Here is a 57,671-nt window from a genome sequence, read left to right on the forward strand (position 1 = left end):
TTGAATAGAGTAAAAAGTAGTGTACAAAAGTATACTACTTTTTTTGAGCAAATAAATAGATAATAAGTAAAATTGGTAGTAGAATTAAGTATTATAATTTACAGGAGTGTATCAAGCATGGAAAAAACATTTGAAGAATATTTAGAGAATTTTACACAAATTGACTCAAAAACAGCTTTTGAAAAAGTTGAATTAGAGGATAAGTTTATACTTTTTATTGGTAGAGCTACTTGTCCATTTTGCAGAAGATTTATGCCGAAATTATCTCAAGTTGTTGAAGTTAATAAATTAAGTGCATATTTTATTAACAGTGAAGATTTTAAAGATGCAGAAGGAATTGAAAAATTTAGAGAAAAATATAATGTAAAAACAGTTCCAGGACTAGTAGTCTCTGAGAAAAATAATGTCAAAGTTGTTTGTGATTCAAGTTTATCAGTTGAAGAAATTGAAGAATTTGTAAAATAGTATTAAGAACTTATTACTTATTGTTTTAAAAGTAATAAGTTTTTTCTATTAATTACTGAAAAATATTATATAAAGTGATATAATAATAATTATGAAATTTTACTATTAAAATTATTATCAAGAGTAATTTGAATGGGGTGATAAGGTGAATAATAAGGGATTAGAGATTAAAGATCTAACATTTAAATATGGAGATAAGACTATTTTAGACAATATTTCATTTAAGGTGGAAAATAATGATTTTATAGCTATTGTAGGGAAAAGTGGTGCTGGTAAGTCCACATTATTAAGATGTTTAAATATGCTTAATGTCCCTCAAAAAGGTGAAATAATATTTGATAATAAAAATATTTTATCAAGTAGTAAGAAACAACTTAAAGAAATTCGTCGAGACATATCTTTTATATTTCAAGATTATAATGTATTGGATAATTTGTATACCATAGAAAATGTATTAACCCCATATTTAGCTAAGAAAAATTTTCTGAATTTATTTTTTGGATATACTAAAAAAGATTATAACGAAGGTTTAGAATATTTAAAAAGGGTTGGTTTAGAAGAAGAGGCTTTTAGAAAATCAAAATACTTATCCGGTGGTCAGAAACAGAGGGTTGCTATAGCGAAGGCTTTAGCACAGCAACCTAAGCTATTATTAGCTGACGAACCTGTAAGTAGCTTAGATGAAAAAAATACATCATTAATAATGGATACTTTTAAAAAATTAAATACTGAAAATAATATAACGGTTCTAATAAACTTACATGATAAGGAATTAGCTAAAAAATATAGTACAAAAATATTAGGATTGAAAGACGGAAAAATTTTATTTTATAAAGATTCTGATAAGGTGAATGATTATGAATTTAAAGAACTTTATAATTAAAAAAACATTAAATAAACTTTTATTAGTACTATCTATTATATTTTTAATTAGTATATCTTTTGAATTTTATAGTTCTAATGATTTTTCAGTAGGATTTAGCAGGATTCAAAACTTATTAAAAAGGATGTTTCCTATTGACTTTAGTATATTAGATGAATTAAAACAACCAATATTGGAAACAATAAATATTGCATTATTTTCAACAATTCTAGCATTATTTACAGCTTTACTGGTTTTACCTTTAACAACTAATGTTCTTTTCAAATTGAAGTTTATTCCAAGAATAATAAGTGCTATCTTTTCAATTTTTAGAACAATTCCATTTTTAATTATTGCTGCTATTTTAGTTAGTTTATTTAGTACAGGAGTCTTTAGTGGTTTTATATGTATGTATATAATAAACCTCCTTACAGCCTCTAAATTATTAAAAGAATATGCAGAAGAAGTTGATGTTAAACATTTAGAAGCAATAGAATGTTTAGGTGTTTCAAAATTTGCAATATATAAAACAGCGATAATTTCAAATTTAAAACCAGTTATTATATCAGTTTATTTTCTAATGTTAGAATCAAGTATAAGAGGAGCAAGTGTTCTTGGTTTAGTTGGAGCAGGTGGAATTGGTCAAAGATTATGGCAAGAACTTAATCATCTTAGATATGATAGGGTATCATTAATTATACTAATATTAATTCTATTAATTTTTATTATGGATATGATTAGCTATTATTTTAGAAGTAGAGAATATAATATAAATGTTACATATAACGATTTTATTTTGAAAAAATATAGTGTTAAGGTGATTGTACCTGCAGTATTGTTGGGGAGTGTAATATATGTAAGTAAATTTGTTAATATAACAAATGAGAGATTTTTACTAGGCTTAAAACAATTAAAAGTTTTAATAATAGGATTATTTCATCCAGATACCAACTATTTTGGGAAAATGTTAAGTGAATTATTAGTGAGTCTTGAAATTGCATTATTTGCAACAATTTTCGCAGCACTTACGGCAATCTTCACATCATATTTTTCTTCAGTAAACTTATTCGGAAAGTATAATGCAGTGGTATTTAAGGTAGTTATAAATATTTTAAGAACATTTCCACCAATCATTGTCGCTCTTATATTTTTTAGAGGATTTGGTCCAGGAATGATAAGTAGCTTTTTTGCTCTATATATTTATACAGTTGGTGTAATAACAAAAATGTATTCAGAAGTACTCGAAAGTATACAGGAGAATATATTATTAACAACGAAAAGTTTGGGATTAGGAAGTTTTGTGAGTTATATAAAAATAATATTTAATGGATATTTTCCAGAATTTATTTCAATAGTATTGTATAGATTTGAATCCAATATTAAAAATTCAACAATCTTAGGTATGGTTGGAGCAGGAGGAATTGGTCATCTTCTTGTAAATAATATAGAATATAGAAACTGGAATAGAATCTCAACATTATTAATTGGATTATGTATAACAATAATAATAATAGAAAATATATCATATTTAATTAGAATAAAAGTAAAAAAATAAAAGGAGATTAGCATGCGATTAAAAGTGGGTAAAATTGTAAATACTCATTCATTAAGAGGAGAAGTAAAAGTTATTTCTTCTACAGATTTTGAAGAAGAAAGATTTAAAAAAGGTAGTAAATTATTAATAACAAGAGGGAATCAGGTTATAGAAGAAGTTGTAGTTGAGAGCTATCGTTCTCATAAAAACAGTTTATTAGTTAAGTTTGAAGGAATTGATTCAATTAATGAAGCTGAAAAATTTAAAAATTTACAATTAAAAGTTGATTCCGAGAATATTTCTGAATTAGAAGAGAATGAATTTTATTTTCATGAAATAATTGGTTGTAGAGTCTTTGATGAAAATAATATACTACTAGGTGAGGTTGTGGAAATATTAACTCCTGGAGCCAACGATGTTTGGGTAATAAAAGGGGAAAATGGTAAGGAAATCTTAATACCTTATATTGCAGATGTAGTGAAAAATGTTGATGTACAAAATAAAAAGATTGATATTGAGATTATGGAAGGATTAATAGATTAATGAAAATAGATATTTTAACATTATTTCCAGATATGTTTACATCACTTAATCATTCGATATTAGGAAAAGCTAGAGATAAGAATATACTTGATATAAATATTGTTGACTATAGAAAATTTTCAGGTAATAAGCATAATCAAGTTGATGATTATCCATTTGGTGGCGGACAAGGGATGGTTTTAAAACCTGAACCAATATTTAATGCTGTAGAAAGTTTAAATAAAACAGATAAAACTCGTATAATTTTACTCTGTCCTCAAGGTGAAAGATTTAATCAGAAGAAAGCTGAAGAACTATCAAAAGAAGATCATTTAATTTTTATTTGTGGGCATTACGAAGGGTATGATGAGAGAATTAGAGAGTACTTGGTTACTGATGAATTATCTATTGGTGACTTTATACTAACTGGTGGCGAGTTTGCTGCAATGACGATGGTCGATAGTATAGCTCGATTAATACCAGATGTTTTAGGGAAAGAAGAATCACATAAAGATGATTCTTTCTCAACAGGATTATTGGAATATCCACAATATACAAGGCCAAAAGATTATAAGGGAATGCTAGTACCAGATGTTTTAACATCGGGTCATCATAAAAATATAGAAAAATATCGTATGAAAGAAAGTTTAAGAAGAACCTATATTAGAAGACCAGATATGTTAGAAAACTATGATTTAAGCAAAGAAGAAGCAAAAATTTTAGATGAAATAAAAAAAGAGTTAAGAAATTAACGTAAAATTAATGACATAATATATATTTTATTGTATAATATTAGTATAGTATGTATTGTAAGCACAGGAGGATTAGAAGTAATGACAACTTCATTTGAGGAATTATTAAACAGCTCAGAAATGCTAAAAAAAGGAGATAAAGTAACAGGTACTGTATCAAAGATTGAAAATGATAAAGTCTACGTTGATGTTGCGGGTGCACAGTATGATTGTGTTATTTTACGTAATCAAATCACTAGAAAACCATTTGAAAATATTGAAGAAGTATTATCAGTTGGTGATGAGGTAGAAGCACAAGTAACAGGTATACGTACAGACCGTGAAAAAAGATCTGAAGACGTACCAGGAGTTATTTATTTATCACACAAAATTTTAGAAAACGCAGAATATAGAAAATTAATGGAGTTATCATGGGCTCAATTAATCGAAAAATTCGAAAATGGTGAGTATATCACAGCTACAGTTTCTTCACAAACTAAAGGTGGCTTATTAGCTGATGTAGATGGTCTACGTGCATTTATACCAGGATCATATATTGATACTAAGTTCAGAAAAGATTTATCTAAGTTTGTAGGAAATGAATATACATTCAAAATCGAAGAAGTAGATAAAGCTAAAAATAAAATTATTTTAAATAGACGTGTGATCTTGGAAGAAGAAAAAGCTAAAAAATTAGCAGAAGTATATGGAAATATTAATGAGGGCGATGTAATTGAAGGTAAAGTTAGTCGCATTACAAACTTCGGTGCTTTTGTGAATATTGGAGAAGTTGATGGTTTACTACATATCTCAGAAATTTCTCATAGTCGTCTTGAAAAAGTAGAAGATGCACTTTCAGTAGGAGATACTGTAAAAGTTGCTGTTATTGCAGTAGATAAAGAAAACGAAAAAATTTCATTATCAGCAAAAACTTTATTACCAACTCAATGGGAAGTAGCAAGAGCTACTATTAAAGCTGGAGATGTATTAGAAGGAGTAGTAAGAAATACTACTGCATTTGGTGCATTTGTTGAAGTTATGGATGATGTAGAAGGTCTAGTACACATTTCTCAAATCTCTCATGATAGAGTAAATAATGTAACAGATGTTCTTAACATTGGAGATAAAGTTAGTGTCAAAGTATTAGACGTTGATTTCGAAAATGAAAGACTTTCTTTATCAATTAAAGAGTTACAGGAAAAACCTGTTAAAGAAGAAGTTAAAGAAGAACCAGAATATGATACTTCATTTTTAAAAGAAGAAGATACTTCTTTTAGTGTAGGGGATAAATTCAAAGATTTAGAACTTTAATTTATAAAATAAAGAAATAATGGCAGTAGATTAACTTGTCTATTGCTTTTATTTTTTACAAGAATATAAAATTATGGAGGTAGAAAAATGGCGAAACCAACAGTTGCTATTATTGGAAGACCAAATGTAGGTAAATCAACAATTTTTAATAAAATTATTGGAGATAGACTTTCTATAGTAGAAGATGTAGCTGGGGTAACACGTGATAGAATTTACTCTAAAGCTGAATGGCTTAACTATTCATTCTTTATGATTGATACTGGAGGAATTGAATTAGAAGATACTCCGTTCCAAAAACAAATTAGAGCTCAAGCAGAGTTAGCTATAGATGAAGCGGATGTTATTATTTTTCTAACTAATGGACGTGATGGAGTAACTAGTGATGATGAAGAAGTTGCAAAATTACTATATAAAACGGATAAACCAGTAGTTCTTGCAGTCAATAAAATTGATAATTTTGATATGAATCACATGATTTATGATTTCTATTCATTAGGCTTTGGTGATCCATTCCCAATTTCGGGATCTCATGGACTAGGTATTGGAGACTTATTAGATGAAGTTTGTAAAAATTTTAAAGTTCTTGAGGAAGATGAAGAAGATGAGAAAATTAGATTTTCTCTTATTGGGCGTCCAAATGTAGGGAAATCGAGTTTAATTAATACAATATTAGGGAAAGAGCGTGTTATTGCATCAGAAATCGCAGGAACAACTCGGGATGCTATAGATACAGACTTTAAGTATAATGGTGATGAATATGTAGTAATTGACACAGCAGGTATTAGAAAACGTGGAAAAGTATACGAAAACTGTGAAAAATATTCAGTACTTAGATCGCTAAAGGCAATTGAACGTTCTGATGTTGTTTTAGTTGTTCTTAATGCTGAAGAGGGTATTATTGAACAAGATAAAAAAGTTGCAGGTTATGCTCATGAATCAGGTAAGGGTGTAATTATTGTTGTTAATAAATGGGATGCAATAGCTAAAGATGATAAAACAATGAAAGAGTTTGATGAAAAAATTCGAGATAGTTTTGCGTATTTAGACTATGCTAAAATAGTTTATGTTTCGGCTAAAACAAAGCAACGAGTTTTCAGTATTTTTCCGTTAATTAAAGAATCTTATGAAAATAGACAACGTCGCATTCAAAGTTCAACTCTTAATGAGATTGTTGTAGATGCGGTTTCAATGAACCCAACACCAATGGATAAAGGTAAAAGACTTAATATTTTTTATGCTTCACAAGTTGCGATTAATCCTCCAACATTTGTGTTCTTCGTAAATTATCCGGAACTAATGCACTTCTCATATGAGAGATTTTTAGAAAATAGAATTAGAGATTCATTTAATTTTGAAGGAACTCCTATAAAATTACTCACTAGACAAAGAAATTAATTTTATTATTAAAAAATTGTTGGATTTTAAAAATCAAACGGACATTCTTTATATATGTCCGTTTTTTCTTTTTATGATATTATAGCTATTATACGATATTTTTAATATATAATAATAGTTAATATAAAATAATGAGGATTTTAGTAGGTGATTTTATAGAAATATACTTTAAGAAATTTATAAAAATTTCAATAGTAAAAGATAGTCAAAACACTAGCAATTAATTTTAGAACATGGTATAATTCTATTAATACTTTACTTTAGGAGGTAATATATATGCCTATAGGATATTATGGAATGTCAGGTAGTTATATAATTTACTTTTTACTAGTTATGTTGATCCCGTTATGGGCACAATTTAAAGTAAAAAGAACATATGAAAGATATAAAAAAGTAAGAACAAAATCAGGTTTAACTGGAAAAGAAGTTGCAGAGATTATTATGCAAGCAAATGGTATTACAGGTGTTCAAGTAGTAAGAGGTGAGGTAGAGTTATCAGATCATTACGATCCAACTCAAAATATAGTGGTATTATCACCAATAGTTTACTCACAACCTACTGTAGCATCAGTAGCCATAGCAGCTCATGAAGTTGGACACGTTATTCAAGATAAAGTAGCAGACTACAAACCGATGAGATGGAGACACTCGCTAGTTCCACTAGCAAATCTTGGTGGAAACCTATCAATGATTTTAATAATGGTTGGTTTCTTATTAACAGGATTAATTGGTACGTTTGGTTATACTATTGCTTGGGTAGGAGTTGGATTTATGCTATTTGCAGTATTATTCCAAGTAGTAACACTGCCAGTAGAATTTGATGCTTCTAAGCGTGCTTTAGAACAAGTAGTCGATTTAAATATTGTAGATGAACAGGAAAATAGACATTGCCGTAAAGTTTTAACAGCTGCAGCATTAACTTATGTAGCAGCAGCAGTAGTTGCTTTAATGGAATTACTAAGATTTGTATTTATCTTGTTAGGAAGCAATAGAGATTAATAAAAAAGGATGATTATCGAAAGGTAATCATTCTTTTTTTTAGAAATTTATATAAATTATATAATTACATTCTATAAATATAAGTTAGTTTAATAATCTTAACTTACTAAATACTATAAATTTAATACTTGTATCAAATATTATAGTATTAAATTACTTAAAATGAAATAATATTAGTTATATAGTGAGTTTTAAACGTGTAATTAGCTTGAAAAACGTGAATAATAATGAGATAATTAAGACAACAAATTCTAAAGGAGGAGAACATTATGAAAGGATTTGCAATGAAAAAAATAGGGGAAATCGGTTGGGTTGAAAAAGAAAAACCATATTGTGGCCCAAATGATGCCTTAGTAAAACCTTTAGCACTGTCACCTTGTACATCTGATGTGCATACAGTTTGGGAAGGAGCTATCGGAGAAAGGGAAGACATGATATTAGGTCATGAAGGATGTGGTATTGTTGCTGAAGTCGGAGAATTAGTAAAAGACTTTAAAGTGGGAGATAGAGTCATGGTTGCAGCAATTACACCAGACTGGAATTCTCTTGAAGCTCAAGCTGGATTTGCTATGCACTCAGGGGGAATGCTAGCAGGTTGGAAATTCTCTAACTTTAAAGATGGAATGTTTGGAGAATATTTCCATGTAAATGATGCAGATGGTAACTTAGCTTTAATACCAGAAGGTGTAAGTATAGAAGAAGCATGTATGTTATCTGATATGGTTCCAACAGGATTCCACGGTGTAGAATTAGCTGATGTTCAATTTGGAGATACAGTTTTAGTAGTGGGAATTGGTCCAGTTGGTCTAATGGCTGTTGCAGGAGCTAATTTAAGAGGTGCTTCAAGAATTATCGCAGTAGGTACTCGTGAAATTTGTCGTGAAGTTGCAAGAAAATATGGAGCAACTGATTTTATCGGCTATAAAGATGGTTCAATTGATGAACAAGTCTTAAAATTAACTAATGGCCAAGGTGTTGATAAAGCAGTTATTGCTGGTGGTGGAGTTCAAACTATGGAACCAGTTATTAAATGTCTAAAACCTGGTGGTAAAGTAGGTAATGTTAACTACCTAGGAAAAGGTACTTACATCAACATCCCTCGTGTAGAATGGGGAGTAGGTATGGGACACAAACAAATTCTAGGTGGATTAATGCCAGGTGGTAGATTAAGAATAGAAAAACTTGCTAGATTAATTCAATGTGGAAAATTAGATGTTACTCATTTATTAACACATAGATTCCATGGATTTGATAAAGTTGAAGATGCATTATTATTAATGAAAGATAAACCAGCTGATTTAATTAAACCAATTGTAATTTTGGAAGAAGAATAAAAATAGTAGCGGAAAAGTTGGTTAACTTTTCCGCTATTTTTAGGTGGTGTTTTTATGAAAATTATACTAGTATCAGGGTTTTTAGGCTCTGGGAAAACAAGATTTATTAAGTCACTTGTTGAAAAGACTGATAAAAGTATAGTAATTTTGGAAAATGAGTTTGGTGATTTAAATTTAGATAGCGATTATTTAAAAAGTGATATAGATGATAATGAAGATGATGTAAAAGTATGGGAATTAACAAATGGCTGTATTTGTTGTTCTACAAATCTTGATTTTACACATTCAATTTTGACAATTGCGAATACTTTAAATCCCGACTATCTTATAGTAGAACCAAGTGGAGTTGCTAAAATTAATAATATTATAGAAAAAATAAAAAAAATAAGTTATGAAAGAATAGAGTTGGGACTACCAATATTAATAATAGATGCTAAAAATTATGAAAATATCCTTGAAAACTACAGTGAATATGTAAAAGAAGAATTATTTTATAATGGAATAGTAGTAGTTAGTAAATCAGAAAATCTTGATGAAAGTCAGTTTATTGAAATAAAAAATGCACTCAATATAAATAGAGATATAAAATTCCCCTTCAAACACTATTCTAAATGGGATAATGAGACATGGGAGTATATTTTTTCTACAACGGGTATTTTCTTAGAAACTGATAATAAATTAACTTTGAAATTTAAAATTGACAAAAAGCAACCAGAAAAAAAATTAGAACAATATACTTTAAAAAATATAGGTGTAACTTCCTTAGATAAACTAAGTTATACTTTGCTTTACTTGATGTCTAATAAAGTAGGTAAAGTAGAAAGGGTAAAAGGAAACTTAACAATCCAAGATAATAATTATAAATTCGATCTTGTAGGAAATAATTATGAAATAACAGGTAATAATAACTCTTTAGGTAATAATGCTGTAGTGATAGGGACAAATCTTAATAGAGATATTATTGAAAAACTATTTGAAAATTAAATTGAAAAAAATAATAAATTTCAGTGGAATACTGGGATTTATTATTTTTTTATGTAGGTGGCTTTCATAAAATCTGCATTAATGATATAATAGAAAAAAGGTTAAATAAAGAGGTAACAAATGATTTATGGTATTGGTTGTGATATTGTTGATATTATTCGTTTTGAAAAGTATATTAATAATAAAACACGACTTAAAAAATTATACACAAATAATGAATTAAATGAATTCAATAAAATAACAAATCACCGCCGAAAACTAGAATATCTAGCTAGTAGATTTGCAGTTAAAGAAGCGATGTCTAAGGCTCTTGGAGTAGGTATATCAAAAGAGTTTTCTTTTCATGATATTGAGGTTTTAAAAGACGAAAAAGGGAGGCCGTATATTGTTTATGGTAACTATATTACACATGTAACAATTAGTCATACGGATACAACTGCAGTAGCATTTGTTGTTTTAGAAAGAGAGGACTAATATGATAAATGATAGACCAACACGCTTAATTGTTAATTTAGATGCACTTTTACGTAATTATGAAAAGTTAAATAACCTAAGTGATAAAAAAGTAGGATTAGCTATAGTAAAAGCTAATTCTTATGGGTTAGGCTCTAAAGTAATTTCAAAGTTACTTTATGAAAATGGTGTAAGGCATTTTGCTGTTGCAACTTTTGAAGAGGCGCTTGAATTAAAAGAAGTTATAAAAGAAAGTTTAATTTTAGTGCTTGGTGTTACTAATCCGAAAAATGTAAAATATGCTGTGGAGAATAATATTTCCTTAACATGTCCTTCAAAAGAGTGGTTAGAAGAGGCAATTAAAGAACTTGATTCAATTACTGGAAAATTAAAAGTTCATGTAAAAATTGAAACAGGTATGAATAGAATAGGTACTTTTGAAGAAAAAGAAATTTTAGAAATTGATGAATTACTTGATTATCCAAAAGTAGAGTTTGAAGGTGTGTTCTCGCATTACTCAAATGCTGATGGTGAGAATAATGACTATGATGATTACCAAACTGCTAATTTCAATAGACTAGTTGCTCTATTTAAACATAAACCAAGATATGTTCATATTGAAAATTCTGCAGGTACAGTAAAATACAATGATAGAGATGATAATTATAATTTATCTAGAATAGGAATATCGTTATATGGATGTTATCCAAGTAAAAATATTGAAAAATTAAATAAATTAGAATTAGAGCCAGTAGCATCTTTAGTTAGTAAGGTTACACATGTAAAAAGAATACCTAAAGGAACAAAAGTTGGTTATGGTATATCTTATGAAACTTCAGAAGATGAGTACATTGCAACTGTTCCGATTGGATATGCAGATGGATTATTAAGAAGAGCACAAGGTTTTAAATTGAATGTAGCGGGAGAAGAATGTGAAATTGTAGGAAGAGTATGTATGGACCAACTTATGGTAAGATGCTCAGAAAAAATCAAAGTGGGGGATGATGTTCTTGTCTTTGGTGAATACAATAACCAAAAAATTTCAGTAGATGAGTTTGCTGACTATCAAAAAACTATAAGTTATGAAATATTTTGTTGTATAAATCAAAGGGTACCAAGAAAATATTACTTAAACAATACGGAGTTATAGAATGTACGAAATTATTACAAAGAATCTAGCTGCCAAGCTAAAGATAAAAGAAAAGTATGTTACTAATGTACTTAATTTACTTGAAGAGGGCAATACAATAGCTTTTATCGCAAGATATAGAAAAGAACTAACGAATTCTTTAGATGAAGTTGCTATAAAATTAATACAAGATGAATTTAATTATTTGAAATCACTTGAAGAAAGAAAAGAAGAGGTTATTAGATTAATATCAGAAAAAGGATTATTAACTGATGACTTAAAAGCGGATATTTTAAAACAAGATAAATTACAAAGAGTAGAAGATTTATACCGTCCGTTCAAAGAGAAAAAAAGAACTAAAGCAACAATAGCTAAAGAAAAAGGATTAGAAAACTTAGCTAAATATATATTGAAATTACCTAAATCACTAAGCGAGTTAAACAAAGAAGCTCGTAAGTATATTAATAATGAAAAAGAAGTTAATAATGAAGAAGAAGCCATTAGATTTGCCTTAGACATAATAGCTGAAAATATTTCAGACAATGCTAAATATAGAGAGTATGTGTTAGAAAATACTAAGAAGTTTGGTCAAATAACATCTTCATTAAAAAAAGGTGGAGAAGAAAAAGATGAAAATTCTACTTATAAAAATTACTATGAGTATGGAGAAAGAGTATCTAAGATTGCTTCACATAGAATATTAGCATTAAATAGAGCAGAAAAAGAAGGTATTATAAGAGTTAGTATAGATAATGACAAAGATCGTTTATGTCAATATATATTACGAGGAATAACTCGTAATAGAGATACTGAAATTGCCAAAATTCTATTTGAGTGTATAGAAGATAGTATGAAGAGATTAATCTATCCATCTATTGAAAGAGAAATACGTAGTGATTTAACAAAAAAAGCTGAAGAAGATTCTGTTGTAATTTTTTCGGAGAATTTGAAACAACTATTAATGCAAAGCCCATTAAAAAATAAAAAAGTACTGGGGATAGACCCTGCTTTTAGAACGGGTTGTAAGATGGCTGTTGTTGATGAGTATGGTAACTTTATAGATAAAATGGTAATTTATCCACATAAGCCAGCTTCTATAGAAAAACAAGAAAAATCGAAAAAAGATTTAATAAAATTTATTACTAAACATAATATTAACTTAATAGCGATAGGAAATGGTACAGCTTCTAGAGAAACCGAAAAGTTTGTAGTTGAGAATTTAAGAGAAGCAGGACTTAAAATAGATTATATTATTGTTAATGAAGCGGGAGCTAGTGTGTATTCTGCTAGTGAAGTTGCTCGTGAAGAGTTTCCAGATTTCAATGTTGAGGAAAGAAGCGCTGTTTCAATAGCGCGTCGTATTCAGGATCCGTTAAGTGAGTTAGTAAAAATTGATCCTAAATCAATTGGCGTAGGACAATACCAACATGATATAACACCAAAATATTTAGAAAAAGAGTTAACTTTTGTCGTGGAAACTGCGGTTAATAAGGTAGGTGTAAATATAAATACTGCCTCTATTTCTCTATTATCTTATGTATCGGGTGTTAATAAGCAAATAGCTAAGAATATTGTGGCTTACCGCCAAGAAAATGGGAAAATTGAGACAATTAAAGAAATATCAAAGGTCCCTAGACTTGGGAAAAAAACATATGAACAATGCGTAGGTTTTTTAAGAATACCAGATAGTAAAAATATTTTTGATGCAACAGGAATTCACCCCGAAAGTTATAAGGCTGCTGAAAATTTACTAAAAGAACTCAACCTAACTACAAAAGAAGTCGGAACAGAAGAATTCTCTACTAAAATTGAAGAAATTGATAAAAAGAATATTGCAGAAAAAATTGGTGTTGGAATGGAGACTCTTGAAGATATTATTAAAGATTTGAAGCAACCGTTAAGAGATGAAAGAGAAAACTTTTCTAAACCATTGTTAAAATCTGATATTCTTACACTTGACGATTTGTCAATAGGTATGAAGTTATCAGGAACTGTAAGAAATATTACTCAATTTGGGGCATTTGTAGATATAGGTCTAAAACAAGATGCAATGATTCATATTTCTAAAATCAGTAAGAATTATATTAAAAATCCATTAGACGTACTTAGTGTAGGTCAGATTGTTGATGTTTATGTTATTGATGTAGATAAAGACCGATCAAGAGTCGGGTTAGCTATGTTTAAGGATTAGGGGGAATGATAGATGAGTAAAAAAACAAAATATTTACCGAGTATAGATAGTTTAAGGGCTATAGCCGTTATAGCTGTAATAATCTATCATATCGATGCGAATTATCTCCCTGGAGGATTCTTAGGTGTAGATTTATTCTTCGTATTATCGGGATACTTAATTAGTTCATTAATAATAAAAGAATATAAGAGTACTGGAACGGTTAATTTATACAATTTCTATGTAAGAAGAGCAAGGAGATTATTACCAGCAGTTTATTTTATGATAACTGTAGTCTTAATAATAATTACACTTTTTAATGGTGTTCTACTTAAAAAAAGTTATTTGGACGCTTTATTTGGTTACATTTATAGTAGTAACTGGTGGTATATATTCCATAAGTTAGACTATTTTGATAGTTTTGGATCACAAAGTCCTTTTAAACATTTATGGTCTTTAGCAATTGAAGAACAATTTTATATGTTTTTCCCATTAATCTTTCTAATATTTAATAGAAAAAGTAAATCTAATAATGGTAACAGTAAATTAAATAAAAATTTTATTTATGTAGTTTTATCATTAATTTTAGTATCATTAATTGCTCATATTCTATTATTTGATATTAATAATATTAATAGAATATATTTTGGTACTGATACAAGAGCATTTTCTTTACTTGTTGGAGTAGTTGGAGCTATATTGTATCCAATGGATAGATTATCAGAAAGAACTACAAAGAAAGATAATATGATATACAGTATTGTTTCACTTGTATCTATTCTAGTTTTAATAGGTATAATGATAAACACTTCTGAGTATAATACATGGTTGTATAGAGGTGGTTTCTTATTAGTAGCAATAATAGGACTTATTATTATAATAAGTAGTGGAAGACAGTATACTTTCATGTCAAAACTATTGTCATTTAAACCATTTGTTTTTATTGGGAAAATATCGTATAGTTTATACCTATGGCATTTCCCAATATTGGTTGTAACTACACCAGTTTCAGAAATAGGTAATCCAAACTTATTTTATGTTACATTAAGAATAGTTTTAATTTTCCTAGTAGCAACTGGAAGTTATATGTTTGTAGAAACTCCAATAAGAAAGTTAGGATTTGTAAATTATATTAATTTACTATTTAAGAGAATAATGAAATTTAAAAATAATACAAAAAAAATAATTTTTGCTTCAATAGCTTTAGTTGCTGTTGTGTTTACAATGGGAGTATTTGGTAAATCTGTACCATATCTTTCTACAGCATTTGTAACTGAGATGAGCAATAATAAAGAGAGTCAATTCATTTCAAATAATAATGAAAATAACACTAATAATAGTAGTGAGCATAAAAGTGACAATAATAATCAAGAAGGTAATAAATCTGAAGACAAAAAGTATAGTTCTCTTTTAGTTATCGGTGATTCACTTACTGTAGATATTGGTGAAAAAATAAAAGAAAAATACCCTGGTGCAATAATTGATGGAAAAATTAGTAGACAACTAACTGCTGCTACTGCGTTAGCAGATCAATATGCTAATTACAATAACGAGAATACAGCAGTAATATTCCAGCTGGGTACTAATGGATTTTTCACTGAGTCTCAAGTAGAAGAACTAGTGAAAAAATTTGATAAAGCAGATATTTACTTTGTTAATGTTAAGGTTCCAAGAACTTGGGAAAAAACAGTTAATAAAGAGTTAGACGCCCTTAAAGAACGCCACTCTGATATTACAATAATTGATTGGTATAGTGTAGCAAATAATAATCAAAACTATTTTGAGCCAGATAAAGTTCACTTGAACTCAGAGGGTGTGGAAACTATGGTATCATTAATTGAGAAGAGTTTGAAACATCCAGTAGAAATAAAATAATAAATAATAAGTGCTAAGTTTAGAGATCAAACTTAGCACTTATTATATTTATAAATATTTAAACATTCATTGAAAAATAATTGCAATTTATGTTATAATTATTTAGTATATAAATTTTAAGAAACTAGAAGGTGATAACTATGACAAAAGTGAGAGTAAGATATGCACCATCTCCAACAGGGAATTTGCATATCGGAAATGCAAGAACAGCATTATTTAATTACTTATTTGCTAAACATTATGGTGGGGATTTCGTACTAAGAATAGAGGATACAGACTTTAAACGTAATAAAGAAGAAGGTGAACGAAGTCAACTTAAATATATGGATTGGCTTGGTCTTGATTATGATGAGGGAATCGAAAAAGAAAAAGAATTTGGTCCTTATCGCCAATCAGAAAGATTAGATATTTACAGAAAATATGCTGAGCAACTTTTAGCAGAAGACAAAGCATATAAATGTTATATGACTGCAGAAGAATTAGAAGCTGAAAGAGAAGAACAAATTGCTAATGGACTTCCTCCACGTTATAGTGGGAAACATGCACATTTAACAAAAGAAGAACAAGAAGCGTTTGAGAAAGAAGGAAGAAAACCATCAATTCGTATTCGTGTTCCTCAAGACAGAACATACAGTTTTGATGATATGGTAAAAGGAGAACTTTCATTTGAAGGTCATGATTTTGGTGATTTTGTAATTGTTAAAAATGATGGAGTTGCAACATATAATTTTGCTGTGGCAATTGATGATCATTTAATGGAAATCTCTCACGTATTACGTGGTGATGATCATGTTTCGAATACACCAAAGCAATTAGTTGTATATGAAGCACTTGGATTTGAACCACCAAGATTTGGACATATGACATTAATAGTTAATGAAAATAAGAAAAAATTATCAAAACGTGACGAGACTATTATTCAATTTATAGAACAATATGATGATCTTGGATATTTACCAGAGGCACTATTTAACTTTATTACATTATTAGGATGGTCACCAGAAGGAGAGCAAGAAATCTTTACTAAAGAAGAATTTATTAAGATTTTTGATGAAAAACGTTTAAGTAAATCTCCAGCATTCTTTGATAATAATAAACTTACTTGGATTAATAACCAGTATATTAAAGCACAACCATTAGAAAGAATAGTGGAATTATCATTACCATTCTTTGTAAAAGAAGGTGTAGCGACAAAAGAAGAAGTTGAAAATAATAGAGCTTGGTTTGAAAAATTAATCTCATTATATCAACCACAAATGAGTTATGGTGCAGAGATTGTCGAATTAACAAAACAATTCTTTAATGAAAATATTGAATTTGATGAAGAAGAATTAGAAATATTAAAACAAGATTCTACAAAAGTTGTATTTGAAGACTTTTTAGGAAAGTTAGATAGTATACAAGAATTCACTGCTGATAATATTAAAGCCCTAATAAAATCGATTCAAAAAGATACAGGAGTGAAGGGTAAAAATCTATTTATGCCTATACGTATTGCATCAACAGGTTCAATGCACGGACCAGAATTAAACACTAGTTTAGAATTATTAGGAAAAGAACGTGTATCAACACGCGTAAAAGTTGCATTGGATCTTATAAAATAATATAATAGAAAAGTCGAAAAAAGAATTAAATCTATTTAGATTATAAACCTAATTTAAATAGATTTAATTTCTGATTTTTTTGTGGCAAAAATTTATGAATATATATAAACAAAGTAAAGAAAAAAACTTGACATTTACCGTTAAATAAGGTAATATATCTAGTGATATTGTTTATATATCTTCACGAGTAAGCCCCGGAAAACTTAGTCGTTATGACAGATTAAAACAACATCTAGGAGGAAATAAAGACATGCGTCAAACATATATGGCAAAGCCATCAACTGTAGAAAAAAAATGGTATGTAATCGATGCTGAAGGACAAACTTTAGGTCGCTTATCATCAGAAGTAGCTTCAATTTTAAGAGGGAAACACAAACCTACTTATACACCACATATCGATACTGGGGATAATGTTATCATTATCAATGCTGAGAAAATTGTGTTAACTGGTAAAAAATTAACTGATAAAATTTACCGTCGTCACACAATGCACCCAGGTGGGTTAAAAGAAAGAACTGCTGGATTAATGGTAGAAAAATATCCAGAAGAACTTTTAGAACTATCTATCAAAGGTATGTTACCAAAAAATACTTTAGGTAGAGCTCAAGGAATGAAACTTCACGTATATCGTGGAGCAGAACACCCACATGCAGCACAAAAACCAGAAAAATACGAATTACGTGGATAATATAGGAGGAAATAATTAAATGGCACAAGTAGAATATCGCGGTACAGGACGCCGTAAAAGCTCAGTAGCACGTGTAAGATTAGTACCTGGAACAGGGAAAGTTGTAATTAACAACAGAGAAATGCGTGAATACTTACCATTAGAATCATTAGTATTAGATTTAATGCAACCTTTAGAAGTTACATCTACTACAGGTAACTATGACGTTTTAGTTAACGTTATCGGTGGAGGATACACTGGACAAGCTCAAGCAATCCGTCACGGAATTGCACGTGCTTTACTAGAAGTAAACCCAGAATACCGTAAAGATTTAAAACCTGCAGGATTACTAACTCGTGACCCTCGTATGAAAGAACGTAAAAAATACGGTCTTCGTGGTGCGAGACGTGCTCCTCAGTTCTCAAAACGTTAATATTGGTCTTATACCAATTGCGTCAAGACATCAAAGAATCTCTTTGGTGTCTTTTTTTTAACTTTATATGATTAATATATTTAAGTTGAAAGTTAACTTGACAATATTAATTAAAATTTATATAATATATAACTATAAACTTTTTAAAGTTATATTATAAATAAGATAAGGAGGACTAACACATGAAAATAATTGCAATTTCGGGAAGAAGTGTCGATTATAAGTCTGCTACAGGTTTGGAAAAAAGAAGATTATATGTGAATGGATATTTTTCTGACGTAGCAGAAGGAGCAGGATTCATTTTATTTCCTGTATGCTCACAAAATGGAATAGAGGAAATTGCTGCCATGTGTAGCGGCCTTATTATTGCTGGAAGAGACAGGGACATTCACCCTAAATACTATGGCGAAGAACCTGATGAAAATATAGAGTATCCAGAAGATGATTATGAAGATGAATTAGACTTTAAATTAATAGAAACATTTAATAAGTCAAATAAACCAATTCTTGGTGTTTGTAGTGGGTTACAGAGTTTAAATGTATATTTTGGAGGAACACTAAAGCAACATATAGATAATCACACAAGTGAAAATGGCTTAATAAAACATAATATAACAGTTGAGAAAGATTCATTTTTATATTCTATTTATGGAGAAAAATCTCTTGTAAATACTATTCATCATCAAGCTATTAACAAAGTAGCAGATGGATTTAAAGTTACAGCTATTGCTGAAGATGGAATAATAGAAGCTATTGAAAATGGCAAACTAATTGGAATTCAATGGCATCCAGAAGTTGATTTAGAATTTGATACATTTAGAAAATTTTTAGGATTATGTGATAAATAAAATTTTAATTAAAATAGTTGACTATTATTTAAAATAATGATAAACTATTCTTTGTGTAAAATAATAGCAGTAGATTAATTGTTATTGCCTCTATGTTATACATTTTTTAATGTGGCAACTCGTAGCCTATGCTGCTAGGCGAAGTTCCAGTTTTATAACATATACAACAACGATAATCGTGCTTTTTGTTTTACTAAATACATAAAAACAAAAAGAAAAAGGAGGAGCACAAAATGGCTCGTTTTACAGGTTCAACTTGGAAAAAATCTCGTCGTTTAGGTATTTCACTAAGCGGTACTGGTAAGGAGTTAGCAAAACGCCCTTACGCACCAGGACAACATGGTCCTAACTTAAGAAAAAAACTATCTGAGTATGGTTTACAATTACAAGAAAAACAAAAACTTCGTTACTTACACGGAATGAATGAAAAACAATTCCGTAAATTATTCGATAAAGCTGGTAAACTTCAAGGTTTACATGGTGCTAACTTTATGGCATTACTTGCTACTCGTTTAGATTCAGTAGTATACAGCTTAGGATTAGCTAGAACTAACCGTCAAGCTAGACAATTAGTTAATCACGGACATATTCTTGTAGATGGTAAAAAAGTAGATATCGCTTCTTACGCAGTTAAACCAGGACAAGTAGTTTCAGTAAGAGAAAAATCTAGAAACCTAGACATCATTAAAGAAGCTGTTGAAATTACAAACTTCGTTCCTGAATACTTAACTTTTGATGCCGATAAATTAGAAGGATCATTGGTAAGATTCCCTGAAAGAAGTGAATTACACCCAGAAATCAACGAACAACTTATCGTTGAGTACTACAGCAGATAATAAATAAAAAACTTTGTTATGTTATTCACATAACAAAGTTTTTTATTTTAAATAAGAACATACTATTAAAATGAAAAGTAATTATTTATTTTTAAACAATAATTTAATGCTTTTTTTTATTATTTGAAACTAAACAGTTATAAAACATTTTAAAATTGTGTTTCATATTAATTTAATTAATTTGAAAATGAAAATATTATTTTCAGAAGAATTTGTTGTTTCAAATTTCTTTTCATTTTTTTGTTGTTATCCCTATGAACTTATATTATTTATACAAATTAATAAAGAAAAAAATAAATAATGATTAATAATTTATTTACAATAATCCGATAAATAAACTGTATGAATTGAAAAACAATTTCTGTTTTTCTATATTCTTTTCATTTATAAAAATAAATATATTTTGTATTCTTAAAGAGTAGTATCCCTATACTTATGGCTTTTTTCAATACTTAAAAAATAAATATTTAAAGAAAATAGTTTCAAAGACATTTTCATCAGAAAATCGCTTTCATTACAGAAAAATATGTGTTATTATAGAAGTACAAAGAAATTAAGGAGGTAAGGGAAATGATTATCGGAGTACCAACAGAAATTAAAAATAATGAAAGTAGGGTTTCAGCAATACCTGGTGTAGTAGGGGAATTAGTTCATGACGGACACACAGTATATGTTGAAAAAGGAGCAGGACTTGCTTCAGGGATTTCAGATGCAGAATACGAAAAAGTAGGGGCTGTTTTATTAGATAAAGCAGAAGATGTATGGAATAAATCTGATTTAATCTACAAAGTTAAAGAACCAATTCCTTCTGAATACAAATATTTCAGAAAAGGATTAATTATTTATACATACCTACACTTAGCAGCTGATCCAGAATTAACTAAAGCAATGGTTGATTCAGGAACAATTGGTATTGCTTTTGAAACAGTTAAAGTAGGTCGTGGTTTACCATTATTAAGACCTATGAGTGAAATAGCTGGTAGAATGGCTATTCAAGAAGGAACTAGATTCTTATCTAAAGTTCAAGGTGGTAAAGGTAAATTATTACAAGGTGTTCCAGGGGTTCAACCAGGACATGTTGTAGTTATTGGTGCAGGGGTAGCAGGTACTGCAGCAGCAACTGCAGCTTCTGGATTAGGAGCTCGCGTAACTATGTTAGACGTTAATCTTGATCGTTTAACTGAGTTATCACACATCTTTGGTGGTAAAGTTGAAACAGTTTACTCAAATAAATTAAATATTGCAAATGCAATTAAAACAGCTGATTTAGTAGTAAGTACAGTTTTAATCCCAGGAGCTAAAGCACCTAAACTTGTTACTAAAGAAATGATTAAAGATATGCCAGATGGTGGTGTAATTGTTGACGTTGCTATCGACCAAGGTGGTACAACTGAATATACTGAAGGACGTCCAACAAGTCACGATAACCCAATCTTCGTTGAAGAAGGAGTATTACACTACTCAGTAGCTAACATTCCTGGTGCAGTAGCTGAAACAGCAACTTACGCTTTATGTAATGCAACAGCTAAATATGCTAAAGTTATTGCTAACTTAGGTCTTAAAGAAGCAGTAGCAAGATTCCCAGAATTAGTTCCTGGTATTAACGTAGCTAACGGTAAAGTTACATTCAAAGCTGTAGCAGACGATTTAGGATATGAATATACTCCTGTAGAAGCTGCTCTTTAATAAATACTTTTTAAAATATAAAAATAAGTAGGAGCGGAGAAGTTGTTTTCCGCTCCTTTTTCTAAATAATAGTAATATATATTTATAAAAGGTATAAATATTGTTTATTTCTTATAGAAAAAGTTTTGAAAACGTGTTATAATGTACTTACTTATAACATATTATTTCAAAAATAATTAAATAATTAGGAGGTTATTATGAGTGTTTTAAGAAAAAGATCAGTTGAATCTATTTTAGAAGAAGCTAGAAAAAAAACATTTAATCCTACTATGAAAACACTTGATTTAGTACTATTCGGTATTGGAGCTATTATTGGTTCTGGGATACTAGTACTAACTGGTAAAGCTTCAGCAGAAGCAGGACCAGCTGTTGTGTTCTCATTCTTAATTGCCGGATTAGCATGTTGTTTAGCTGCTTTATGTTATGCGGAATTAGCATCGACTATTCCTTCAAGTGGTAGTACATATACTTATTTATATGTTTCAGTAGGGGAAATCGTTGCTTATGTTGTTGGTTGGGTACTAATCGGTGGTTACGTACTTACATCTGCAACAGTTGCAAATGGATGGTCAAGTTATTTTGCAAGATTATTGGCAGGGTTAGGACTTGATTTACCTAAAGAATTTATTACTTTACCATCTCAAGGTGGTTATGGTAATATACCAGCTGTAATAATTGTATTAGTTATTACATTTATCTTATCAAAAGGTACATCAAGCAGTAAAACTGTTAATAACTTAATGGTAGCAGCCAAAGTTGGTATTGTAGTTCTTTTCCTAGTTGTTGGATCATTTTATGTAGAACCAACTCACTGGACAAATGATTTTGCACCTACAGGATTCCAAGGTGTAATGTTAGCTGCAACAACAGTATTCTTTGCATATTTAGGATTTGATGCTATTTCTACATCTGCTGAAGAAACTATCAATCCTGAAAAAGCAGTTCCTCGTGCGATTATTATCACTATGATAATTTGTACAGCTTTTTATATCTTAGTATGTTTAGTTTTAACTGGTATTGTAAACTACACAGAACTAGGACAAGGGGATGCACTAGCTTACGTATTAGAAGTTGTTGGACAACATAAAGTAGCTGGTATTGTTTCTCTTGGAGCAGTTATAGGTCTAATGGCTGGTATTTTATCATTCATGTTTGCAGGTATTCGTATTACTTATACTATTGCACGTGATGGATTATTACCAGAAAACTTAACTAAACTTAATAAAAACAAAGTTCCTAGTATAGTTACATGGGGACTAGGGATTACTATTTCTTTATTAGCTGGATTCTTACCACTAGGACAATTAGCAGACTTAGCTAACCTTGCATCAATTATTGCATTTGCCTTAGTAAGTTATACAACTATTGTATTCTCTAAAAAATATCCAGATTTAAAACGTGGATTTAGAGTTCCATTAATGCCATTCTTACCAATTGTTTCAATAGTTTTATTTGTTGGATTATTAACAAGTATAACAGTAACTACTTGGACTATTTTTGCGGTATGGGTAGCATTTGGTATAGTAGTTTACTTTGCATATTCTTATAAAAATAGTAAACTTAAAGACAAATAGTAAAGAAAGAGTAGAGATAATTAAAATCTCTACTCTTTTTTCTTCTTAACTCCATAAATTTTTTTTATTTGCTTTCGCTGAGTTTTGCGCTCTTTGATATTCAGCTAAATATCTTGTATCAGGTTCTTTTACATATTTAATTTCAGCTAAGCCTTGTTCTAAAAGTTGTTTTTGAACCGATTTACCATCCGCATAAACATAACAGAGAGCACGATGGTATTTATCCTCTTTTTCATATATATCAAATTCAATTTCAACATTCTTAGCTTTTGAAAGTATTTCGCCATTTAAATTACTAGCTTCTGGACCATATTTTTGTACTTCTACACCTTTTTTAACTGTTTCAGGAGTATCTATAAGTAAATATCTTACTTTTAAATCCTTTTTATTAAAACGAACAACTATTGTATCTCCATCAACTTTTTCAACAAAATTCACTTTATATCTTGTAGTATCACCTTTAATGGAAACATTATTAATTGTTACAGTTTTATATTTAGTATTAATATTATTAGAAATAATAAATAATAGAATAAAGATACTAGTAAAAAACCCTAAAAATATATAAAATATCTTTTTATTCATAATTATTCCCCCTTAACTTATATTTTATCATTTTAAGAGTAAAAAATCATTTTAATTAAGTAGATTTAACAACTTTATTTGATGTTGGAATAAATCCATAAATATGTTATTATAGATTATGGTAATAAATTATAGATTTAGAAGGATGTAAAATGTTAAATATTGTAATTAGAAATTTAGAAGATACAAAACGTTTAGCAGAGATTGTTGCTAATAGTATAGATGATAAACTTATTTTAATGTTGAATGGTGATTTAGCCGCTGGGAAGACGACATTTACTAAATATTTAGCAGAATATCTAGGTGTAAAAGCAGTTGTTAATTCACCGACTTTTAATATTATGAAAGAATATAAATTTCCAAAAGGCAGATTGTACCATATTGATGCATATAGATTAGAAAATAGTGATGAAGACTTAGGCTTTGAAGATATTTTCTATGAAAATAATATATGTGTAGTGGAATGGGGAGAATTTATTGAAGAATACTTACCAGCGGAGCGTTTAGTTTTTAATATACGAATTAAAAATGATGTTCGAGAAGTGGAAATAATCTCAAGTGGTATTTACAGTAAAATAGAAGAAAGGATAAAAGCAGAGTGGTCAGTTTAGTGGTGGAAGCGTCGAATGGATTTTGTTCGATAGCATGTATAGAAAACAAAAACATATTAGCGGAAAAAAACTTGGAATGTAATAATAATCTATCAGCAGTAATATTATCTGAGATCGATAATTGCTTAAAAGCAGCAAATAAAACTAAGTCTGACTTAACAGAAATTATTTCAAGTGAAGGCCCAGGATCATACACTGCAATTAGGGTAGTAGCCGCAGTATGTAAAACAATGGCATTTACTTTAAAGTTACCACTTAAAGTAGTTTCAAGTTTAAAACTATTAGCACTATTGGAATTTAACAGTAATAAATTAATAGTACCTCTTATAGATGCACGTCGTGGTAATGTTTTTTCAGCTGTTTATGAAAAAACAAATAATGAGCTGAGTGTTGTTAAAGAGGAAGGTTATTATTCACTTGATGAATTAAATGATTTTTTAGAGTCTGAAGGTAAAGATTTTATATATGTTGGGCAAGATATAAAAAAATTGAAGGAAAAATTGTTAGATGCTGAGTATAATGAAAGTCCAGTACGCTCTGGGAATATAATAGAAATTTATGATGCATTAGAAATAAAAGACTTCTATAACATGAAACCAAAATATTTGAGAAAAACAGAAGCAGAAAGGGAATTAGAAAATGATAAAAATAAATAGAGTTGATGTAAATGATTTAGATGCATTATCAAAAATTGATGTAGAAAACTTTGAAGATGCTTGGACATACGATATGTTCAAATCAGAATTAGAACATGAGAATTCAGAATATTATGGATTGTTTAATGATGGAGAGATTATTGGTTTTTGTGGAGGTTGGTTAGTAGCAGATGAGTATCAAATTAATAAAATTGTCATTGATAAACCTCATCAAAACAAAAAACTTGGACAAATATTTTTTACATATGTTATGCAAATGTTAAAATTAAAAGGTGTAAAAAAAGCATTAGTAGAAGTGAGAGTTAGTAATATGCCTGCAATAACTGTTTATGAGAAAGCAGGATTTTCAACTATTGATATGAGAAAAAACTATTATAAAAATAATGGTGAAAATGCTTATGTAATGGTAAGGGACTTTAGCAATGAAAGAGATTAATAAAATAGATAATATAAGTATCTTAGCTATTGAAACAAGTTGTGATGAAACGAGTGTCGCGGTAGTTTGTAATGGGAAAAAAGTACTTTCTAATATAGTAAGTAGTCAGATAGAAACACATAAACAATTTGGAGGAGTTGTTCCAGAAATTGCGAGCCGACAACATATTGAAGTTGTTATTCAAATTGTAGAAGAAGCACTTGAAGAAGCGAAAATGACTTTAGATGAGATTGATGCGATATGTGTAACCCAAGGACCAGGACTAATAGGGTCTCTTTTAGTAGGTGTGAATGTTGCAAAAACATTAAGCTATACTCTGGATAAGCCATTAATTGCTGCTCATCATATAGCAGGACATATTTATGCAAGTAATATAGATAATAATATAACTTATCCATCACTAGCTTTAGTAGTAAGTGGAGGACATACAGAGCTAGTTTATATAAAAAGTGAACTTGATTTTGAAATTATAGGATCAACTCACGATGATGCAGTAGGAGAGGCATACGACAAAGTTGCCCGTCAATTAAAGCTAGATTATCCGGGTGGCCCTAAGGTTGATAAACTTGCAAAACTGGGAGAGGATAAATATAAATTCCCTCGTGCAATGATTGATAGTGATGATTATAATTTTAGTTTTTCTGGGATGAAATCAGCAGTAATAAATTTTGTTCATAATGCTAATCAACGTGGAGAAGCAATTGTTCCAGAAGATCTAGCATGTAGTTTTCAAACTGCAGTAGTTGAAGTTTTGATTACAAAAACAAAAAAAGCTATAAAAAACTTAGGTATTAAGCAACTAATCCTTGCTGGTGGAGTTGCAGGAAATAGTGAATTACGCCAACAAATTCTAAATTTAGAGCAGGAACTAAATATAGAGGTACTAATTCCACAGATGGCATATTGCAGTGATAATGCGGCTATGATGGGTGCTGTAGGATACTTTTACTATAAGAATAAGTTATTTACTAATCCATTAACACTAAATGCTAAATCTACACTAGATTTAGAAGAAATACTTAAGTAGCTTGTTTTTAGGGAGTTTATTATGAAAGAGAAATTAGAAAGAAGATTTTTAGCAAAATTAGAAAAAGTAAACCATATTTCTGAAAATAAACATTATGTTGGGTATTCCAAACTATATGAAAAAAATATATTTATAAAAATATTTAAAGATGAAAATAAATTTATTCTTGAAAATGAAATTTTAAAGAATGAAAGTTCACTTTATATAACTAGTGATTATTTGAATAACATATTAGTACTTACTTATAGAGAGTATAGTGATTTAGTTACTTGTGATATGGGGAATGATGTACTAAAAAATATAGCTAAGCTAATTTCTAATTTCCATAAAAAAAAGTATATAGATGAAGGGAAATATAAAGAGACATCTTTAAAAAAGATTTTAGAATATAATCTTACTCGCTTAGTAAAAAGAGAAGAATATGATTTGCTTAGTAGAATTTATTATGAATTTTTCAAATTATTATGTGATTTAGAAGGAGAATATAAGAATTCGTTAGTGACTATTCATGGGGATTTTTGCTTAAGAAATATAAAAGTATATAACAAAAATATAATACTTATCGATTTTGAAAGAGCAAAGTATGCTAGTTATTATTTAGATTTTATAAAATTTTTCTATAATGATTTAGATAATAATAAGGAGAAAAAAGACATATTTTTAAAAGAATACTATCGAGAGTCAAACAAAAAGAAAATTTCTAGAAATTTGGAGTATTGTTTAATTTTTATTAGTTCAATGGGGATTTTAAACTATACTATGAGAATTGAAGATAGAGAATTTGAAAAATTAGGTTTAATTATGTTAACTGATGTGAAGAACTTTTTACAAATATAAAATAAAAAACAGAGAGGTAGTAAGTGAATAATAATATTGATGAAAAAGAAGCGGAACTAAGACATAACTATAGAATTGCAAGAGCATTACTAAATAAATTATATTTTAATATTAATGATTTAAAAACATGGCAAGAGCTTTTTGATTTGGTAAAAAAGAATCCTGAGATTGATGATGATTTTTGGTGGGAACTTTGTAAATTAGATTTTACTAAAATTAAATATTTTCCAATAAAGTCTTTATTAGCAGGAATGTTAAACTTAAAAAAAGATGATCCTAATATATCTAAAATATTTGATTATATATATTTTGAGAATACAGTATATTTGGAAAAATACGAGGAAAGAGTAAAGAATAATAGAATACCTACTTTTATTATTTATATGGCAGGTATGTTTGGAGTTGCTTTTTTTAATGCAGTTAATTTTTTATTATTGTTTTACGCGCCTTTAAATTTTAAAGAAATACTTTTTAATTTAATTGTGGGATGTTATCTAAGTGGTCTTGTTTATGAAATAATAGAGAGACAAGATCTGTTTAAATGGGAGATACCATATTTTGAAAATAGTAAGTTCTTAATGTATAAGTGGGCATATATACCAATTATTATATTTTATTTATATATGAATATTTTATCACTGTATACACAAGGAGCGTATTATAATATTGAATACAAATATAAAATATTTTTAACTGTATATGTTGTAGCTTTATTTGTATGTAATTCATTATTTAAATTAGTAAATTATAGTGGTTTTGTTTATAAATTTTATGTAGGTTTATTTAAAATAATACTAACTTTAATTTGGCTTTCACTTATATCTGCTTATTTATTTGTAAATATAAATTATATTTCTTTATTACTTATTATAGTAACAATAATTATTTTTATTTGTTTTAGATCATTAAAAAAAGTTACTATTGGTAGGAATTTAAAATTATTATTATATCCAATGACATTTTTTTATTTAACTTACATGATAGTCTTATTTGCTATTTCTTTAGATTTTATTACTACTAACTATAATATAATGGGATCATTTAGTATATTGTTATACATTTCCGGTGCTTTAGCAGTAGTAATAAGAATTTTCTCAAGTAAAAGTTCAGTGGAATTCTAAATTATAAATTAATCCTTCTCTTAAATAATAAGGGAGGGATTATTTTTTAGTTTAAGTAAAAATATTTAGTATTTATAGCTGAAAATTAGAGTGAATTGAAATATTTAATTGCTCTTCTAAAGTGTAATTGATTTAATTTGACCTTTATTTATGATAAAATATAGTAGATTAAAAATAGGAGGCGATGTTATGGCAAATATATATTTAGATTATGCAGCAACATCTAGGAAACATTTTGATATTATAGAGAAGAACTTAAATATATTAAAAGAAATTTATGCGAATCCTAGTAGCGGACATACATTAGGAAAAAAGAATGCCAAACTAGCACGAGAAAGTCGAGAGAAAATTGCTAACTTTATTAATGCTACATCAGAAGAAATAATTTTCACATCTGGGGGGACGGAAAGTAATAATACAGTTTTCAATCATGTTTTAAGTAGATTCAACAGTGGAGAAGTAATCATTTCATCGATAGAGCACCCTTCAGTTAAATCTAGTGCTAAACATTTAGAAAAATATGGATTTAAAGTTCATGAACTAGATGTAGATGAAACAGGGGCTATTAATATTGATGAATTAGAAGAAAAAATTAATGAAAATACAGTTTTGATCTCAATTATGTTAGCTAATAATGAGACAGGAGTATTAAATCCTATAAAAGAAATCTCAGAACTTATTGTAGATAAAGATATTCTTTTACATAGTGATATAGTTCAAGCATTTGGAAAAGTGGAAATTGATGTAAAAGAATTGGGGCTTGATTTCGCTTCAGTATCTGCACATAAAATCGGTTCACTTAATAATTTTGGATTTTTATATGCAAAAAATGGGGATGTTGAACCATTTATTTTAGGAGGAGGGCAAGAAAATGGTCTTCGCTCGGGAACTAGTGATTTACTAGGAACACTGATTCTTGCAGATTGTACAGAAGAAACACTAAGTTCAATTCCAAAACTAAGAGAATTAAAAAACTATTTCATTAGTAAATTAGAACAAAGTGGTATAGAATTTGAGGTGAATGGATCAGTAAAAAATTCTTTACCAAATATATTAAATATTTACTTTAAAAATATAGAAGCACAGAGATTAATAACATACTTAGATGCACAAAATATCTATATTTCTGGAGGTTCGGCGTGTAGTTCCGGTAATATTAAAGGGAGCCGAATCATTACGGAGATGTATAATATTGAAAGAGCTGCGCACTCAGTAAGAATTAGTGTAGGTTTTGATATTACTAAAGATGATATTGATGAAGTTATTACAAAAATAGATAAATTGGAAAAAAGATTGATAGAAAGGAATTAGTATGAGCAACGGAAAAAAAGTAGTAGTTGGTATGAGTGGTGGAGTAGATTCATCCGTAACAGCATATCTATTAAAAGAACAAGGTTATGATGTTATAGGTGTCTTTATGAAAAACTGGGAAGAGAAGGATGATAAGGGAGTATGTGTCGCAGAGAAAGATTATGCGGATGTAATTAAGGTTTGTGAGCAATTGGACATTCCTTATTACTCAATAAATTTTGAGAAAGAGTATTGGGATAAAGTATTTACATATTTTTTAGATGAGTATAAAAAAGGTAGAACTCCAAACCCTGATATTATGTGTAATAAGGAAATTAAGTTTAAAGCCTTTTTAGAATACGCTGAAGATTTAGGTGCTGATTATGTGGCAACTGGACACTATGCTCGAGTTAAAGATGAGAATGGTCAAAGGTTATTATTAAGAGGTGTTGACAATAATAAAGATCAAACATATTTCTTATCACAATTAAAACAGCATCAAATTAAAAATATTCTATTTCCAGTTGGAGAACTAGAAAAGAAAGATGTAAGAAGAATAGCAGAAGAAGCAGGATTAGCCACAGCTAAGAAAAAGGATTCTACTGGTATTTGCTTTATTGGAGAGAAGAACTTTAGAGAGTTTTTATCGCAATATTTACCTTCTCAAAGTGGGAAAATGGTAGATTTAGATGGTAATGTTCGTGGAGAACATATTGGATTAATGCACTATACAATCGGACAACGTCATGGATTAGGTATTGGTGGTACAAAAGATACAGATGGTGAAGCATGGTTTGCATGTGGAAAAGATTTAGAAAACAATATTTTATATGTTTGCCAAGGATTTCATAATGAAAAATTATATTCAGACAGTTTATTAGCAAGTTCTTTATCATTTACAACTAAAGATCCACAACCTAATAAATTTACTTGTACAGCTAAATTTAGATATCGTCAACCTGATACAGAAGTTGAGGTTGAGATATTAGAAGGTGATAAAGTAAGAGTAGTTTATAAAGAGCCTGTAAGAGCTGTAACACCTGGCCAAGCAGTAGTTTTCTATGATGGAGATATCTGTTTAGGTGGAGCAACAATTGATGAAGTTTATAAAGATGGTAAAAAACTTCAAGTATAAGTAAAAAATAAAGGTTACACATCAAAGTATAAGTTATGTGTAGCCTTTTTATTATTCCTTAGTATACATAAACTAAGGAAAATTAATAATAATAAATTTCTAGTATAAATCTTATTTATTTAATGATATAATATAGTTATTAAGGGGGAATAAATATGAAAATAACTAAAGAGGATTTTGTTATTTTTATTAAACAAAATATTAAAACTATATTTTTAGCATTAATTTGTAGTTTATTTATTGTTGGAGGAGTATATTACTTTTTCTTTTCTGGATCTAAAACAGAAGATTATAGTGACGCTAATTTTTCTGCACAAAATTATCAAATCAATTCTGATAAAGATAAAAATGATAAGAAAGAATCTGGTGAAAAAGTTATTGTTGATGTAAAAGGAGCAGTTAAAAATCCTGGAGTTTACGAATCCACAAAAGATAAGAGAGTAAAAGATATAATTGAAGAAGCAGGCGGATTATTAGAGGATGCAGATACTTCCAATATAAATTTAAGTGAAAAGCTTAAAGACCAAATGGTAGTTTATGTATTAAAAAATGGGGAGAAGCCTAAACAGATTATGAATTCATCAAGTTCTTCAAATGGATCTAATAGTGAGGTAATAAATATAAATACAGCTACTAAAGAACAACTTATGAAAATATCTGGTATTGGAAAAACAAAAGCTGAAGCAATTATAGAATATAGAGAAAAAAATGGGGATTTTAAAAGTAAAGAAGATATAACAAAAGTTAAAGGAATAGGAAAGTCAACTTTTGAAAAAATAAAGGATAAGATAGAGGTTTAATTGTATGCAAAGAATTAGTTGGGATGAATACTTTATGGCACAAAGTCATTTACTATCGCTTAGATCAACGTGTAGTAGATTGTCTGTAGGTGCAACTATAGTTAAAGATAAGAGAATAATAGCGGGAGGCTATAATGGTTCAATTAAAGGCGATGAACATTGTATAGATGTTGGTTGCAAAGTTATAGAGGGACATTGTGTAAGAACGATTCATGCAGAAATTAATGCAATACTTCAATGTTCAAAATTTGGTGTTTGCACAGAAGGTGCAACTATTTATGTTACACATTTTCCATGTTTAAATTGTACCAAATCAATAATACAAGCTGGCATAAAGGAAATATGCTATGCTAATGATTACAGAAATAATGAATATGCTCAGGAGTTATTAGAAAAATCTGGTGTTGTAGTAAGAAAAGTAGACTACGATGTTAAAGCAGTAGTAGAAAGGTTATTAGATAATAATTAAAATGTATTATTTACAATATTCATTACTAGCATTGGGAGCGATATTATTAAATTTTAATTTGATAGTGTCGATGCTATGTATAATTATTTTTCTACTAATAACTTGGAAAAATAAAAATTTAAATGCTAGGAAAACTATTATTTGTATAATAGTATTCTTAGTATTTTTTATTAGGGGAGCATATATACAAAAAAATAATACTACTAAACTTATGAATGTGGAGAATAAGGATGTAGTATTGAGGATTAACGACAGGGTAGATATAAATGGTAATTATTTGAGGGGAGTAGGCTATATTAATAATGAAAAAGTATTAATTAGCTATACTTTACAAAATGAAGATGAAAAAGTCTTTTTTAAAAAGAAATTTTATGGCGGGAAAGTCTTTGCTAATGTTAACATAGAAGAATTAAAAGAAAAGACTAATTTTTATTCTTTTGATTATAAGAAATATAACGAAAACAGGGGAGTTTTTAAACAGGTTAAGTTGAATCAGATAAAAAATATAAAAAGTGAAGATTCTATAGTTGGTAAAATTAAAAGTATACGTGCAAAAATGAGCTTAAAAATTAGTAATGAGATTACTTTCGATAAAAGTGGTTATTTTGAAGCATTAATATTGGGAGATAAAAACTATTTGCAAAGAGAAGACATTAATTCATTTAAAAACTTAGGAATAAGTCATCTTTTAGCGATATCAGGCCTGCATCTAGGACTGTTAATATCAATAATTTATTATATATTACAGAAATTAAACTTTAGCAGTAATTTAATAGAAAATATTATTATAATAATACTACCTTGTTATATGGTGATAAGTGGGTTTAGTCCATCGGTTGTTAGGGCAGGATTAATGATAATAGTATATCTAATTTTAAGAAGGAAAAATATAGCGAATATAGATAGTTTACTCATCACATTTTTAATAATGACAATCATTAATCCACTGTATATTTTTGATATAGGATTTGAATTATCTTTCTTTATTACTTTTAGTTTATTGATGTCGGCAGAATATATAAAAAAATCTAAAAATAAATTACAAAGTAGTTTAATGATAAGTGTAATTTCTTTTTTAGCAAGTATGCCGATTTTAATAAGTAATTTTTATACTGTGCCTTATATCTCAGTACTAAGTAATATAATATTAGTTCCTATATTTAGTATTATAATATTTCCATTGGTTGTTTGTAGCTATATAGTATTTTTATTAAGTACAACTATATTTAGTATTCTTTGCAAACCATTATTAAATATAGTATTCTATATTTTCGATGAGATACAAAGTATATTACTTAGAGTACAGCCTATAAGAATAGGGAAGCAAAATATTTACGTAATTATTGCTATTTACTTAATTATACTTTTTATTTTAATATGTCTTAATAAGAATAAATATAAAGTTTCATTATGTTGCCTTGCTACTATAGTTAGTTTCTTAGCTGTAAATAATACATTTAATTCTTCAAAAGATCTTTTCGAAAAGTTGGAGGTAGGGAAATCTCAAGTTTACTATTTGAAAGAAAATGGTGTGACTACATTAATTAATACTTCAAATAATTTAGAGAATTTTTATTCTGATTTTAGAAAAAAAGATAGAGTATATGATATAATAAACGAATATGATTCATTATTAAATTATGAAGGAAGAAACAAAATAGATTATTTGATCTTAACATCTACAAAAAAGGGTGAAATTGGATTTGCCGAAACACTAATTGGTAAAGGAATAATTAAAAAGGTAGTTATTTTAGATATACATAAAGAAAAATTCAATGATTTAATTAATTTAGCAAAATTTAAGAATATAGATGTATTAGTATTAAAAGAAAATAATGAGTTGATAAAGTCTATTTATTATTATAATAAAATAATAAAAATAAAAGATATTGAGATAGAGGTAGTTGATTGATGAAAAATATCTATATAGTTTATGGAGAAAATTTTGAAGCTATAAATGATTTTGAAAAAAAAGTTGCTCAAAACTATTTAAAAACATTAGATGAATTTAATTATATAAAGCTTAATATGAATGATACTACAATAGAAAATTTGGTCTATGAATGTCGTAGCAGTGGCCTTTTTGGAAATGAAAAAGTAGTAGTAGCTGAGAATTGTAATTTCTTATTAGCGAAACCTAAAAAATTAAAAGTAGATCATAATATTGAAGTATTAAGTAATTACTTAGAAAATATAAGTGGTGAAGTGATACTGATATTAAAATCTAACGAAAAAATTGATAGTAGAAAGAAAATAGTAAAAAAAATAAAAGAAATAGGGGAAATAAAGGAATTTTCAAATTTTAATGAAACTCAAATAGCGGATTATATTGTTGAAGCGGTAAAAGAAAAGAATTTGAAAATATCTAAAGAAAATGCACAATTTTTAGTTAATTATACTCGACTAGATTTTGCTAATATTAAACGAGAAATAGAAAAACTAGTACTATATTGTCAGGGAAAAAGTGTTATAGAAAGAAATGATATAGAGTTATTAGCAGTTAGAAGTTTAGAATATGATGTTTTTAGTCTAACAAATGAACTATTCTCTAGAAATTATATTAAGTTAAGAGAAGTGTATAATTCACTGGTACTAAAAAAAGAAGAGCCAATTTTTCTTTTATCATTAATAAGTGGTCAACTTAGACTTTACTACAAGGTGAAAGTACTTTTAGATGAGCATTATTCTCAAAAACAAATAGCAAAAGAGCTAGGAATACATCCATATAGAGTTCAATTGGCTGCACAAGGAATTAGGAATTATAGTATAGAGAAAATTATGAGGTGTCTTATATTGGCAGCAGACTATGATAAATTATTAAAGTCATCATATATGAATAAATATATTATTTTAGATTTATTTATAAATAAATTAATAGATGAACTGAAATAAAGTATTTTGTTGAAACAATAGAATAAATAGTGTATTTAATACCTTTAGCATATTAATATTATGTTAAAGGTATTTTTATATGTAAATATTTCTTGTGAATTTTTTAAATATATTTTAGAAATAGTAGAAAATATATTTATTATAAATCAATAAAATGTTATAATGTATAGTAAATATAATGCACTATTATAATAATATTTATAACAGAAAAGAGGATTGGTATTAGTGAAACAAATTGAAACAAAATTAGCTCAGTTAGGTAATAGAAAAGATAAGGTTACAGGTGCCGTAGTTACCCCTATTTATTTATCAGCTGCTTATGCGCATCCTGGTTTAGGAGAAAGTACAGGTTTTGATTATACAAGAACAAAAAATCCTACGCGTACAATTTTAGAAGAAGGGTTATGTGAATTAGAAGAAGGATGCTGTGCTATTGCAACTAGTTCAGGTATGAGTGCTATTCAGTTAGTATTTGAGCTTTTTGATCTTAACAGTGAATTTTTAGTGTCACGAGATTTATATGGTGGAAGTTTTAGATATTTTGATGAGTTGGAAAGAAAAGGCCAACAAAATTTTGTTTACTTTACAGATGAAAATGATTTAGAGAATAAAGTTACTGAAAAAACTACGGCGATATATATTGAAACGCCTACTAATCCGCTTATGCAAGAGGTAAGTATTGAGAGGATTTCTAAAATTGCAAAATCTAAAGGTGCATTATTAATAGTAGATAATACATTATTAACACCATTAAGACAAAAGCCTTTGACTTTAGGTGCAGATATTATTATTCATTCAGGTACGAAATATTTAACAGGACATAATGATATATTAGCAGGTGTAGTCGTAACTAATGATGAAAAAATAGGAGAAAGACTTGCTTGGTTATCAAATACAACAGGCGCTGTATTGTCAGCATTCGATAGTTGGTTATTTATTAGAAGTTTAAAAACTTTACCTTTACGTTTTAATCAACAAGAAAAGAATGCTAAACGATTAGCTGAAACTCTGAAATCACATCCAAATGTAAAAGAAGTCCTTTACCCTAATAAAGGAGCAATGTTAAGCTTTAAATTAGTTGATGCTAGTAAAGTAGATAAATTTTTACGTTCTTTAAAAGTTGCTACTTTTGCTGAAAGTCTTGGAGGTGTTGAAACGTTAGTAACGTATCCAACAACGCAAACACATTTTGATATTCCAGAAGATTTAAGATTATCATATGGATTAACTCCAGATTTATTAAGGATATCTGTAGGTATAGAAAGTGTTGATGACTTAATTGAAGATTTTAAAAATGCACTTGATTCATAAATGATAAAAGGAGATAATAAGATGAGTATAGTAGAACAATTTGTTGATAAATATTATGTTGAAAGAAGAAACACTAATTGTTTAAAATGGGACGCTTTGGAAGAACGTTTTGGGGATAAAGATTTATTAGCATTATGGGTTGCTGATATGGAATTTAAAACCCCTGATAGTATAAGAGAAGCATTGAAAGAAAGGGTTGAGCATGGAGTATTTGGTTATACTAAACTCCCTGAAAGTTATTATAATGAATATAAAAAGTGGCATAAAGAAAACTTTAATACTTCGGTAGAAAAAGAATGGATAAGATTTGCTCCTGGAATTGTTCAAGCTATATTGTGGGTTATCCATGCATATACAGACGCTAATGATTCTATTGTTATTATGCCACCTGTGTACTATCCATTTGCAAATTCTATAAGAAATAGTGGAAGAAAGTTAGTAGAGTCTCCATTAATAGAGAAAGATAAAAAATTTGAAATAGATTTTGATACTTTTGAGAAAGTAATAAAAGAGAATAATGTAAAATTATATATTCATTGTTCACCACATAATCCTGTAGGAAGAGTATGGACAAGAGAAGAACAGGAAAAAGTTTTAGAAATTTGTAGAGAAAATAATGTATTAGTACTTTCAGATGAAATACACCAAGATTTTGTTTATAATAATAATCAAATATCTGCACTATGCGTAAAAGAAGGAAAATATCATGATATGTTAATAGTTGCTAATTCAGGATCAAAAACTTTTAATTTGGCTACTCTAACACATTCGACATTATTAATACCTAATGATAAAGTAAGAGCAAAATTTGATGAATTTAGTAAAAAGAATCTGGGAGCAGAACCCAGCTTATTTGGTCAATTAGCATTAGAAGCAGGTTATAAAGGTGGAAAAGAGTGGCTAACAGGATTAAAAGAAGTTGTAAAATATAATTATAATATTTTAAATGAAACTTTAGCTACTGAATTACCGGAAGTGAAAGTTTATCCACTTGAGGGAACTTATTTAGTATTTATTAATATTGAAGCAATACTAAAAGGTAGAACAACTAAGCAATTTATTCAAGATGAATGTGGTTTAGCTATTGATTTTGGACACTGGTTTGGAAAAGGTTATGAGAATTATATTCGTATTAATCTAGCTACAAGCCCTGAAAATATTAAAGAAGCAGTAAAAAGAATAGTAGAGAATGCTTAATATAATTAAGGTAAATTTGAAGATCAATCGTAATGATTGATCTTTCTTTATATATATTTCTTCAAAAAAAAACTACTCAAATTAGAGTAGTTTTAAAATTATTTAGCTAGGTTTGATTTGTATCTAGCAGCTGCATTTTTGTGGATTAAGTTTGTTTTAGCAGCTTTATCGATTTTTTTGTAAGCAAGGTTTACTAACTCTGCAGCGTTAGCAGCACCTTCAGTTTTAGCTAATTTAGCTTTTTTAATAGCTGTACGCATTTCAGATTTTTTAGCTGTGTTAGCAGCATTTGTTTTAGCATCTTTTCTTACGCTTAATACTGATGATTTAATGTTTGGCATTCGATTCACCTCCTGATATATTATTTTTATTACTAAGAAATATTAATTAATATTCTTAATTACTATGAATTAAGTGTTGTTAAAATACAACTACCTCATTTTAACACAATAAAAAGCTAATTGCAAGGTGTTTTTAAAAAAACATTTAAATAACTCTTTATAATTTGTTATTTTTGTGTTGACTATTAAGTGGCAAGTATGATAGTATATAGAACGTTGATATTTAATTTCATAACATTGAGATTATTTGTCTTCTGACTTTATTATAATAAAAAAAAGATGTTTGAGAGATCCATCTATAAAAAAAACTGCTTAAGCATTGATTTCTCATATCGATGCTTTTTGTTCTCTTAAACAAGATAAGGAGATTTAAATGAGAAATAATACAGTTAAAACTTTAACTATCCAAGCATTAATTGCTGCAATATATGTTGTGCTTACTGTTGTCGTAGCTCCATTTGCTTACGGAACAATTCAATTTCGTATAAGCGAATCGCTTGCACAATTAGTTGTGTTTAGTAAAAAATATTGGTTCCCAATTACTTTAGGTGTGGCAATTGCTAATATTTTTAGTCCGTTAGGAATTGTTGATGTCTTCTTTGGGACATTAGGAACAGGTTTAGCACTAGCGATAAGTATTTTTGTTTTTAAATTTATTAAAAATAGACTAGTAAGACATATAGTTAATATTATTCTTTATTTAATAATTTGTATGCCAATAATCGCTTATGAACTTACAATTTTTGGTGGTGTAAATTTATCGCGTGTTCCATTTGAGTTTAAAGTGTATATGGCTAATTACATATCATTAGTTCCATCTCAAACAATTGTTATGGTATTAGGTATTTTAATAACTGAAGCGTTAAATAAAGTAGTTAACCTAAAAAAAGTATTTAATGCATAATATAAAAAACTAATCTTAATTATTTTAAGATTGGTTTTTTTCTATATAATAAAATATATATGTTGACTCTAACGTAACGTAATAGTTTATAATAAAAGTATCGCTAGTGGTAAAGGAAAAATGAGGAGGAAAAATGAAAATTAATGAAGTATCAAAAATAACAGGGGTAAGTTTAAGAACATTGCATTATTATGATAAAATTGGTTTATTAGTACCTGCTAAACTTGAAAATGGCTATAGAGTATATAGTAATGATGATTTAAATAAATTGCAGAAGATTTTATTTTACAAGTATTTGAATTTTAAGTTGAGTGATATTGCTAATATCATAGAAAATAATAATGATAGTTTAATAATATTAGAGGAACAACATAAACTGCTTTTAAAAGAAAAGCAAAAAATAGAAAATGTAATAAAAACAATTGAGAAAACAATAAAAGATTATAAAGGAGAAATTCATATGACTATAGAAGAAAAGTTTGAAGGTTTTAAGAAAGAGGATATGAAAAAGTATGAGATAGAAGCAAAAGATAAATACGGAGAAGAGGTTATAGAAGAATCAAAACGACGTCAGAAAGGTCAAGAAAGTAAAGCGGAAGATGAGTTTAATAATACATTCAAAGCATTCGCTAATTACAAGAAAGAAGAAATAGATATAACAAGTGATAGAGTTCAAAAAGAAGTTGAAAATTTATATAATCACATAAATAAATATGGTTTTGATTGTAGTTTAGAAGTATTTTCATATATTGGAAAAGGATATTATGAGAATCCAGAATTTAGAAATAATATAAATAAGTTCGGAGAAGATGTTGCAGAATATATTAGTTCTTCAATAAAGTATTACTGTAATAAAAATAGATAAGAATATCTTAGAAAAAAAATTATAATTTTTTTAAAAAAGACTTGACAAATAAAGACATATATATTATCATAAAAAAGTCAGTTGAAAATGTACCGTAGACAGTAGGGGGAGAAATCCTTAATTAACCTACCGAGGACAAAATTCGAAAAGAAACTTATGTGCCTTTTTGTATGTTCTCGCATGCAAAAAGGTTTTTTTATTGGTACTGAGATTGATAAATCTACTTAGGAGGAAGTTCAATGTCAAAAGCTATTGAGAAAAAACAAGAGTTAGTAAACCAAATCGCTGAAGAAATTAAAGCTAGTACATCAGTTGTTATTGCTGACTACCGTGGATTAAACGTTGCGGAAGTAACAGAATTACGTAACAACATGCGTAACGAAGGTTTAACTTTTAAAGTTTATAAAAACTCACTAGTTCGTCGTGCGATGGAGCAAGCAGGAATTGAAGGTTTAGACGAAGTTCTAACTGGACCAAATGCTTTCGCTTTTTCAACAGACGATGCTGTAGCTCCTGCTAGAGTTTTAAACGATTTCGCTAAACAACACGAAAACTTAGAACTAAAAGCTGGTGTTATAGAAGGAAAAGTTACAGATCAAGCTGAAATTAAAGCAATCGCGTCATTACCAAGCCGCGAAGGATTACTTTCAATGTTACTATCTGTATTAACAGCGCCAATGCGCAATACTGCTTTAGCTGTTAAAGCTGTTGCAGACCAAAAAGCTGAACAAGAAGCTTAATAAATACAAAAAATATATAAAACATAATTAAAAAATCGGAGGAAAATTATAATGACTAAAGAACAAATTTTAGACGCTATCAAAGAAATGTCAGTTTTAGAATTAAACGACTTAGTAAAAGCAATTGAAGAAGAATTCGGAGTAACTGCTGCTGCACCTGTAGCTGTAGTTGGTGGAGCTGCTGGCGGAGCTGCTGAAGAAAAAACTGAATTCGACGTAGTATTAACTTCAGCTGGAGATTCAAAAATTAAAGTAATCAAAGTTGTTCGTGAAATCACTGGAGACGGACTAAAAGAAGCTAAAGAAAAAGTTGACGGTGCACCATCAACTCTTAAAGAAGGAGTTTCTAAAGAAGAAGCTGAAGAAATTAAAGCTAAATTAGAAGAAGTTGGAGCTTCTGCAGAAGTTAAATAATTTCTAATCTAAGTAGATAAAATTAAGATAGATGTAAATAAACAAAAATATTCTATTATAGAATATTGATACGATGATAATAACAAAAATAGTATATCTCATGTCTCTAACTATGAGGTATACTATTTTCTTCTATTTTATACGAGGTGTCTTTATTATGGAACATTATTATACAAATAATCCAACAACTAAAAGTTGTGAAAAAATTATTAGCTCAAAAATAAAAGACATAGATTTTAGATTTTATACAGACAATGGTGTCTTTTCTAAAGAAAATGTCGATTTTGGAACAAAGGTACTATTAGAAAATTTCCATAGTGAAAAGCAAAGTGCTGATGTTGCAGATATAGGTTGTGGGTATGGAGTTATTTCTATTTTCTTAGCAAAGAATAATCCGAACTATAATTTTACAATGGTTGATGTAAATAATAGAAGTCTTGAACTGTCTAAAAAGAATATTGAGCTAAATAAAATTAATAATAAAATAGAAATTATCGAAAGTAGTTCCTTTGATAATGTTAAAGGAACTTTTGATATAGTATTAACTAATCCACCTATCAGAGCTGGTAAACAGATTGTTCATAAAATTATGATTGATAGTTTTGAACATTTGAAAAGTGATGGGGAATTATGGGTTGTAATACAAAAAAAACAAGGGATGGCAAGTTGTAAAAAGCTTTTAGAGAATTTATTTAATTCTGTTGAAGTAATAGCAAAAAATAAGGGTTATTATATCCTGAAAGCTGCTAAGTAATTGACATCTTGTCTTTACTATGATAAAATGATATATTGCAAGTAATTCTATTTTTTGCTAATAGAATTGCGAAAATTATATAAGTAAGTAAGAGAAAATGTAAATTTTCTTTTTAGTTTTATAAGAGAAAAGCTGAGAGGTGACACAGTTGCAAAAAGTTAAATTTGGTAAGCACAGAGAAAGACGTAGCTATGCTAGAATATCAGAGGTAATTGATTTACCTGACTTAATTGAAATTCAGACATTATCTTATGAAAAATTTTTAGAAACTGGTCTTAAAGACGTTTTTAAAGATGTTTCACCAATAGAAGGTAATAATGATAAATTAAGTTTAGAATTCATAGACTATAAATTAGGGACTCCTAAATATAATGTAGATGAATCTAAAGAACGCGATGCTACATATTCAGCACCTTTAAGAGTGCGTGTCCGTTTAATAAATAAAGAACGAGACGAGATTAAAGAACAAGAAGTATTTATGGGTGAATTACCATTAATGACAGAAACAGGAACGTTTATCATTAATGGAGCTGAACGTGTAATTGTATCTCAATTAGTACGTTCACCTTCTGTTTACTTTACAGAAGATGATAAGCTTAAAGTGAAGAATATCCCTAATGCGTATAAAACAACTGTTATTCCTAACAGAGGAGCTTGGTTGGAATTTGAAAAAGATATTAAGGGACTAGTTTATGCTCGTATAGATAGAACTAGAAAAATACCTTTAACAACGCTAATTAGAGCACTAGGTTTTGAATCTGATGAATCAATTATTAAATTGTTTGGAGAAGATACAGAACTATTAAACACTTTAGAAAAAGATGAAAATCTTGATACAGGAACAGCGTTAAAAGTAATTTATGATAAATTACGTCCCGGAGAACCAGCTAACGTTGAAACTGCAAAAGCGACTTTATATGGAAGATTCTTCGATCCAAGAAGATATGATCTTGCTAAAGTGGGTAGATATAAACTTAATAATAAACTTCATGTTGGAGAACGTTTAGAAAACCAAATTTTAGTAGAACCAATTGTTGATACTGAAACTGGAGAAATTTTAGTAGAAAAAGGTACTAAATTAACTCGTGAAATTATAGATGAAATTTATGAAGAACTAGGAACTTCAGCTAACGTAGTTGAGTTTGAAATGAACGAAAGTCTTGATGGAAGTGACAGCCTAAAATTACAATTGTTTAAAGTTGTAAATCAAGTAAAAGTTGGTAATGATTTTAATGTTGATGAATTATTAGAAGATCAAGTTTTACATATAATAGGAAATGGTGCTCCAAATAAAGATATCTTAACATTAACTATTGCAGATATAGTCGCAAGTATTAACTACTATTTACTATTAATAAGAAATAGAAGAAATAGTGATGGATTTGAATATGAGTTAATAGGTCGTGTTGACGATATTGATCACCTTGGTAACCGTCGTTTACGTTGTATTGGAGAATTGCTTCAAAACCAAATTCGTGTAGGGATTTCACGTATGGAACGTGTTGTTCGTGAGCGTATGAGTATTCAAGATACTAATGAAATAACTCCACAACAACTTATTAATGTAAGACCTGTTACAGCTATTATTAAAGAATTCTTTGGAAGTTCTCAACTTTCTCAATTCATGGACCAAACAAACCCATTAAGTGAGCTTACTCATAAACGTCGTTTATCTGCACTTGGGCCTGGAGGTTTAACAAGGGAACGTGCTGGAATGGAAGTGCGTGACGTTCACTACTCTCACTATGGACGTATGTGTCCGATTGAAACTCCTGAAGGACCAAACATTGGTCTTATTAACTCATTATCTTCATTTGCAAGAATAAATGAGTTTGGATTTATAATGACGCCTTATAGAAAAGTAGAAGTTGACTCTGAAGGTCGTCCATATGTAACAGAAAATGTACAATATTTAACAGCTGATCAGGAAGATAAATATGTGGTAGCACAGTCTAACTCAAATGTTGATGAAAAAGGATATTTCTTAGATGATGAAGTTGTTTGTCGTTTTAGAGGAGATAACACTGTTAAACCTCGAGAAATGATGAATTATATGGATGTTTCTCCTAAACAAGTAGTTTCTGCTGCAACTGCATGTATTCCATTCTTAGAAAATGATGACTCAAACCGTGCATTAATGGGTGCGAACATGCAACGTCAAGCAGTACCTCTAATGGTAACAGAAGCTCCATTTGTTGGAACAGGAATGGAACACTTAGCCGCTCGTGACTCAGGAGCTGCTGTAATTGCTAAATATCCTGGTATCGTTGAATATGTTGATGGTGCAAAAATCAAAGTTCGCCGTATAGAAATATTAGATGGTAAAGAAATTGAGGGAGATTTAGACACTTATGTAATACATAAGTTTGTTCGTTCAAACCACAGTACATCATATAACCAAAAACCAATTGTTAAAGTTGGAGACAGAGTTGAGAAGAAAGACATTCTTGCAGACGGACCTTCAATGGACAAAGGGGAATTAGCATTAGGTAAAAACTTAGTTGTTGCATTCGTAAACTGGGATGGATATAACTATGAGGATGCTGTTATTATGAGTGAACGTCTTGTAAAAGATGATGTTTACACTTCTATTCATGTAGAAGAATATGAAACAGATGCTCGTGATACGAAGCTAGGACCTGAAGAAATTACACGCGAAATACCAAATGTTGGAGAAAATGCGTTAAGAAACTTAGATTCTCGTGGTATTATTCGTATAGGTGCTGAAGTAAAAGATGGTGATATCTTAGTAGGTAAAGTTACTCCTAAAGGATTAACTGAGCAAACACCAGAAGAGAAATTATTATATGCAATTTTCGGAGCTAAATCTAAAGAAGTACGTGATACTTCATTACGAGTACCACATGGTGCTGATGGAGTAGTTGCGGATGTTAAAATCTTTAAACGTGAAGATGGAGCAGAACTTGCTAATGGTGTTAATGAACTTGTTCGAGTATTTATTATCCAAAAACGTAAAATACGTGTTGGGGATAAAATGGCAGGACGTCACGGTAACAAAGGGGTTATCTCTAATATCTTACCTGAAGAAGATATGCCATATTTACCAGACGGTACACCTGTAGATGTTATGTTAAACCCACTTGGTGTTCCATCTCGTATGAATATAGGACAAGTATTAGAGCTTCATTTAGGTATGGCGGCTAAACAATTAGGAATTCACGTTGCAACACCAGTATTTGATGGTGCAAGTGATGATGATGTTTGGTCAACAGTAGCTGAGGCGGGGATGGCAAAAGACGCTAAAACAGTTCTTTATGACGGACGTACTGGTGAGCCATTTGATAGCCGTGTTTCTGTTGGGGTAATGTACATGATTAAATTATCTCACATGGTTGATGATAAACTTCATGCACGTTCAATTGGTCCATATTCATTAGTTACTCAACAACCACTTGGTGGTAAAGCACAATTTGGTGGTCAAAGATTTGGTGAGATGGAGGTATGGGCACTTGAAGCATATGGTGCAGCCTATACACTTCAAGAAATCTTAACATACAAATCAGACGATACAAACGGTCGTGTTAAAACATATGAAGCAATTGTTAAAGGTGAAAATATTCCTCGACCTGGAGTACCTGAATCATTCCGAGTTCTTATGAAAGAACTACAAGCTTTAGGTATGGACTTTAGAGTTATGGATAAAGATGATAACGAAGTAGATATGGGTGATATTGATTTAGGTGATACTATTGAATTCCATGGTCATCATGAATCAGAAGGACATAAAGAAGAAGTAGAAGAAACACAAGATGTTACTTCAGAATCAGGAGATTACTCATCACTTGCAAATATGATTACATCAACTGATTCAGAAGAAGTAGTAGAAGAAAGTGATGATAGTAACTCAGGATATGCATCACTTGCTAGCTTATTATTATCTGATACTGATGATTATGCAGATGTAGAAGATATAGATGACGAATTTGATGAAGAATAATAAAAATTTTACAAACAATCACAATAAACTATTCAAGGCTTTTATACAAAAAAATAAAGGAGGTATGCTCCTTGATAGACGTAAATAATTTTGCATATATGAAAATTAGTTTAGCTTCTCCAGAAAAAATAAGAAGTTGGTCTTATGGAGAGGTTAAAAAACCAGAAACTATTAACTATAGAACTCTTAAACCCGAAAATGATGGACTATTTTGTGAGAAAATCTTTGGTCCAACTAAGGATTGGGAATGTGCATGCGGAAAGTACAAAAGAGTAAGATATAAAAATATAAAATGTGATAAATGTGGAGTTGACGTAACTTTAGCGAAAGTACGTCGTGAAAGAATGGGGCACTTAGATTTAGCTGCCCCTGTCAGCCACATTTGGTATTTTAAAGGTATTCCTAGTAGAATGGGATTACTACTTGATTTAAGCCCTAGACAATTAGAAGAAGTTATCTATTTTGCTTCTTATATAGTAATTGATCCAGGTGAAACGGACTTCATGAAAAAACAAATTGTTTCTGAACGTGAAGTACGTGAAGCTCGTAGTACATTCGGAGCTAACTCATTTGTTGCTAAAATGGGGGCTGAAGCTATTCAAGATTTACTAGCGGAATTAGATATTGAAAAAGAACTTAAAGATTTAAAAAATGAACTTAAAGAATTAAGTGAAAGTAACTATAAATCAGGTCAAAAAGTTGTTAAAATAATCAAACGTGTTGAAGTATTTGAAGCATTTAAAAATTCAGGAAATAAACCAGAATGGATGATTATGAGTGTTCTACCTGTTATACCACCGGAATTAAGACCTATGGTACAGCTAGATGGTGGACGTTTTGCAACAAGTGACTTAAATGATTTATACAGACGTGTAATTAACCGTAATAATCGTCTGAAAAAACTTATCGAACTTAAAGCGCCAGGATTAATTGTACAAAATGAAAAACGTATGTTACAAGAGGCTGTTGATGCTTTAATCGATAATGGACGTCGTGGACGTCCAGTAACTGGACCAGGAAATAGAACATTAAAATCATTATCTAATATGCTTAAAGGTAAGCACGGTCGTTTCCGTCAAAACTTATTAGGTAAACGTGTTGACTATTCTGGTCGTTCAGTAATTGTAGTTGGTCCAAACTTAAAAATGTACCAATGTGGATTACCTAAAGAAATGGCACTTGAATTATTCAAACCATTTGTAATGCGTGAACTTGTTAAACGAGAATTAGCTAATAATATTAAAAATGCTAAGAATCAAATTGAAAGAATGGAAGATCACGTTTGGGATATTCTAGAAGATATCATTCGTGAACATCCGGTACTACTTAACCGTGCCCCAACTCTTCACAGACTTGGAATTCAAGCATTTGAACCAATTTTAGTAGAAGGTAGAGCAATTAGATTACATCCACTTGTAACTACTGCGTTTAATGCCGACTTTGATGGTGACCAAATGGCGGTACACGTACCTTTATCAAAAGAAGCGCAAGCAGAAGCTCGTATGCTAATGTTAGCAGCACAAAATATCCTTAACCCTAAAGATGGAAAACCAGTTGTTACTCCGTCTCAGGATATGGTACTAGGTAACTATTACCTAACATTAGAAAGACCAGGTGCTGTAGGTGAGGGTATGATATTCAAAGATGCTGATGAAGCTAGAATAGCATATCAAAATGGATATATTCACCTTCACACACGTGTAGGAATTGCAGCAAAATCATTTAACAATCCTACATTTACTGAAGAACAAAATAAAAAGTTATTAATTACTACAATTGGTAAAGTTATTTTTAATGACATACTACCAGAAGGGTTCCCATTCTTAAATGAACCAACTAAAGAAAACTTAGAAAAAGCAACACCGGATAAATACTTTGTATCTCCATCTGAACTTTCAGAAGGGGGACTAAAAGCGTTTATTTCTGAAAAAGAACCTACAACACCTTTCAAAAAAGGATTTTTATCTAAAATTATTTCTGAAATCTTCAATAGATTCCATATAACAGAAACATCAATGATGTTAGATAGAATGAAAGATTTAGGATTCAAATATTCATCAAGAGCAGGTATAACTGTGGGTGTTAGTGATGTATTTGTCTTACCTAATAAATATGAAATTTTAGCTGAATCACAAGAAAATGTTGATAAGATTACAAACTTATTTAGACGTGGATTATTAACTGAAGAAGAGAGATATCAAAATGTTATTGCACAATGGGCAAAAGCAAAAGATATAATTCAAGATCAACTTATGGACTCACTTCCAGCGACTAACCCAATATATATGATGAGTGATTCAGGTGCTCGTGGTAACGCATCAAACTTTACTCAGCTAGCTGGTATGCGTGGTCTGATGGCATCTCCTTCAGGACGAATTATGGAAATGCCTGTTCGTTCATCATTTAAAGAAGGACTAACAGTATTAGAATACTTTATCTCTTCTCACGGTGCTCGTAAAGGTCTTGCTGATACAGCCTTAAAAACTGCCGATTCAGGTTACTTAACACGTCGTCTTGTTGACGTAGCACAAGATGTAATAGTTCGTGAAAATGACTGTGGAACATCTCGAGGATTACGAGTTTCAGCATTGAAAAATGGAACAGATGAAATTGAAAGTCTACAAGAACGTTTAGAAGGTAGATATAGTAAAGAAACAGTTGTACATCCTGAAACAGGAAAAGTAATTGTTGAAGATGGACAGTTAATCACATTAGATACTGCAAAAGAAATTGAAGCTGCAGGTATTGAAAGTGTAGTTATTAGATCAGCCTTCACATGTAATAGTCGTCACGGTGTATGTGAGAAATGTTATGGTAAAAACTTAGCTACTGGTGAAAAAGTAGAAGTTGGTGAAGCAGTTGGTACAATTGCTGCCCAATCTATCGGTGAACCAGGAACTCAGCTTACAATGCGTACTTTCCATACTGGAGGGGTAGCAGGAGCCGATATTACACAAGGGTTACCTCGTATTCAAGAGTTATTTGAAGCACGTAATCCAAAAGGTAAAGCACTAATCTCAGAAGTTGACGGAACAGTTACTAAAGTAGAAGTTGATAATAACCATGTTCGTAGAATTTATGTATTAAGTGAGATTGGTGAAGAACGAGAGTATCAAGATTATGGTACAAGTCGTATGCTAGTTAAAGAAGATGACAAAGTTAAACGTGGTCAAGCCTTAACAGAAGGATCTATTGAACCTAAAGAACTTCTAGCTATTGCAGGTTTAGAAGCTGTACAAAGTTACTTATTAACTGAAGTACAAAAAGTTTATCGTATGCAAGGGGTAGAAATTAGTGATAAACACGTTGAGGTTATGGTACGTCAAATGTTAAGAAAAGTACGTGTTATCAATGCAGGGGATACAGATTTATTACCAGGATCACTTGTAGACATTCATAAATTTACAGATGAAAACAAAAAAATACTTGAAAAACGTGGGAATATGGCAACAGCTAAACCAGTTATTTTAGGTATTACTAAAGCATCTCTAGAAACTGAAAGTTTCTTATCTGCTGCTTCATTCCAAGAGACAACTCGTGTTCTTACAGATGCAGCTGTTAAAGGAAAAGTAGATAAACTTATGGGACTTAAAGAAAATGTTATTATTGGTAAACTAATTCCAGCAGGAACAGGTATGACTAAATATAATGATATAGATATTAAGTTTGAAGACGATTTAGAAAAAGAAATGGAAAATGAATTAAATAAACCTATTGAAGAAGAATTACATGAAGAATTAGGTACTATTTAATATAAACTGTCAATAGGAGTATAAAATTATTATATTCCTATTGACAAACATAAAAAAAAATTGTAAAATATATAATGTTGAATACAAAAGTAGAAGCACCCGTTTCTCACCTGCCAATGTTGATTGTTCAGGTTTATGTAGATGAAATGTAGAATTTTATGCTGGGTGTTTTGCACTCAGTTTTTTTTAATGCTTTTAGTATTTAATAAAATTTAAAAATAGGAGGTGCTGATCATTAGTAAAGATACTGCACAAGTAAATGAAGGTATTAAAGCGAAAGAGTTTCTTTTAATTAGTCAAAATGGTGAACAATTAGGGGTGAAAACAAAAGCAGAGGCTATGCAAATTGCAGAGCGTATGAATTTAGATGTTGTTTTAGTTGCTCCAAATGCAAAAACACCAGTTGCTAAAATTATGAACTACGGTAAGTTCAAGTTTGAACAACAAAAGAAAGATAAAGAAGCTCGTAAGAAACAAAAAATCGTAACAACAAAAGAGATAAGATTATCTCCAACTATTGAGAAACACGATTTCGAAACTAAGTTGAAAAATGCACGTAAATTCTTAGCAAAAGAAGACAAAGTTAAAGTTTCTATTCGTTTTAAAGGGAGAGCAATCACCCATAAAGAAATTGGACAGAAAGTTTTAGAAAACTTTTCTAACGAAGCTAGCGATATAGCTACTGTCGAACAAAAACCTAAAATGGAAGGTCGCAGTATGTTCTTAGTTCTAGCACCAAAAAAAGAGAAATAAAGGTTTAATATAGGAGGAATTTGATAATGCCAAAAATGAAATCTCACCGTGGTTTAGCGAAACGTGTGAAAAAAACAGCAAGCGGTAAATTAAAACGTAGCCGTGCTTATACTTCTCACTGGTTTTCAAGAAAAACTACTAAACAAAAACGTCACTTACGTAAAGCTTCATTAGTATCTCGTGGTGATTACAAACGTATTAGAACTTTATTAGTTAAATAATATTATAGAAGATTAATTATAGCGTAAATACTTATTTAAGTTATACATAAGGAGGAATTTGATATGCCACGTGTTAAAGGTGGAACTGTGACTCGTCGTCGCCGTAAAAAAGTTTTAAAACTAGCTAAAGGATATTTTGGTTCAAAACATACATTATTCAAAGTTGCTAAGCAACAAGTTATGAAATCTGGAATGTACGCATTTAGAGACCGTCGTCAAACTAAACGTAACTTCAGAAGATTATGGATCGTTCGTATTAATGCAGCAGCAAGATTAAACGGATTATCATACAGCCGTTTAATGAACGGACTTAAAGTTGCTGGAATCGATATTAACAGAAAAATGTTATCAGAAATCGCTATCCACGATGCAGCAGCATTCACAAGTATTTGTGAACAAGCTAAAGCAGCTTTAGCTAAATAATTATAGAAAATAAAAAAGAACAAACACTTTTTATTAGTGTTTGTTCTTTTTTTAATATACAATTGATCTTGGATTTTTCAAACTATTATATTTAGTCATAAGGATTTCATTGTATACTTCTTCGCCACGCTTTTCATATAATAATGAGGCCCATGTATACCATAATAAATCACAGAATCTAAGAAATACATCTAACTTTTTAAAATCACATTCTTCATCTGTGAAGTAAGCTTTTAGAAATGTAACAGTTTCTTGATAATCAAGATTATTTTCCGATATAAAACTTGCAATATCAAAATAATAATCATTTAATCCAGCATATTCATAGTCTATTAAAAAAATGTTATTTTTTGTAAATAAAAAATTACCTTCTACTAAATCATTATGACACAATCTATCAGGTTTATATACTTTTTTTAGTTCATCAATTATATATATGAAATGACTAATATCCATCTTGAAGTCTTCAATATCATTCAAATATTTTTCAAATACATTTATTGGGTTAAAAGTATTTTTTGCTTTGAATTTTTTTGAATGAAATTTTTGTAGTAGTTTAGCTATATTAACAATACTAGAAAGATTTCTTTGAGAAATAAAAGTTTTTGAATTCTTTTGGTATGGAGTTATTAAGTTATCATTTTTATAATAAATAGGTTTTAAAAAATAAGATTCGTCTTTAAGTAAATCCATAGCTTCTTTTTCATTATCTTTATCATTAATTTTCGTAGAATCTTTTGAAGTGCGATAAAAGTATTTATTATTTTCAGTAGTAATAATGTAATTCTTATTGCTAATACCATAACTAGTCTCATCAATTGAAATAATTTTTTCATTTAGTATTTTTTCTAATTTTTCACAACTATACATAATTTACCTCCTTCATACTAAACTTTATAAAAGCTCAGTTTAATTAATAAAAGTATAGATAATATTATACTTTTATTATACAATAGGTAAGTAAAACTGTAAAATAAAAAAGGCTTTCATAATTTACCTTCCAATAATAAAATTTAACATTAAAATACTATTTTTTTAATTATTATATTTAAAAACTTAACTAACATTTATGTATTTTTTTATTTAATATTTTTTTGAAAAAATAGTATTATAAATCATATGAAAGTATCTATGAATCAGTAATTTTACAGTATAAAGTTCAACAGGAAAATGCTCATTTTCTTGATAAAATATACCTTTTTTGGTATAATTATAATGTATAAAATATATTTATATACATTATGTTTCATTTTAATTATTTGGAGGTGTAAAATGAAAAAAATTTTTATTAATAGTGAGTATATTACATTATCTCAATTTTTAAAAATTGAAGGATTTATTGCTTCAGGAGGAGAAGCAAAATATTTTTTACAAGAAGTTGAGGTAGTTCTAAATGGTGACTTGGAAAATAGACGAGGGAAAAAACTATATTCTAATGATGTAATAGAAATTGAAAATCAAAAATATATAATTTCAAATGAAAATTAAAACTTTAAAATTATTGTATTTTCGTAATTATTTATCTTTGAATATAGAGGTACATCCCTCGCTTAATGTTTTAGTTGGTGATAATGCAAATGGAAAAACTAATATTATTGAGTCAATATTTTGCTTAGCATTAGGTAAGAGTTATAGGACGAAAAGCGATAGTGAGTGTATTATGTTTGGAGAAGAAGCCGCTGCAATGTCGTGTGTACTAGAAAAGAATGATAAAACACTAGATATAATGTTAGGTATAAATAATAGAGGGAAAAGTGCAAAAATTGCAGGGTTAAAAAAAACTAAGTTAACTGACTTTGTTGGAGAATTAAACGTTGTTTTATTTTCTCCAGAAGATTTGCAAATTATAAAAGGATCACCTTCTCTGAGAAGAGAGTTTATAAATAGAGAGTTTTATCAATTTTCTCGTATTTATCATAAGTACTATTTACTTTATCAACACTTGTTAAAACAACGTAATTCATATTTAAAAGATATGAGAAAAAATCCAAAAGATGAACTTTCTTTAGCGTATCTTGAGACTATTACTAGTCAATTAGTAAAAATAGCTATGTATATTACTAAAGAACGTGCCTTATTTATAAAGAATTTATCTAAACTAGCACAAAAAAATATGCTAAATATATCTAATCATAAAGAAGATTTAGAATTAAAATATAAAAGTTCTATATTAGATATGCTTAATATAAATAGTGTGGAAGATAAAGATTTTAATGAAGAAAATATTATTAAGAAAATAATGGATAAATCTTACGATGATATAATGAGAGGTAGTACAAGAATAGGACCTCATCATGATGATTTAGAATTCTTTATAAATAAGTTAGACGCAAAAATGTATGCTTCTCAAGGACAACAAAGAAGTGTTGTTTTGTCACTTAAACTCTCTGAAATAGATTATTTAAAATCTAAGACAGGTAGTTATCCCATTTTGCTCTTGGATGATGTATTGAGTGAGTTAGATAGAAATCGTCAACTAAAACTTTTAGATGCAATTAATGAAAATGTTCAAACATTTATAACAACACCTTCGATATCAGATATAAAAGAAGATTTATTAAAAAAAGCTAAAGTTTTTAAAATTAATAATGGAACTATTAGTGAAATTTTATAGGATATTTAATTAAATAAACTTTTAAAAAAACGAAAGGAAAAATTATGGTAGAAAAAAAACAAATGCAAGAATATAATGCTGATCAGATTCAGGTTCTTGAAGGATTAGAAGCTGTAAGAGTCCGTCCAGGGATGTATATTGGTTCTACTTCTAGTAAAGGGCTACATCACTTGGTTTGGGAAATAGTAGATAACTCTATTGATGAAGCTTTAGCAGGACATTGTGATACTATTACAGTCGCAATTGAAAAAGATAATTGGATAAGAGTTGAAGATAATGGTCGTGGTATTCCAATTGATATTCAAGAACAAACAGGTAAACCTGCCCTTGAAGTAATATTAACAGTGCTACATGCGGGTGGTAAATTCGGTGGAGGCGGATATAAAGTATCTGGTGGTCTTCACGGAGTTGGTGCCAGTGTAGTTAATGCATTATCAACAAATTTAGAAGCTTATGTTCATCGTGATGGTAAGATTCATTCGATGATGTTTGAGCGTGGAGATGTAGTTCAAGGAATTACTGTTATTGGGGAAACTGATAAAACAGGAACAACTATTCGATTCAAAGCAGACCCAGAAATTTTCCAAGAAACTACAGTATATGAATATGATATATTAAGAACACGTATAAGAGAACTTGCTTTCTTAAATAAAGGTATTACAATAATACTTAAAGATGAGAGAGAAGGGCAAGAAAAAGAAGAAACTTTCTGCTATGAAGGTGGATTATTAGAATATGTTGAAATGTTAAATGAAAATAAAGATTCATTACATGAAGCTATTTATGTGCATGGCGAGATGGAAGGAAAAGAAGTAGAAATCTCAATGCAGTATAATACAGGATATGCAAGTAATATTTTAAGTTATGCTAACAATATAAATACACATGAAGGTGGTACACATGAAAGTGGATTTAAAACAGCATTAACACGTATTATAAATTCTTATGGTAAGAAAAATAAACTAATTAAAGAAAAAGAATCACTTACTGGTGATGATGTAAGGGAAGGTTTAGTAGCTATTATATCTATTAAACATCCAAATCCACAATTTGAAGGACAAACAAAAACTAAACTAGGAAACTCAGAAATGAGTACAATTACTAATAAACTTTTTTCAGAAGAATTAGATAGATTTTTATTAGAAAATCCTAAGGTTGCTAAAATTATAGTTGAGAAAGGACTTCAAGCATCACGAGCTAGAATAGCAGCAAAAAAAGCAAGAGAATCAACTCGTCGTAAAAATGCATTAGAGTTTACTAATCTACCAGGGAAATTAGCAGACTGCTCAAGTAAGGATGCTGCAGAGTGCGAATTATTCCTAGTCGAAGGAGACTCTGCTGGTGGAAGTGCAAAACTGGGTCGTAATAGTAAATTCCAAGCTATACTACCACTAAAAGGTAAAATTTTAAATGTAGAAAAAGTTAGAATTGATAAAGTATTATCAAATGATGAAGTTCGTTCGCTAATTACTGCAGTAGGTATGGGAATAGGAGAAACTCTAAATATTGACAAACTTCGTTATCATAAAATAGTAATTATGACCGATGCTGATGTCGATGGAAGCCATATTAGAACATTATTATTAACATTCTTCTTTAGATATATGAGAGAATTAATAGAAGCAGGTTATGTGTATATTGCAAGACCACCGCTATTTGGACTTAAAGTTGGTAAAAAAGAGTACTACTGTCATACAGATGAAGAGTTGAAGGAAAATATTGAAAAATATGCAGCAGATAAAAAGTATACAGTTCAACGATACAAAGGGCTAGGAGAGATGAATGCCGAGGAACTTTGGGATACAACAATGGATCCAGAACATCGTTTAATGTATAAAGTTAGTATTGATGATGCACAAAGAGCAGACGCAGCGTTCGATACGTTAATGGGTGAAAAAGTAGAACCAAGACGTAAATTTATCGAAGAGAATGCTCTAAATGTTGTAAACTTAGATATTTAGTAAGAAAGGATAGAACATGGAAGATAATAAAAATAATATTACCTTACGTAATATAACTACGGAAATTGAAAATTCATTTCTTGACTACTCTATGAGTGTTATTGTATCACGTGCTCTACCAGATGTTAGAGATGGATTAAAACCAGTACATAGAAGAATATTGTATGCATTTAATGATCTAGGGTTAACATATGATAAACCTTATAAAAAAAGTGCCTTCGTAGTCGGAGAGGTTATGGCAAAGTATCACCCTCATGGTGACTCTGCAACATATGGTACGATTGTACGTTTAGCTCAAGATTTTAACAGTAGATATCCAATGGTAGATGGTCAAGGGAACTTTGGTTCAATTGATGGTGATGGTGCGGCAGCAATGCGTTATACAGAAGCAAGAATGAGTAAAATTGCTTCAGAGATGTTACGAGATATCAATAAAGATACGGTTGACATGCAAGATAACTATGATGGTACAAAACAAGAACCAAAAGTTTTGCCATCTCGAATACCTAATTTACTAGTAAATGGTAGTAGCGGTATTGCGGTTGGTATGGCTACAAATATTCCGCCTCATAACTTAGGTGAGGTTATTGATGGTGTTATTGCTTTAGCAGATAATTCTGAAATTACAATTGCTGAACTTATGACTAAGATAAAAGGTCCTGATTTTCCTACAGGTGCATATTTATTAGGTCGTAGTGGTATTGTAAAAGCATATACTACTGGACGTGGTTCAGTTATTATGCGTGGTAAGACAGAAATCGAACAAATGAAAAATGGTAAGGAAAGAATTATTATTACAGAAATTCCTTACCAAGTAAATAAAGCAAAATTAGTTGAAAAAATAGCTGAATTAGCTCGTGATAAAAAAATTGAAGGTATTACAGATTTACGTGATGAAAGTAACCTAAAAGGTATGCGTATAGTTATTGAATTACGTCGTGATGTAAATAGTAATGTAATATTAAACAATCTTTATAAATTAACACCACTTCAAGGTTCATTCGGTGTTAACATGATTGCACTTGTTAATGGAGTACCAAAGCTTCTTAACTTAAAAGAAGTACTTTATTATTACCTAGAGCATCAAAAAGAAGTAGTTGTTCGTAGAACAAGATTTGATCTAAATAAAGCAAAAGCACGTGCTCATATTTTAGAAGGATTAAGAATTGCTTTAGATAATATTGATAGAATAATAAGCTTAATTCGTGGTTCTCAAACTACTGAAGAAGCTAAAAGTGGTTTAATAAGTGAATTTTCACTTTCTGAAATTCAGGCACAAGCTATTTTAGACATGCGTCTACAAAGACTTACAGGTTTAGAGCGCGATAAGATTGAAGAAGAGTATAAAAAACTTATGGAATTAATTGAAGATTTAGAAGATATCTTAGCTAAACCTGAGCGTGTTCTTGAGATTGTTAAAGAAGAATTACTAGAAGTAAAAGAGAAATTTGGAGACAAACGTCGTAGCGTAATTATTGAAGGTCAAGTAGATCAAATAGAGAATGAAGATTTAATTGAAAAAGAACAAATTATTATTACTTTATCTCATAATCAATACATTAAACGTTTAGCAGCTAGTACGTATAAATCACAAGGTCGTGGTGGCCGCGGAGTTAATGGAATGACAACTAATGATGAGGATAATGTAGCTTATATGTTAAGTTGTTCTACTCATGATCATATTCTATTCTTTACTGATAAAGGTAAGGTTTATACATTAAAAGGATATGAGATTAATCAAATGAGTCGTCAATCTAAAGGAATTCCAATTATTAATTTACTTGAGATAGAAAAAGAAGAAAAAGTAAACTCAATTATTGCTATTTCTGACCTTCAAGAAGAAGGTACAAGTTTAATGTTCTCTACAAGATTTGGTATTGTTAAAAAATCTAAATTAGGAGACTATGCAAGTATCCTTAAAAAAGGTAAAATAGCACTTAAACTGGATGAAGGTGATTCATTAATAGATGTTCAAAGAATTACTGATGAACAAGATATTATGATTGTTACAGCAAACGGACAAGCTATAAGAATTAATGCTGAAAAAGTACGTCAAATGGGACGTGTTAGCCGCGGAGTCAAAGGTATTACTCTATCTCCAGATGATTATGTAATTGGTATGGAAGTTGTAGATGAATCTAAGAAAATTTTAACAGTTACTGAAAATGGTATAGGAAAAATATCTAAATCTA

The 57,671-nt window shown here is 29.4% G+C and carries 52 protein-coding genes and 1 other annotated feature (1 of these 53 running past the window's edge); of the genes, 49 read left to right on the forward strand and 3 right to left on the reverse strand.

The window, feature by feature from the left end; genetic code table 11:
- The first annotated feature begins 117 nt into the window (after window positions 1-117).
- The 21 genes from T369_RS0103245 (at window position 118) to T369_RS0103345 (ending at window position 23,412) form a co-directional block, all read left to right on the forward strand.
- The gene (locus T369_RS0103245; protein WP_031551689.1) at window positions 118-465 is read left to right on the forward strand and encodes a DUF6568 family protein; all 348 of its coding nucleotides are present in this window, start codon (window positions 118-120) and stop codon (window positions 463-465) included.
- A 145-nt stretch (window positions 466-610) separates the two neighbouring features.
- Entirely contained in the window at window positions 611-1,348 is a 738-nt protein-coding gene (gene phnC / locus T369_RS0103250) for a phosphonate ABC transporter ATP-binding protein (RefSeq protein ID WP_031551692.1), read from the forward strand.
- Window positions 1,323-2,882 (forward strand): PhnE/PtxC family ABC transporter permease, encoded by a 1,560-nt coding sequence (locus T369_RS0103255; protein ID WP_031551693.1) that lies wholly within the window; start codon window positions 1,323-1,325, stop codon window positions 2,880-2,882. The genes phnC and T369_RS0103255 overlap by 26 nt, the downstream gene beginning before the upstream one ends.
- Window positions 2,883-2,894: 12 nt before the next feature.
- Window positions 2,895-3,404, forward strand: coding sequence for a ribosome maturation factor RimM (rimM, locus tag T369_RS0103260; RefSeq protein ID WP_031551697.1), 510 nt, complete (start codon window positions 2,895-2,897; stop codon window positions 3,402-3,404).
- Complete coding sequence (trmD, locus tag T369_RS0103265; protein WP_031551699.1) at window positions 3,404-4,135, forward strand: tRNA (guanosine(37)-N1)-methyltransferase TrmD; 732 nt, start codon at window positions 3,404-3,406, stop codon at window positions 4,133-4,135. Before rimM ends, trmD begins: the two co-directional genes overlap by 1 nt.
- An 81-nt stretch (window positions 4,136-4,216) precedes the next feature.
- A complete protein-coding gene (rpsA, locus tag T369_RS0103270; RefSeq protein WP_031551701.1) occupies window positions 4,217-5,425 on the forward strand; it encodes a 30S ribosomal protein S1 in 1,209 nt (402 codons plus the stop codon).
- 87 nt (window positions 5,426-5,512) lie between these two features.
- Window positions 5,513-6,820 (forward strand): ribosome biogenesis GTPase Der, encoded by a 1,308-nt coding sequence (der, locus tag T369_RS0103275; protein WP_031551703.1) that lies wholly within the window; start codon window positions 5,513-5,515, stop codon window positions 6,818-6,820.
- Between the two features lie 276 nt (window positions 6,821-7,096).
- A complete protein-coding gene (locus tag T369_RS0103280; RefSeq protein WP_371505917.1) occupies window positions 7,097-7,819 on the forward strand; it encodes a zinc metallopeptidase in 723 nt (240 codons plus the stop codon).
- 269 nt (window positions 7,820-8,088) lie between these two features.
- Window positions 8,089-9,153, forward strand: a complete 1,065-nt coding sequence (locus T369_RS0103285) for an NAD(P)-dependent alcohol dehydrogenase (protein ID WP_031551707.1) — start codon at window positions 8,089-8,091, stop codon at window positions 9,151-9,153.
- Window positions 9,154-9,207: 54 nt separating this feature from the next.
- Window positions 9,208-10,137: a GTP-binding protein gene (locus T369_RS09265; RefSeq protein WP_031551710.1), complete on the forward strand. Its 930-nt coding sequence runs from the start codon at window positions 9,208-9,210 to the stop codon at window positions 10,135-10,137.
- A 120-nt stretch (window positions 10,138-10,257) separates the two neighbouring features.
- Window positions 10,258-10,611, forward strand: a complete 354-nt coding sequence (acpS, locus tag T369_RS0103295; protein WP_006364948.1) for a holo-ACP synthase — start codon at window positions 10,258-10,260, stop codon at window positions 10,609-10,611.
- 1 nt (window position 10,612) lies between these two features.
- A complete protein-coding gene (gene alr / locus T369_RS0103300; RefSeq protein WP_006364947.1) occupies window positions 10,613-11,740 on the forward strand; it encodes an alanine racemase in 1,128 nt (375 codons plus the stop codon).
- Between the two features lies 1 nt (window position 11,741).
- Window positions 11,742-13,910 carry a Tex family protein gene (locus tag T369_RS0103305; RefSeq protein ID WP_031551715.1) on the forward strand — a complete coding sequence of 723 codons (2,169 nt, stop codon included), beginning with the start codon at window positions 11,742-11,744 and terminating at the stop codon, window positions 13,908-13,910.
- Window positions 13,911-13,922: 12 nt separating this feature from the next.
- Window positions 13,923-15,764 (forward strand): acyltransferase family protein, encoded by a 1,842-nt coding sequence (locus T369_RS0103310; protein WP_006364944.1) that lies wholly within the window; start codon window positions 13,923-13,925, stop codon window positions 15,762-15,764.
- 140 nt (window positions 15,765-15,904) lie between these two features.
- A complete protein-coding gene (gene gltX, locus T369_RS0103315) occupies window positions 15,905-17,368 on the forward strand; it encodes a glutamate--tRNA ligase (protein ID WP_006364943.1) in 1,464 nt (487 codons plus the stop codon).
- Window positions 17,369-17,618: 250 nt separating this feature from the next.
- On the forward strand, window positions 17,619-18,056 hold the full coding sequence (rplM, locus tag T369_RS0103320; protein WP_003144827.1) for a 50S ribosomal protein L13: 438 nt from the start codon (window positions 17,619-17,621) through the stop codon (window positions 18,054-18,056).
- A 19-nt stretch (window positions 18,057-18,075) separates the two neighbouring features.
- A complete protein-coding gene (gene rpsI, locus T369_RS0103325; RefSeq protein ID WP_006364942.1) occupies window positions 18,076-18,468 on the forward strand; it encodes a 30S ribosomal protein S9 in 393 nt (130 codons plus the stop codon).
- Between the two features lie 182 nt (window positions 18,469-18,650).
- The gene (locus tag T369_RS0103330; protein WP_031551721.1) at window positions 18,651-19,316 is read left to right on the forward strand and encodes a gamma-glutamyl-gamma-aminobutyrate hydrolase family protein; all 666 of its coding nucleotides are present in this window, start codon (window positions 18,651-18,653) and stop codon (window positions 19,314-19,316) included.
- 233 nt (window positions 19,317-19,549) lie between these two features.
- Window positions 19,550-20,152: a 30S ribosomal protein S4 gene (gene rpsD, locus T369_RS0103335; protein WP_006364940.1), complete on the forward strand. Its 603-nt coding sequence runs from the start codon at window positions 19,550-19,552 to the stop codon at window positions 20,150-20,152.
- A gap of 570 nt (window positions 20,153-20,722) precedes the next feature.
- Window positions 20,723-21,838 carry an alanine dehydrogenase gene (gene ald, locus T369_RS0103340; RefSeq protein ID WP_006364939.1) on the forward strand — a complete coding sequence of 372 codons (1,116 nt, stop codon included), beginning with the start codon at window positions 20,723-20,725 and terminating at the stop codon, window positions 21,836-21,838.
- Window positions 21,839-22,032: 194 nt separating this feature from the next.
- Window positions 22,033-23,412 (forward strand): amino acid permease, encoded by a 1,380-nt coding sequence (locus T369_RS0103345; RefSeq protein WP_031551724.1) that lies wholly within the window; start codon window positions 22,033-22,035, stop codon window positions 23,410-23,412.
- 45 nt (window positions 23,413-23,457) lie between these two features.
- On the opposite strand, the gene T369_RS0103350 is transcribed toward T369_RS0103345, so the two are convergent.
- Window positions 23,458-23,997 carry a thermonuclease family protein gene (locus T369_RS0103350; RefSeq protein ID WP_006364937.1) on the reverse strand — a complete coding sequence of 180 codons (540 nt, stop codon included), beginning with the start codon at window positions 23,995-23,997 and terminating at the stop codon, window positions 23,458-23,460.
- 152 nt (window positions 23,998-24,149) lie between these two features.
- On the opposite strand from T369_RS0103350, the gene tsaE reads away from it, so the two are divergent.
- The 14 genes from tsaE (at window position 24,150) to T369_RS0103420 (ending at window position 37,779) form a co-directional block, all read left to right on the forward strand.
- Window positions 24,150-24,608, forward strand: a complete 459-nt coding sequence (gene tsaE, locus T369_RS0103355) for a tRNA (adenosine(37)-N6)-threonylcarbamoyltransferase complex ATPase subunit type 1 TsaE (RefSeq protein WP_006364936.1) — start codon at window positions 24,150-24,152, stop codon at window positions 24,606-24,608.
- Window positions 24,596-25,264 carry a tRNA (adenosine(37)-N6)-threonylcarbamoyltransferase complex dimerization subunit type 1 TsaB gene (gene tsaB, locus T369_RS0103360; protein WP_006364935.1) on the forward strand — a complete coding sequence of 223 codons (669 nt, stop codon included), beginning with the start codon at window positions 24,596-24,598 and terminating at the stop codon, window positions 25,262-25,264. Before tsaE ends, tsaB begins: the two co-directional genes overlap by 13 nt.
- Window positions 25,248-25,700: a ribosomal protein S18-alanine N-acetyltransferase gene (gene rimI / locus T369_RS0103365; RefSeq protein ID WP_006364934.1), complete on the forward strand. Its 453-nt coding sequence runs from the start codon at window positions 25,248-25,250 to the stop codon at window positions 25,698-25,700. Before tsaB ends, rimI begins: the two co-directional genes overlap by 17 nt.
- Complete coding sequence (gene tsaD / locus T369_RS0103370; RefSeq protein ID WP_006364933.1) at window positions 25,687-26,727, forward strand: tRNA (adenosine(37)-N6)-threonylcarbamoyltransferase complex transferase subunit TsaD; 1,041 nt, start codon at window positions 25,687-25,689, stop codon at window positions 26,725-26,727. The genes rimI and tsaD overlap by 14 nt, the downstream gene beginning before the upstream one ends.
- Window positions 26,728-26,748: 21 nt before the next feature.
- Window positions 26,749-27,564: a phosphotransferase gene (locus T369_RS0103375; RefSeq protein ID WP_031551729.1), complete on the forward strand. Its 816-nt coding sequence runs from the start codon at window positions 26,749-26,751 to the stop codon at window positions 27,562-27,564.
- Window positions 27,565-27,587: 23 nt separating this feature from the next.
- Window positions 27,588-28,685 carry a hypothetical protein gene (locus tag T369_RS0103380; protein WP_031551731.1) on the forward strand — a complete coding sequence of 366 codons (1,098 nt, stop codon included), beginning with the start codon at window positions 27,588-27,590 and terminating at the stop codon, window positions 28,683-28,685.
- A gap of 189 nt (window positions 28,686-28,874) precedes the next feature.
- On the forward strand, window positions 28,875-29,996 hold the full coding sequence (locus tag T369_RS0103385) for a cysteine desulfurase family protein (RefSeq protein WP_031551734.1): 1,122 nt from the start codon (window positions 28,875-28,877) through the stop codon (window positions 29,994-29,996).
- Between the two features lies 1 nt (window position 29,997).
- Window positions 29,998-31,110, forward strand: a complete 1,113-nt coding sequence (gene mnmA, locus T369_RS0103390) for a tRNA 2-thiouridine(34) synthase MnmA (protein WP_006364929.1) — start codon at window positions 29,998-30,000, stop codon at window positions 31,108-31,110.
- 155 nt (window positions 31,111-31,265) lie between these two features.
- Window positions 31,266-31,910 carry a ComEA family DNA-binding protein gene (locus T369_RS0103395; RefSeq protein ID WP_031551738.1) on the forward strand — a complete coding sequence of 215 codons (645 nt, stop codon included), beginning with the start codon at window positions 31,266-31,268 and terminating at the stop codon, window positions 31,908-31,910.
- 4 nt (window positions 31,911-31,914) lie between these two features.
- Window positions 31,915-32,379: a ComE operon protein 2 gene (locus T369_RS0103400; protein WP_031551741.1), complete on the forward strand. Its 465-nt coding sequence runs from the start codon at window positions 31,915-31,917 to the stop codon at window positions 32,377-32,379.
- Window position 32,380: 1 nt separating this feature from the next.
- Window positions 32,381-34,291 (forward strand): ComEC/Rec2 family competence protein, encoded by a 1,911-nt coding sequence (locus T369_RS0103405; protein ID WP_031551745.1) that lies wholly within the window; start codon window positions 32,381-32,383, stop codon window positions 34,289-34,291.
- Window positions 34,291-35,271: a DNA polymerase III subunit delta gene (gene holA / locus T369_RS0103410; protein ID WP_031551747.1), complete on the forward strand. Its 981-nt coding sequence runs from the start codon at window positions 34,291-34,293 to the stop codon at window positions 35,269-35,271. Before T369_RS0103405 ends, holA begins: the two co-directional genes overlap by 1 nt.
- A gap of 225 nt (window positions 35,272-35,496) precedes the next feature.
- The gene (locus T369_RS0103415) at window positions 35,497-36,582 is read left to right on the forward strand and encodes a PLP-dependent transferase (RefSeq protein WP_031551752.1); all 1,086 of its coding nucleotides are present in this window, start codon (window positions 35,497-35,499) and stop codon (window positions 36,580-36,582) included.
- Window positions 36,583-36,603: 21 nt separating this feature from the next.
- Window positions 36,604-37,779 (forward strand): MalY/PatB family protein, encoded by a 1,176-nt coding sequence (locus T369_RS0103420; RefSeq protein WP_031551755.1) that lies wholly within the window; start codon window positions 36,604-36,606, stop codon window positions 37,777-37,779.
- Window positions 37,780-37,877: 98 nt separating this feature from the next.
- Here T369_RS0103420 and rpsT read toward each other — a convergent pair whose 3' ends face one another.
- Window positions 37,878-38,120, reverse strand: a complete 243-nt coding sequence (gene rpsT, locus T369_RS0103425; protein ID WP_006364919.1) for a 30S ribosomal protein S20 — start codon at window positions 38,118-38,120, stop codon at window positions 37,878-37,880.
- A gap of 373 nt (window positions 38,121-38,493) precedes the next feature.
- Here rpsT and T369_RS0103430 point away from each other — a divergent pair, with 373 nt between their 5' ends.
- From T369_RS0103430 to rplT, 10 genes are all read left to right on the forward strand, one after another.
- Window positions 38,494-39,024 carry a QueT transporter family protein gene (locus T369_RS0103430; RefSeq protein ID WP_031551758.1) on the forward strand — a complete coding sequence of 177 codons (531 nt, stop codon included), beginning with the start codon at window positions 38,494-38,496 and terminating at the stop codon, window positions 39,022-39,024.
- A gap of 133 nt (window positions 39,025-39,157) precedes the next feature.
- Window positions 39,158-39,889, forward strand: coding sequence for a MerR family transcriptional regulator (locus T369_RS0103435; protein ID WP_031551761.1), 732 nt, complete (start codon window positions 39,158-39,160; stop codon window positions 39,887-39,889).
- 74 nt (window positions 39,890-39,963) lie between these two features.
- Window positions 39,964-40,095, forward strand: a sequence feature (ribosomal protein L10 leader region).
- Between the two features lie 33 nt (window positions 40,096-40,128).
- Window positions 40,129-40,629 carry a 50S ribosomal protein L10 gene (rplJ, locus tag T369_RS0103440; RefSeq protein ID WP_031551764.1) on the forward strand — a complete coding sequence of 167 codons (501 nt, stop codon included), beginning with the start codon at window positions 40,129-40,131 and terminating at the stop codon, window positions 40,627-40,629.
- Between the two features lie 51 nt (window positions 40,630-40,680).
- The gene (gene rplL / locus T369_RS0103445; RefSeq protein ID WP_031551767.1) at window positions 40,681-41,043 is read left to right on the forward strand and encodes a 50S ribosomal protein L7/L12; all 363 of its coding nucleotides are present in this window, start codon (window positions 40,681-40,683) and stop codon (window positions 41,041-41,043) included.
- Between the two features lie 157 nt (window positions 41,044-41,200).
- Window positions 41,201-41,797, forward strand: coding sequence for a class I SAM-dependent methyltransferase (locus tag T369_RS0103450; protein WP_031551770.1), 597 nt, complete (start codon window positions 41,201-41,203; stop codon window positions 41,795-41,797).
- 148 nt (window positions 41,798-41,945) lie between these two features.
- On the forward strand, window positions 41,946-45,755 hold the full coding sequence (gene rpoB / locus T369_RS0103455) for a DNA-directed RNA polymerase subunit beta (protein ID WP_031551773.1): 3,810 nt from the start codon (window positions 41,946-41,948) through the stop codon (window positions 45,753-45,755).
- Window positions 45,756-45,826: 71 nt separating this feature from the next.
- Window positions 45,827-49,507 (forward strand): DNA-directed RNA polymerase subunit beta', encoded by a 3,681-nt coding sequence (gene rpoC, locus T369_RS0103465; protein ID WP_031551775.1) that lies wholly within the window; start codon window positions 45,827-45,829, stop codon window positions 49,505-49,507.
- A gap of 225 nt (window positions 49,508-49,732) precedes the next feature.
- Window positions 49,733-50,260, forward strand: a complete 528-nt coding sequence (infC, locus tag T369_RS0103470; RefSeq protein ID WP_031551777.1) for a translation initiation factor IF-3 — start codon at window positions 49,733-49,735, stop codon at window positions 50,258-50,260.
- A gap of 26 nt (window positions 50,261-50,286) precedes the next feature.
- Entirely contained in the window at window positions 50,287-50,481 is a 195-nt protein-coding gene (rpmI, locus tag T369_RS0103475; protein ID WP_003145690.1) for a 50S ribosomal protein L35, read from the forward strand.
- Between the two features lie 63 nt (window positions 50,482-50,544).
- On the forward strand, window positions 50,545-50,904 hold the full coding sequence (gene rplT, locus T369_RS0103480; RefSeq protein WP_003144917.1) for a 50S ribosomal protein L20: 360 nt from the start codon (window positions 50,545-50,547) through the stop codon (window positions 50,902-50,904).
- A gap of 51 nt (window positions 50,905-50,955) precedes the next feature.
- Here rplT and T369_RS0103485 read toward each other — a convergent pair whose 3' ends face one another.
- Complete coding sequence (locus T369_RS0103485) at window positions 50,956-51,774, reverse strand: choline kinase family protein (protein WP_031551779.1); 819 nt, start codon at window positions 51,772-51,774, stop codon at window positions 50,956-50,958.
- Window positions 51,775-52,176: 402 nt separating this feature from the next.
- Between T369_RS0103485 and yaaA the strand changes: the two genes are divergently transcribed.
- The 4 genes in view from yaaA to gyrA are tightly spaced (at most 44 nt apart) and all read left to right on the forward strand, a layout consistent with a single transcriptional unit that may run on beyond the window.
- Complete coding sequence (gene yaaA / locus T369_RS0103490) at window positions 52,177-52,392, forward strand: S4 domain-containing protein YaaA (protein WP_031551781.1); 216 nt, start codon at window positions 52,177-52,179, stop codon at window positions 52,390-52,392.
- A gap of 37 nt (window positions 52,393-52,429) precedes the next feature.
- Window positions 52,430-53,518 (forward strand): DNA replication/repair protein RecF, encoded by a 1,089-nt coding sequence (gene recF / locus T369_RS0103495; RefSeq protein WP_233417876.1) that lies wholly within the window; start codon window positions 52,430-52,432, stop codon window positions 53,516-53,518.
- A gap of 44 nt (window positions 53,519-53,562) precedes the next feature.
- Window positions 53,563-55,479 carry a DNA topoisomerase (ATP-hydrolyzing) subunit B gene (gene gyrB, locus T369_RS0103500; RefSeq protein WP_006364906.1) on the forward strand — a complete coding sequence of 639 codons (1,917 nt, stop codon included), beginning with the start codon at window positions 53,563-53,565 and terminating at the stop codon, window positions 55,477-55,479.
- Between the two features lie 16 nt (window positions 55,480-55,495).
- On the forward strand, window positions 55,496-57,671 hold the 5' portion of the coding sequence (gene gyrA, locus T369_RS0103505; protein ID WP_031551786.1) for a DNA gyrase subunit A. It continues 269 nt past the right edge of the window; only the first 2,176 of its 2,445 coding nucleotides appear in the window; the start codon lies at window positions 55,496-55,498; its stop codon lies beyond the right edge, outside the window.

This window comes from Gemella sanguinis ATCC 700632, from assembly GCF_000701685.1.
GTDB classification, from domain to species: domain Bacteria; phylum Bacillota; class Bacilli; order Staphylococcales; family Gemellaceae; genus Gemella; species Gemella sanguinis.

Coding starts and splice junctions, on each gene's coding strand:
- gyrB (WP_006364906.1), top strand. CDS start 53,563: ATGGTAGAAAAAAAACAAATGCAAGAATATAATGCTGATCAGATTCAG.
- T369_RS0103395 (WP_031551738.1), top strand. CDS start 31,266: ATGAAAATAACTAAAGAGGATTTTGTTATTTTTATTAAACAAAATATT.
- T369_RS0103305 (WP_031551715.1), top strand. CDS start 11,742: ATGTACGAAATTATTACAAAGAATCTAGCTGCCAAGCTAAAGATAAAA.
- T369_RS0103375 (WP_031551729.1), top strand. CDS start 26,749: ATGAAAGAGAAATTAGAAAGAAGATTTTTAGCAAAATTAGAAAAAGTA.
- T369_RS0103255 (WP_031551693.1), top strand. CDS start 1,323: ATGAATTTAAAGAACTTTATAATTAAAAAAACATTAAATAAACTTTTA.
- T369_RS0103435 (WP_031551761.1), top strand. CDS start 39,158: ATGAAAATTAATGAAGTATCAAAAATAACAGGGGTAAGTTTAAGAACA.
- rimI (WP_006364934.1), top strand. CDS start 25,248: ATGATAAAAATAAATAGAGTTGATGTAAATGATTTAGATGCATTATCA.
- T369_RS0103330 (WP_031551721.1), top strand. CDS start 18,651: ATGAAAATAATTGCAATTTCGGGAAGAAGTGTCGATTATAAGTCTGCT.
- tsaE (WP_006364936.1), top strand. CDS start 24,150: ATGTTAAATATTGTAATTAGAAATTTAGAAGATACAAAACGTTTAGCA.
- rpsI (WP_006364942.1), top strand. CDS start 18,076: ATGGCACAAGTAGAATATCGCGGTACAGGACGCCGTAAAAGCTCAGTA.
- der (WP_031551703.1), top strand. CDS start 5,513: ATGGCGAAACCAACAGTTGCTATTATTGGAAGACCAAATGTAGGTAAA.
- rpsT (WP_006364919.1), bottom strand. CDS start 38,120: ATGCCAAACATTAAATCATCAGTATTAAGCGTAAGAAAAGATGCTAAA.
- tsaD (WP_006364933.1), top strand. CDS start 25,687: ATGAAAGAGATTAATAAAATAGATAATATAAGTATCTTAGCTATTGAA.
- T369_RS0103485 (WP_031551779.1), bottom strand. CDS start 51,774: ATGTATAGTTGTGAAAAATTAGAAAAAATACTAAATGAAAAAATTATT.
- T369_RS09265 (WP_031551710.1), top strand. CDS start 9,208: ATGAAAATTATACTAGTATCAGGGTTTTTAGGCTCTGGGAAAACAAGA.
- rpmI (WP_003145690.1), top strand. CDS start 50,287: ATGCCAAAAATGAAATCTCACCGTGGTTTAGCGAAACGTGTGAAAAAA.
- T369_RS0103280 (WP_371505917.1), top strand. CDS start 7,097: ATGCCTATAGGATATTATGGAATGTCAGGTAGTTATATAATTTACTTT.
- T369_RS0103350 (WP_006364937.1), bottom strand. CDS start 23,997: ATGAATAAAAAGATATTTTATATATTTTTAGGGTTTTTTACTAGTATC.
- T369_RS0103310 (WP_006364944.1), top strand. CDS start 13,923: ATGAGTAAAAAAACAAAATATTTACCGAGTATAGATAGTTTAAGGGCT.
- yaaA (WP_031551781.1), top strand. CDS start 52,177: ATGAAAAAAATTTTTATTAATAGTGAGTATATTACATTATCTCAATTT.
- rplJ (WP_031551764.1), top strand. CDS start 40,129: ATGTCAAAAGCTATTGAGAAAAAACAAGAGTTAGTAAACCAAATCGCT.
- gltX (WP_006364943.1), top strand. CDS start 15,905: ATGACAAAAGTGAGAGTAAGATATGCACCATCTCCAACAGGGAATTTG.
- rplT (WP_003144917.1), top strand. CDS start 50,545: ATGCCACGTGTTAAAGGTGGAACTGTGACTCGTCGTCGCCGTAAAAAA.
- T369_RS0103450 (WP_031551770.1), top strand. CDS start 41,201: ATGGAACATTATTATACAAATAATCCAACAACTAAAAGTTGTGAAAAA.
- rimM (WP_031551697.1), top strand. CDS start 2,895: ATGCGATTAAAAGTGGGTAAAATTGTAAATACTCATTCATTAAGAGGA.
- mnmA (WP_006364929.1), top strand. CDS start 29,998: ATGAGCAACGGAAAAAAAGTAGTAGTTGGTATGAGTGGTGGAGTAGAT.
- rpsD (WP_006364940.1), top strand. CDS start 19,550: ATGGCTCGTTTTACAGGTTCAACTTGGAAAAAATCTCGTCGTTTAGGT.
- T369_RS0103420 (WP_031551755.1), top strand. CDS start 36,604: ATGAGTATAGTAGAACAATTTGTTGATAAATATTATGTTGAAAGAAGA.
- T369_RS0103400 (WP_031551741.1), top strand. CDS start 31,915: ATGCAAAGAATTAGTTGGGATGAATACTTTATGGCACAAAGTCATTTA.
- T369_RS0103245 (WP_031551689.1), top strand. CDS start 118: ATGGAAAAAACATTTGAAGAATATTTAGAGAATTTTACACAAATTGAC.
- T369_RS0103385 (WP_031551734.1), top strand. CDS start 28,875: ATGGCAAATATATATTTAGATTATGCAGCAACATCTAGGAAACATTTT.
- ald (WP_006364939.1), top strand. CDS start 20,723: ATGATTATCGGAGTACCAACAGAAATTAAAAATAATGAAAGTAGGGTT.
- rpsA (WP_031551701.1), top strand. CDS start 4,217: ATGACAACTTCATTTGAGGAATTATTAAACAGCTCAGAAATGCTAAAA.
- T369_RS0103285 (WP_031551707.1), top strand. CDS start 8,089: ATGAAAGGATTTGCAATGAAAAAAATAGGGGAAATCGGTTGGGTTGAA.
- T369_RS0103430 (WP_031551758.1), top strand. CDS start 38,494: ATGAGAAATAATACAGTTAAAACTTTAACTATCCAAGCATTAATTGCT.
- holA (WP_031551747.1), top strand. CDS start 34,291: ATGAAAAATATCTATATAGTTTATGGAGAAAATTTTGAAGCTATAAAT.
- acpS (WP_006364948.1), top strand. CDS start 10,258: ATGATTTATGGTATTGGTTGTGATATTGTTGATATTATTCGTTTTGAA.
- T369_RS0103405 (WP_031551745.1), top strand. CDS start 32,381: ATGTATTATTTACAATATTCATTACTAGCATTGGGAGCGATATTATTA.
- rplL (WP_031551767.1), top strand. CDS start 40,681: ATGACTAAAGAACAAATTTTAGACGCTATCAAAGAAATGTCAGTTTTA.
- rplM (WP_003144827.1), top strand. CDS start 17,619: ATGCGTCAAACATATATGGCAAAGCCATCAACTGTAGAAAAAAAATGG.
- trmD (WP_031551699.1), top strand. CDS start 3,404: ATGAAAATAGATATTTTAACATTATTTCCAGATATGTTTACATCACTT.
- alr (WP_006364947.1), top strand. CDS start 10,613: ATGATAAATGATAGACCAACACGCTTAATTGTTAATTTAGATGCACTT.